Annotated in this window: 50 protein-coding genes (2 of these 50 cut by a window edge); 25 read left to right on the top strand and 25 right to left on the bottom strand. The window is 40.5% G+C overall.

Going from position 1 to position 57,671, the window contains the following annotated elements:
• The 4 genes from uvrA to RI561_RS03615 all read right to left on the bottom strand — a co-directional run.
• Positions 1-2,216, bottom strand: the 5' portion of a protein-coding gene (uvrA, locus tag RI561_RS03630; RefSeq protein ID WP_395078866.1) for an excinuclease ABC subunit UvrA. The gene continues 637 nt to the left of window position 1, outside the view; 2,216 of the gene's 2,853 nt are visible here — the first part of the coding sequence; its start codon is at positions 2,214-2,216; its stop codon lies off the left edge, out of view.
• An 82-nt stretch (positions 2,217-2,298) separates the two neighbouring features.
• Positions 2,299-3,156, bottom strand: coding sequence for a DUF4382 domain-containing protein (locus RI561_RS03625; protein WP_395078865.1), 858 nt, complete (start codon positions 3,154-3,156; stop codon positions 2,299-2,301).
• Between the two features lie 108 nt (positions 3,157-3,264).
• Positions 3,265-5,037, bottom strand: coding sequence for a DUF2207 family protein (locus tag RI561_RS03620; protein ID WP_395078864.1), 1,773 nt, complete (start codon positions 5,035-5,037; stop codon positions 3,265-3,267).
• Between the two features lie 56 nt (positions 5,038-5,093).
• Positions 5,094-5,396, bottom strand: a complete 303-nt coding sequence (locus RI561_RS03615; RefSeq protein ID WP_395078863.1) for a ferredoxin family protein — start codon at positions 5,394-5,396, stop codon at positions 5,094-5,096.
• A 120-nt stretch (positions 5,397-5,516) separates the two neighbouring features.
• Between RI561_RS03615 and RI561_RS03610 the strand changes: the two genes are divergently transcribed.
• On the top strand, positions 5,517-5,861 hold the full coding sequence (locus RI561_RS03610) for a four helix bundle protein (protein WP_395078862.1): 345 nt from the start codon (positions 5,517-5,519) through the stop codon (positions 5,859-5,861).
• A 32-nt stretch (positions 5,862-5,893) separates the two neighbouring features.
• On the opposite strand, the gene RI561_RS03605 is transcribed toward RI561_RS03610, so the two are convergent.
• The 5 genes from RI561_RS03605 to RI561_RS03585 form a co-directional block, all read right to left on the bottom strand.
• Entirely contained in the window at positions 5,894-7,219 is a 1,326-nt protein-coding gene (locus tag RI561_RS03605; protein WP_395078861.1) for an FAD-dependent oxidoreductase, read from the bottom strand.
• A gap of 67 nt (positions 7,220-7,286) precedes the next feature.
• Entirely contained in the window at positions 7,287-8,261 is a 975-nt protein-coding gene (locus RI561_RS03600; protein ID WP_395078860.1) for an electron transfer flavoprotein subunit alpha/FixB family protein, read from the bottom strand.
• A gap of 111 nt (positions 8,262-8,372) precedes the next feature.
• Complete coding sequence (locus RI561_RS03595; RefSeq protein ID WP_395078859.1) at positions 8,373-9,143, bottom strand: electron transfer flavoprotein subunit beta/FixA family protein; 771 nt, start codon at positions 9,141-9,143, stop codon at positions 8,373-8,375.
• Between the two features lie 156 nt (positions 9,144-9,299).
• Positions 9,300-9,485: a hypothetical protein gene (locus RI561_RS03590; protein ID WP_395078858.1), complete on the bottom strand. Its 186-nt coding sequence runs from the start codon at positions 9,483-9,485 to the stop codon at positions 9,300-9,302.
• 5 nt (positions 9,486-9,490) lie between these two features.
• Positions 9,491-10,417, bottom strand: a complete 927-nt coding sequence (locus RI561_RS03585; protein ID WP_395078857.1) for a DUF4835 family protein — start codon at positions 10,415-10,417, stop codon at positions 9,491-9,493.
• A 22-nt stretch (positions 10,418-10,439) separates the two neighbouring features.
• On the opposite strand from RI561_RS03585, the gene RI561_RS03580 reads away from it, so the two are divergent.
• Together RI561_RS03580 and RI561_RS03575 are read left to right on the top strand one after the other, a co-directional pair.
• Positions 10,440-11,258, top strand: a complete 819-nt coding sequence (locus RI561_RS03580) for a hypothetical protein (RefSeq protein WP_395078856.1) — start codon at positions 10,440-10,442, stop codon at positions 11,256-11,258.
• On the top strand, positions 11,258-13,312 hold the full coding sequence (locus RI561_RS03575; protein WP_395078855.1) for a ComEA family DNA-binding protein: 2,055 nt from the start codon (positions 11,258-11,260) through the stop codon (positions 13,310-13,312). The genes RI561_RS03580 and RI561_RS03575 overlap by 1 nt, the downstream gene beginning before the upstream one ends.
• Positions 13,313-13,797: 485 nt before the next feature.
• Here the strand turns inward: RI561_RS03575 and RI561_RS03570 are convergent, their stop codons facing one another.
• The 4 genes from RI561_RS03570 to RI561_RS03555 all read right to left on the bottom strand — a co-directional run bounded on the left by RI561_RS03570 (position 13,798) and on the right by RI561_RS03555 (position 18,101).
• Complete coding sequence (locus RI561_RS03570) at positions 13,798-14,697, bottom strand: glycine betaine ABC transporter substrate-binding protein (protein ID WP_395078854.1); 900 nt, start codon at positions 14,695-14,697, stop codon at positions 13,798-13,800.
• 64 nt (positions 14,698-14,761) lie between these two features.
• Entirely contained in the window at positions 14,762-15,583 is an 822-nt protein-coding gene (locus tag RI561_RS03565; protein ID WP_395078853.1) for an ABC transporter permease, read from the bottom strand.
• A gap of 2 nt (positions 15,584-15,585) precedes the next feature.
• Positions 15,586-16,818 carry a glycine betaine/L-proline ABC transporter ATP-binding protein gene (locus RI561_RS03560; RefSeq protein WP_395078852.1) on the bottom strand — a complete coding sequence of 411 codons (1,233 nt, stop codon included), beginning with the start codon at positions 16,816-16,818 and terminating at the stop codon, positions 15,586-15,588.
• A gap of 119 nt (positions 16,819-16,937) precedes the next feature.
• Positions 16,938-18,101 carry a hypothetical protein gene (locus RI561_RS03555; protein WP_395078851.1) on the bottom strand — a complete coding sequence of 388 codons (1,164 nt, stop codon included), beginning with the start codon at positions 18,099-18,101 and terminating at the stop codon, positions 16,938-16,940.
• A 295-nt stretch (positions 18,102-18,396) separates the two neighbouring features.
• On the opposite strand from RI561_RS03555, the gene RI561_RS03550 reads away from it, so the two are divergent.
• Complete coding sequence (locus RI561_RS03550) at positions 18,397-20,055, top strand: M1 family metallopeptidase (protein ID WP_395078850.1); 1,659 nt, start codon at positions 18,397-18,399, stop codon at positions 20,053-20,055.
• Between the two features lie 39 nt (positions 20,056-20,094).
• On the opposite strand, the gene RI561_RS03545 is transcribed toward RI561_RS03550, so the two are convergent.
• From RI561_RS03545 to RI561_RS03535, 3 genes are all read right to left on the bottom strand, one after another.
• Positions 20,095-21,090: a c-type cytochrome gene (locus RI561_RS03545; protein WP_395078849.1), complete on the bottom strand. Its 996-nt coding sequence runs from the start codon at positions 21,088-21,090 to the stop codon at positions 20,095-20,097.
• Between the two features lie 145 nt (positions 21,091-21,235).
• Positions 21,236-21,769 carry a class I SAM-dependent methyltransferase gene (locus RI561_RS03540; protein WP_395078848.1) on the bottom strand — a complete coding sequence of 178 codons (534 nt, stop codon included), beginning with the start codon at positions 21,767-21,769 and terminating at the stop codon, positions 21,236-21,238.
• 148 nt (positions 21,770-21,917) lie between these two features.
• On the bottom strand, positions 21,918-22,667 hold the full coding sequence (locus RI561_RS03535) for an MBL fold metallo-hydrolase (protein ID WP_395078847.1): 750 nt from the start codon (positions 22,665-22,667) through the stop codon (positions 21,918-21,920).
• A gap of 170 nt (positions 22,668-22,837) precedes the next feature.
• Between RI561_RS03535 and RI561_RS03530 the strand changes: the two genes are divergently transcribed.
• On the top strand, positions 22,838-23,734 hold the full coding sequence (locus RI561_RS03530; RefSeq protein ID WP_395078846.1) for a glycine betaine ABC transporter substrate-binding protein: 897 nt from the start codon (positions 22,838-22,840) through the stop codon (positions 23,732-23,734).
• A gap of 30 nt (positions 23,735-23,764) precedes the next feature.
• Here the strand turns inward: RI561_RS03530 and RI561_RS03525 are convergent, their stop codons facing one another.
• The 4 genes from RI561_RS03525 to RI561_RS03510 all read right to left on the bottom strand — a co-directional run bounded on the left by RI561_RS03525 (position 23,765) and on the right by RI561_RS03510 (position 25,836).
• Entirely contained in the window at positions 23,765-24,202 is a 438-nt protein-coding gene (locus tag RI561_RS03525) for a CBS domain-containing protein (protein WP_395078845.1), read from the bottom strand.
• A gap of 84 nt (positions 24,203-24,286) precedes the next feature.
• On the bottom strand, positions 24,287-25,204 hold the full coding sequence (locus tag RI561_RS03520; RefSeq protein ID WP_395078844.1) for an alpha/beta hydrolase: 918 nt from the start codon (positions 25,202-25,204) through the stop codon (positions 24,287-24,289).
• 6 nt (positions 25,205-25,210) lie between these two features.
• Complete coding sequence (locus RI561_RS03515) at positions 25,211-25,405, bottom strand: YwbE family protein (protein WP_395078843.1); 195 nt, start codon at positions 25,403-25,405, stop codon at positions 25,211-25,213.
• A gap of 5 nt (positions 25,406-25,410) precedes the next feature.
• Positions 25,411-25,836 carry a DUF1801 domain-containing protein gene (locus RI561_RS03510; RefSeq protein ID WP_395078842.1) on the bottom strand — a complete coding sequence of 142 codons (426 nt, stop codon included), beginning with the start codon at positions 25,834-25,836 and terminating at the stop codon, positions 25,411-25,413.
• Between the two features lie 134 nt (positions 25,837-25,970).
• Here RI561_RS03510 and RI561_RS03505 point away from each other — a divergent pair, with 134 nt between their 5' ends.
• The 8 genes from RI561_RS03505 to trxB all read left to right on the top strand — a co-directional run bounded on the left by RI561_RS03505 (position 25,971) and on the right by trxB (position 34,679).
• On the top strand, positions 25,971-27,206 hold the full coding sequence (locus tag RI561_RS03505; RefSeq protein ID WP_395078841.1) for an Nramp family divalent metal transporter: 1,236 nt from the start codon (positions 25,971-25,973) through the stop codon (positions 27,204-27,206).
• Positions 27,207-27,208: 2 nt separating this feature from the next.
• Complete coding sequence (locus RI561_RS03500) at positions 27,209-27,964, top strand: 5-oxoprolinase subunit PxpA (protein ID WP_395078840.1); 756 nt, start codon at positions 27,209-27,211, stop codon at positions 27,962-27,964.
• Positions 27,939-28,646: an allophanate hydrolase subunit 1 gene (locus tag RI561_RS03495; RefSeq protein WP_395078839.1), complete on the top strand. Its 708-nt coding sequence runs from the start codon at positions 27,939-27,941 to the stop codon at positions 28,644-28,646. The genes RI561_RS03500 and RI561_RS03495 overlap by 26 nt, the downstream gene beginning before the upstream one ends.
• The gene (locus tag RI561_RS03490) at positions 28,643-29,584 is read left to right on the top strand and encodes a biotin-dependent carboxyltransferase family protein (RefSeq protein ID WP_395078838.1); all 942 of its coding nucleotides are present in this window, start codon (positions 28,643-28,645) and stop codon (positions 29,582-29,584) included. The genes RI561_RS03495 and RI561_RS03490 overlap by 4 nt, the downstream gene beginning before the upstream one ends.
• 98 nt (positions 29,585-29,682) lie before the next feature.
• A complete protein-coding gene (locus RI561_RS03485; RefSeq protein ID WP_395078837.1) occupies positions 29,683-31,041 on the top strand; it encodes a class II 3-deoxy-7-phosphoheptulonate synthase in 1,359 nt (452 codons plus the stop codon).
• A gap of 245 nt (positions 31,042-31,286) precedes the next feature.
• Positions 31,287-31,715 (top strand): Hsp20/alpha crystallin family protein, encoded by a 429-nt coding sequence (locus RI561_RS03480; RefSeq protein WP_395078836.1) that lies wholly within the window; start codon positions 31,287-31,289, stop codon positions 31,713-31,715.
• Positions 31,716-31,859: 144 nt separating this feature from the next.
• Positions 31,860-33,320, top strand: a complete 1,461-nt coding sequence (locus tag RI561_RS03475; RefSeq protein WP_395078835.1) for a Do family serine endopeptidase — start codon at positions 31,860-31,862, stop codon at positions 33,318-33,320.
• 381 nt (positions 33,321-33,701) lie between these two features.
• Positions 33,702-34,679: a thioredoxin-disulfide reductase gene (trxB, locus tag RI561_RS03470; protein WP_395078834.1), complete on the top strand. Its 978-nt coding sequence runs from the start codon at positions 33,702-33,704 to the stop codon at positions 34,677-34,679.
• A 49-nt stretch (positions 34,680-34,728) separates the two neighbouring features.
• Here the strand turns inward: trxB and RI561_RS03465 are convergent, their stop codons facing one another.
• Entirely contained in the window at positions 34,729-35,166 is a 438-nt protein-coding gene (locus tag RI561_RS03465; protein ID WP_395078833.1) for a DUF4342 domain-containing protein, read from the bottom strand.
• A gap of 92 nt (positions 35,167-35,258) precedes the next feature.
• Here RI561_RS03465 and RI561_RS03460 point away from each other — a divergent pair, with 92 nt between their 5' ends.
• The 11 genes from RI561_RS03460 to RI561_RS03410 all read left to right on the top strand — a co-directional run bounded on the left by RI561_RS03460 (position 35,259) and on the right by RI561_RS03410 (position 53,211).
• Positions 35,259-36,800, top strand: coding sequence for a YifB family Mg chelatase-like AAA ATPase (locus RI561_RS03460; protein WP_395078832.1), 1,542 nt, complete (start codon positions 35,259-35,261; stop codon positions 36,798-36,800).
• A 318-nt stretch (positions 36,801-37,118) separates the two neighbouring features.
• Complete coding sequence (locus RI561_RS03455) at positions 37,119-37,442, top strand: transposase (protein WP_395078867.1); 324 nt, start codon at positions 37,119-37,121, stop codon at positions 37,440-37,442.
• Positions 37,443-37,738: 296 nt separating this feature from the next.
• Positions 37,739-40,177, top strand: coding sequence for a primosomal protein N' (gene priA, locus RI561_RS03450; protein ID WP_395078831.1), 2,439 nt, complete (start codon positions 37,739-37,741; stop codon positions 40,175-40,177).
• A gap of 96 nt (positions 40,178-40,273) precedes the next feature.
• A complete protein-coding gene (locus RI561_RS03445; protein ID WP_395078830.1) occupies positions 40,274-42,196 on the top strand; it encodes a CBS domain-containing protein in 1,923 nt (640 codons plus the stop codon).
• 30 nt (positions 42,197-42,226) lie between these two features.
• Positions 42,227-43,372, top strand: a complete 1,146-nt coding sequence (locus tag RI561_RS03440; RefSeq protein WP_395078829.1) for a succinylglutamate desuccinylase/aspartoacylase family protein — start codon at positions 42,227-42,229, stop codon at positions 43,370-43,372.
• Positions 43,373-43,499: 127 nt separating this feature from the next.
• Positions 43,500-44,303: an SMC-Scp complex subunit ScpB gene (scpB, locus tag RI561_RS03435; protein WP_395078828.1), complete on the top strand. Its 804-nt coding sequence runs from the start codon at positions 43,500-43,502 to the stop codon at positions 44,301-44,303.
• Positions 44,300-45,121: a pseudouridine synthase gene (locus tag RI561_RS03430; RefSeq protein ID WP_395078827.1), complete on the top strand. Its 822-nt coding sequence runs from the start codon at positions 44,300-44,302 to the stop codon at positions 45,119-45,121. The genes scpB and RI561_RS03430 overlap by 4 nt, the downstream gene beginning before the upstream one ends.
• 8 nt (positions 45,122-45,129) lie before the next feature.
• The gene (locus tag RI561_RS03425; protein ID WP_395078826.1) at positions 45,130-46,005 is read left to right on the top strand and encodes an alpha/beta hydrolase family protein; all 876 of its coding nucleotides are present in this window, start codon (positions 45,130-45,132) and stop codon (positions 46,003-46,005) included.
• A 116-nt stretch (positions 46,006-46,121) separates the two neighbouring features.
• On the top strand, positions 46,122-48,629 hold the full coding sequence (locus tag RI561_RS03420) for a zinc-dependent metalloprotease (protein WP_395078825.1): 2,508 nt from the start codon (positions 46,122-46,124) through the stop codon (positions 48,627-48,629).
• Between the two features lie 156 nt (positions 48,630-48,785).
• On the top strand, positions 48,786-51,980 hold the full coding sequence (locus RI561_RS03415; protein WP_395078824.1) for a hypothetical protein: 3,195 nt from the start codon (positions 48,786-48,788) through the stop codon (positions 51,978-51,980).
• A gap of 352 nt (positions 51,981-52,332) precedes the next feature.
• Positions 52,333-53,211, top strand: a complete 879-nt coding sequence (locus RI561_RS03410; RefSeq protein ID WP_395078823.1) for a sterol desaturase family protein — start codon at positions 52,333-52,335, stop codon at positions 53,209-53,211.
• 165 nt (positions 53,212-53,376) lie between these two features.
• Here RI561_RS03410 and RI561_RS03405 read toward each other — a convergent pair whose 3' ends face one another.
• From RI561_RS03405 to RI561_RS03395, 3 genes are read right to left on the bottom strand one after another with little or no spacing between them, the layout of a single operon-like run.
• Positions 53,377-55,107: a sodium:solute symporter gene (locus tag RI561_RS03405; RefSeq protein WP_395078822.1), complete on the bottom strand. Its 1,731-nt coding sequence runs from the start codon at positions 55,105-55,107 to the stop codon at positions 53,377-53,379.
• Entirely contained in the window at positions 55,108-55,236 is a 129-nt protein-coding gene (locus RI561_RS03400) for a hypothetical protein (RefSeq protein WP_395078821.1), read from the bottom strand.
• 60 nt (positions 55,237-55,296) lie between these two features.
• Positions 55,297-55,965, bottom strand: a complete 669-nt coding sequence (locus RI561_RS03395) for a WbqC family protein (protein WP_395078820.1) — start codon at positions 55,963-55,965, stop codon at positions 55,297-55,299.
• A 123-nt stretch (positions 55,966-56,088) separates the two neighbouring features.
• On the opposite strand from RI561_RS03395, the gene gltX reads away from it, so the two are divergent.
• On the top strand, positions 56,089-57,567 hold the full coding sequence (gene gltX / locus RI561_RS03390) for a glutamate--tRNA ligase (RefSeq protein ID WP_395078819.1): 1,479 nt from the start codon (positions 56,089-56,091) through the stop codon (positions 57,565-57,567).
• 93 nt (positions 57,568-57,660) lie between these two features.
• Here the strand turns inward: gltX and RI561_RS03385 are convergent, their stop codons facing one another.
• A protein-coding gene (locus tag RI561_RS03385; protein ID WP_395078818.1) for a 6-bladed beta-propeller crosses the window boundary here: on the bottom strand, positions 57,661-57,671 show its 3' end. Its footprint extends 1,243 nt past the window's final position; the window shows 11 of its 1,254 coding nt (coding positions 1,244-1,254); its start codon lies off the right edge, out of view; its stop codon occupies positions 57,661-57,663.

The raw sequence follows: 57,671 nt of genomic DNA, 5'->3' as shown, positions 1-57,671 counted from the left end.
GCTTCACACCTTCCGCCTTTCACATTAAATGAAAATCGGCCTTGATCGTACCCTCTAATTTTTGATTCGGGTAGTTCGGCAAATAATCGCCGGATGTAGTCAAAGACTTTGGTGTAGGTGCCGGGATTTGACCTTGGAGTTCGGCCAATCGGGCTTTGATCAATGGAAATGATTTTGTCCACATTATCGATACCTTTCACTGAATCGTAGGGAAGGGGAACAGTCTTGGATTTGTAGAAATGATTGGAAAGAATTGGTACTAACGTTTGGTTGATCAATGAGCTTTTTCCACTTCCGCTGACCCCGGTCACGCAAATAAATTTCCCGAGGGGGACTTCAAGATTTTGATTTTTGAGGTTGTGACCACGGGTATTGGTTACCTCTATTGTTTTATTATTACCTTTTCTGCGCTTTCCTGGAACTTCTATAACTTCTTCATCACGCAGGAACTTGGCAGTATCAGAATCGGGATCTAATTCATTAGGTTTGCCCGAAGTTACAATGTAGCCGCCATTCACACCTGCGCCCGGACCAAGATCCACTACGAAATCGGCATGTTCTATAGTCTCTCTGTCATGTTCAACAACGATCACGGAATTGCCTAAATCTCGGAGTGTTTCTAAGGATTTTATGAGCTTGATATTATCCCGCTGGTGAAGTCCAATACTTGGCTCATCCAGAATATATAGAACACCGACCAGTTGGGTTCCTATCTGAGTAGCAAGTCTAATTCGCTGAGCTTCGCCACCACTTAGTGTTTGAGCTTCACGATCTATGCTTAAGTAATTCAACCCTACATTCAGTAAGAAATCGAGACGATCCCGAATTTCTTTTAATACCTGGACTCCAATGGTCTGCTGACGTTCTGTTAATTTGATCCCGTAGAGTGTATCCCGTAATTCTTGAATATCCATCTGTACGAGATCATGGATGTTGTATCCATCAATTTTATAGGATAAAGCTTCTTTATTTAGCCTGCCGCCATCACATTCCGGGCATGTGATTTTATCCATAAAAGCTTTGGCCTTATCTCGTTGCTTATTGGATTTACTATTTTCATATTGGTCTAAGATCGTGTTCCGGAGGCCTTCAAACTTGTGTTTGTAGGTTACTGAGTTGTCCTTGAAATCATAGCTAACGGAGTATTTTACATCTCCGCTTCCATTCATAAGAACTTCTTTTAGCTCATCAGGATAGTCTTTGATGGGAGCTTCAAAATCCAAGTCGAAACTTTCCAAAATGGCTTTTAACTGTTTGAAAACAAAGATATCTCGCGGTTCTCCTAAAAAGCGAATGCCCCCGTCTGCAATACTTTGTTCATTATTTGGGACAAGTAATTTCCAGCTTACATCATAGGTGTAGCCAAGTCCTTCGCATTCTTTACAATTTCCGTAAGGAGAGTTAAATGAAAATAAATTAGGAGCAGGATCTTCATATGCGAGCCCACTTTCCGGATCGAAAAGATTTTGAGAATAAAGCTTGTCATGGACTTCATCTTCATCTTTGATAGCCAGAATTACATTTCCATCTGCTATTTCAAGTGCAAGGCGAATACTTTCTGCAATGCGTTTTTCACTTTTAGGAGAGATCACAAATCGATCTACCACAATTTCAATATTGTGTGTTTTATACCGATCTAACTTCATGTCATCTTCCAGATCATGAAATTCACCATCTATTCGGGCACTTACAAAGCCTTTTTTTATAGTCTGTTCAAATAATTCACGATAATGCCCTTTTCTTCCACGTACTACAGGTGCTAAACAGTAGGCTCTAGTTCCTTCGGGCATGTCCATAACGGAAGCCACCACCTGATCGGCAGATTGCTTTTTCATTTTATTCCCGGTTCTATAGGAATAAGGAATACCGATCCGGGCATACAACAAGCGTAAAAAATCATAGATTTCAGTCACCGTACCAACAGTAGAACGAGGATTACGATTGGTGGTTTTTTGATCGATGGAGATGACAGGGGAGAGGCCGTCAATGAAATCAACGGCAGGGCGTTCCATCATACCCAAAAACTGGCGTGCGTACGCTGACAAAGATTCCAGAAAACGACGCTGACCTTCAGCATAAATGGTGTCGAAGGCCAGCGATGATTTTCCGGACCCGGATAAACCGGTTATCACAACCAATTGGTCGCGGGGGATATCAATATCAATATTTTTAAGGTTGTGCTCGCGTGCACCGCGTACTACGATATTATGTTGCAATTGAATGGTATTTTTTGAAATTCAGAACTGTGAAAAATACAAAAACAGTTGGTGATATGTGTTCATTCCTCAAAAGAAAAAGTTACTCTGAAACAGAGGAGGTATCTTCTAATTGAATGGTATTTTCAAATTCGAATTGTTCTCCTTCATCCAGTTCTATGCCTTCAATGAGTGAATCAGCATAGGTTTCATTTGTAGGAGAAAACCAAACATCATAAGCCCCTTCTTCAAGTCCAATAAGTTTAAAAGCGCCTTCGTCATTGGGTTGGGTTCCTACCGTGTCCTCATCCATTATTGCATAAACATAAGGTTGAGCTTCAATTGGCAATACGGTACCTGAAATACTGGCTTGTTCTTGAACATCGACAGTCCTTAACACCGGTTTCAGAATAAACCGATTATTTCCGGTTACTACAATGGATTGTGAGGCGTCAAAATCTATCACCAAGTCGTAAACCTGACCGGCTTCAATATCGGCCTGAACATTGAGCTTATATCCTGATTGTTGTGCACTTGGTGTAGTCAAGGGAAAAGATTCTCCTGCTATAACTACATTGTTATTGTTTCCCAGCAATAATCGGATTTGGTTGTATTGTCCGGCTTCTAATTCTGTTTCACCCAATTGAAGAACAGCACCATTTTGATAGTCGAGAAGATTAACGGTTATAGAGTCTTCCATAATTAAGTACCATCCATTTTCGTCCTCCTCATTATCCTCTTCATTCTCACCGTCAGTGTCTCCTTCTTCTTCCGGTTCAGCATCTTCGTCTTTATTTACGAGGACTTGCTTGATTTCAATATTAACCTGATCGAAGTTGGCAGGTGCATCGGTAAGGCCAATTTTAAGCGTTCCTTTATTTGAATTAGTATCTGTGCTACAAGCTGCGAATATAATTGCTACTAAAAAAAATAAGGGGTATTTAAAAAACTGCTTTTTCATATTTCTAAAATTTGTTTTGTGTTGATTCGTAGAGTTCAACTCGCGAGAAGAGATAAAGTTTCCAAAAAATGTAGATTCTAATTTAAAATCTAATAAGCGAGTTTCATATCAACCTGCACCCCCGGAAGCCCCACCTCCGGCCACTCCAGCCGAAGCGCCTCCTCCAAAACTCCCCCCTCCGGCTGATGTTGATCCGGTTGCGGCAAGATTACTGAGCGAGTTGGCCATATCAGCCGGAGAAGAAGTACTGTTTGGTAAAAGCACAATCCAATAGATAGCAGAAACTGCACCCGGGTTTTGTTCAAATAAAGATTCAATTTGATCCTGATTAAGCCCAAAGGCAATACCGTAAATAAAGTGTAATCCAAGTTTATCCTGGGAAATAGAATGCTCTTTAGCAGATTTAAGTGCTTTCAAATAATTCTTCCATCGTTGATAGAGTTCTTCTCCTTTCGGAGTCCGGCGTACTATGGCAAAGGATAAGAGCCACCCAAATAAGACTACCAAAACTGTAAAGCCCATCAAGGGGTGAATCAGGAAAATCCCAAAGATACTTGCAGTAAGCAGTATAGATTGAATTCCTATGTTCCACCAAAGTCCTTTATAGCTGGTTGGATCAACCCACTCTTTGCTTTTACAATATGATTTTAATTTTTTCTTCCAGCTATAAAACCATTTTGAAGCGTCCGATTCACTGAATTTAAAAATGTCTTCAAATTTGTGTCCTTTTTCAGTAATACGTTTTTCTACATAATTAAGGAGGCTAAGTTCGTATTCGGTCATATCCTGTTCTGCAGGTTTGTCAGTACGATGTACTGTGAAATGGGAATCATCATTGGATGATAACCAGCTCTTCTCATCCGGGTCAGGCTCTTTTTCTTCTACCTTAAAATATTTACGTCGTGCCAAGTCAAGTAATGTTGCCGTGATGAAACTGTAAGTCACCGTTCGGTTCATGAGCAACCACCCAATGGCAGCAGGTTTCTCCCTTCCGGGAAGCATGATGCTTTCGTTTGCCGATAGGTTCACTTTATGCCGACTGCCGTATTTGCGATAGAAAAAGATGAAAGCGATAATACTGAGTCCTGCAATCACTATGGAAATCTCAATGGCTAAAGCTTGGCTTCTTTCCTCTTCTTCTGCCGCCCGGCGTTGTTCTTCTCTGAAATTGTCTTCCTGTTCTCTGGCAAGGGTAAGGCTGAAATCAGAGTCACTAACCTGAACGGAATTCTCATCAAAAACGGAAGTCGGGAACACTGTACGAATAGTTACAGCCTGACTTCGGCTAATATTCTCTCCGGTAAATTGAAATCCGTTATCGTAGAAATCAGTAGTAATATCCCAGCCGGGTTCACGAACCCAGCTATGCAGGGATGAATCAGGAACCATGTAGGGTAGCTGAATCAAAATATCTAAGTCATCTGTTGATTTCTCCCGACCAGATGCAACATAAGTCCAGAAAAATTCACTCCATTCAGGCCCTATAACTAAAGCATCTTCCAAGGTATAAGTGACAGTAAATGTTCGTTCTTCATCTTCAGCTTCGAAAAACCATTTAATGTTGAAAGCCTCATCCGATTCTTCCACTAAAAAAGTGCCGGGTTCTTCGGTGTTTAGATTGGTGAAAGCTCTGTCTCCCTCTGTAATTCGGATATTTTGCATAGCCGAATACCCTGTTTTTGGAAGGCGGTAATTAGCCCAGGAATAGGAGCCATCAAATACATAGGTACGATGCTCTGTTATGGTTATAGTCCCATTTTCATCTACGTGAACATCTACTTGTATAGTGGGAATTGAGTAATCTTTTGCAGAAAGATCCAAAGTATAAATCAAAAAAGTTACTGCAAAAAGAAGAAGGTAAGCGAGTTTATAAATTTTCATAGTTTCCGTTGATTAATGCCCATATAGTATTAATTACGGAAAATAAATGGTTTTTGTTACCCGAAATTCCAAGTTACACCACGACCAATTTCCGGATCAGGATAATTCCAGTCCACGGCACCCTGATCGCAGGCATACATACATGTTCCACATTCTATACAATCTTCCACTTGGAAATGCACGTTACCTTCTTCGTCTTTGGTATAACAATTAGCCGGACATACGTAGGTAGTACAATGGTGCGGACAAGTAGAATTACAGATATCGGTATCCACAACAATGTGAGGCTTGATCTCTGATTTGGATTGATTTCGGTAGCTTACAAGTCCGAGGCGTTCGGTTAATTTCAAGTTTTTCATGTCGTTGCTTTATGTGAAAGGTGAAAGGTGAAAAGGCAAAAGTGAAAGGAACATTTTCGACTTTTCAGAATTCTAAAAATTTTGGTATTTATTTGTGAACTATTAACCTAATGGGGTGCTATGATTAAATTGAACCATAAAGATTTAAACGTTTATAAAAAAAGTATAAAATTAGTTAGCGAGATTTATAGGCTGACTGAAAACTTTCCAAAGACTGAAATGTTTGGTTTATCAAGTCAAATGAGACGAGCCGCTGTTTCAGTTCCTTCGAATCTATCTGAAGGCGCCTCAAGAAAATCCGACAAAGAGCGAAAACGATTTTATCGAATTTCAAAATCTTCATTAGTAGAACTCGATACTCAACTCGAAATTTCAATTAATCTAAACTATTTAACTTATAATAAAACAAAAAAGGTTGAAAAATTGGCCAACGAAGTATTCGCAATGCTTTCAAATATGATATAAAACCTTTTCACATTTCACTTTTGCCTTTTCACCTACAATGATTTCCCAGCCTTAAATCCTAATTTCGCCAATTCCCAGTAAGAAGCATGTCGTTTAACCGCTCCCTTCAACATGTCCTTGGATTTCGGTGTAGGTTCATTCTTGATGGAGAAGAACTGTCGGCCGAAGTCGCAGATCAAATTCGGTACTTTTTGCTGCATGGTTTCGGTGTGAAGGAGATGCACGGCATCTTGGAATCCGTTGATGTCCTTCATTACATAACTTTCGCCCATCACCTTGCGATATTCTTTGAGTGTGGCCGAGCTGAAGTCATCTTTTTCTTTCGCTTTAACAATGGTTTCTGCCGCCAGAATTCCGGAACGCATGGCATAATCCATTCCCTGAATGGCTTTTCCTGCATTCATCAATAAGTTGGCGGACTCACCGGCCAGTAGAATTCCGTCTTTGTATAATTCTTTCGGCATGGCTCGCTTATCACCGGAGGAAACCACGTGGGCAGAATATTCCACCACTTCTCCATCTTTTATGATATCGGCGATGACAGGATGGGTTTTGAAATGATTTAAGATGTCATGGGGTGCTTTTCCTTTTTCCCGCATATCCTTAATACCGAGCACCAATCCCAGCGATATAGTGTCGCGATTGGTGTATAGAAATCCTCCGCCTTCAATGCCATCGGTGGCCCAGCCTACAAATTCGTTGCTCATTCCGCTGAGTCCGTTTAGCTGAAATTTTTGCTCCAGCACTTCTTGGTCGAAGCGGATGATCTCTTTGATACCGGTGAGCATGTGATCGGCCGGAACGTAATCATCCTGTAAACCAACCTGACGCGTCAGCAAATTATTTACGCCCTCAGCAATGATCACTGAATCGGCATGGAATTCATCTTCCCCAGTTTTGATACCAACAGCTTTATCGTTTTCCATGAGTACTTCATCTACCTTGATGTTGGTGGCGATGAAGGAATCCATAGCGAAGTCGGAGGCATCAATGGCTTCCTGCACTTTACCGGAAAGCCAGTTGTCAAATTTTGAGCGAAGTACTACTACTCCGTTGTAGGGAGTTTCATTAAAGTGAGAAGATTTGAAATCAAGGGTAAAAGCTGATTGCTCATCCATGAGGGTAAGTCGGCGATGGTTGATAAATCGCTCCCAGCCTCCGTCTTGTTCTTTCCAGTAATTTGGAACGAGTTTTGCGAGGTCACTTCCCCACAAAACACCACCGGACACATTTTTGGAACCGGCAAATTCACCTCGTTCAATCAGAAGGAATTTCATGTTATTACGGGCGAGGGTCATGGCTGCTGCCAATCCTGCAACTCCACCCCCAATTACGATACAATCAAACTTTTCGTCCATAAGGGAAATTTTGAATGTTGAATTTTAAATGCTGAATAATTTAAAATTCAACATTTAGCATTTAAAATTAGCTTTTTATTTTTTTGAGTTCTTCGATGAAGGGCGGGAGTACTTTGTATAAGTCTCCAACAATTCCGTAGTCTGAAATTTCGAAGATGGGCGCGTCAGGATCTTTGTTAATGGCTACAATTACTTTGGAATTTGCCATTCCTGCTACGTGTTGAATCGCACCTGAAATTCCCACGGCAATGTATAATTGCGGGGAAACCACTTTTCCGGTTTGCCCTATCTGCAAACTCGGGTCATAAATACCGGCTTCTGTCAGTGCTCGTGAAGCTCCGATCCCGGCATTTAATACTTCAGCAAGTTCGGAGATCAGATTCTGTCCTTCTTCATCCTTCACGCCACGACCAGCTGCTACAATAGATTCCGCTTCGTTTAGATCAATCGTATCACCGGAAGCGGAGATAATTTCTTTAAGGGTAGCTTTAAGTTCGCTGTCGTCCATGCTGAAATCAATATTCACCACTTCAGCGGAAGTTTCATTTTCAGCCAGATCATATGAACCGGAGCGAACAGAAACGAGTATAGTGTCACTTTTTGCTTCGGTGTTGGAGATAATCTTGGCTGCCATAACGGGTCGTTTGGCTTTCACTCCACCTTCAGTCAATTCAAAAGAAGAAACATCCGGCAGAACGGCTGCATTTTGGTTGGCAGCAAGTGCCCCTAAAATATCTTTGGTACCTTCTGTGGAAGCAAAAGCAAAAACAGAAGGATTTGCGGTTTCCATTACTTTTGCTAACACTTTCAACAGGGGCGTGTTCATGTGATTTTTGAAGATCGGATCTTCCACCACATATACTTTGGAGGCACCGTATTGCTGAATGCCTTCCACAAAAGAAGAAGCATTTGCATCTACAACTACAGCCTCAACGGAATGTCCGCCTTGGTCAGCAAGCTGCTTGCAATGTGAAAGAACCTCTAATGATGATCGTTTAATTTTGCCGTCTGCAATGGCGATATGGGTAAGTATTGTGCTCATTCGTTTTTAGTCTTGTTTGAAAAATTTTTCCTGAAAATAATTTTAAATGTGAAGTGCCAAATGTTAAATGGATCTCCATTTAACATTTAAAATTCAAGCATTTAACATTACTTAAATTACGTTTGCTTCGGTATCAAGCAGTTGCGCTACTTCGCGGGCGATTTCATCTGCTTCGCCTTCAAATTTCTTTCCGGCTTCACGTTCAGGTTTTTTTTCGTAGCCGAGAACGGTAGTGCTGGCAGCAAGTTCATCTTCATTTAAACCAAGAGATGAAAGCTCAATCTGTTCCATAGGTTTGCGCTTGGAGGCCATAATTCCTTTCAAATTCGGAATACGCGGCTCGTTCATATCATTAGAGCAGGTGACGGCACAAGGGGTGGGAAGTTCGATCATTTCCTGACCGGTATCACCCTGACGTTTTACAATAAGCTTGCCGTCTTCGGCTTCAAGTCCTACTGCGTTGGTGGTATATGGAAGATCCAGCATTTCAGCTACCATGCTTCCAGTCAGTCCGGCATCCGTATCTTGAGATTGTTTACCAAGTGAAAGTACATCGTATTCTTTATCTTCAAAAAACTTGGCAAGAATTCTGGCATAGGAGCCGGAATCGTAATCCTCATCACCTTCAGTTAATATATGGGTGGCTTTATCTGCGCCCATGGCCAATGCCTTACGGATGGTTTCAGACGCTTTTGAGGAACCTATTGAAACCACTTCCACTTCACCGCCGTGTTTTTCTTTAAGCACGAGGGCTTCTTCTACAGCAGAAGCATCATAAGCATTTAGAATTTGACGATCGGCATCTTGAATTAGTTTGCCGTCTTTGATTTGAAGAGGTGCGTTAACATCAGGCACCATTTTAATACATACGTAGAATTTCATTCGCTAAGATTTTTCAACTTCAAAATTTCAATTATGGAACCGCTTTTTTGCGCGGCTAATATACAAAACCAATAGATAAATATTTTAGTTCTAAATAACTTTGAACACATATAAGTTGTGATAATAAGAACAGCTTAAACAAATAATTTGAAGCTTTTATGAATCTAGATCATTTTCTTTTTGAAGTTTATTCAGGGCATCCCAGGCAATACCAAAAAGGATGGCCGTAGATCCTGCATATAAAGCATTGAAGCTGTTGCTGTCAAGATAGATAACAATCAGATCCAGACAGACTAAGACCAGAAAGATTACAATAATTATTTTTTGAGTTTTGATAGTCATAGTTTTCAATTTTGCAGGCTTTCATAATCTGAAAGATGTCCCTGATCGGTTTGACTTAGAACCTCATAAGCTTCGAGCCTAACACTACTTTCGGCATCTTCAAAAATAGCGGCAATTTCACGAGACTTTGCATCAAAGAAAACATCAAATAAATAATTACTGCTTGAACGTCTCTTCAATTCTTGTATTTGCTTAAGGGCAGTTAAGATTTCTTGCCTTGCCTCAGATGGGTTGTCAACAAATTGGTCAAGTCCTAAATGGTGGTATCGGTAAATGGCAGCTCTCAAATCTCTGTAACTGGTAGAGGATAAATCTGTAATTAATACATTCCGGTTTCTTCGGTTATTACTGCTGCGAGTCCAACCTACATTGGAAGTCGTTTGAGCAAGGTTGAGAATATTTTCGGCATTAGAGTAATAATCAGATCCTCCAAATTCAGCAAATGTATCAAAATCATAACCTAACATTAAATAAGCGTAGAAATCAATGAATCCGGTAAGTGGATCAAATTGGAGCTCGTCATGAATAAGGCTTTTCCCCTCAGGGTAATTGAATTGCCAGGCATTATCGGTGAGCAACACAGTTGTAGTTTTAGCTGTGGTATTATAAATAGGTCGCTGTAGCTGTAAAACCGTTTCAGCGGAAAATGTGAAATCCGAATTGCCACTGGTAAATGCGATTTGGATTACACAATTAATGCGCTCTTCTTCACGGAACTGTTCTTCTGTCCAGCTATATTCATTAATATAACTTTCTACAACTCTGTCAAAATTTGAGAGGTAGCCATAAGATGAACCTTCAAGCTGTTCTGTATTGATGGTTACATCACAATTAAATTCTTGTGCGTAAATTGTTTGAGGAAAAAATACTAAAATCAGTCCGCATAAAAGAAATGGCTTTAGTACTTTAGTGTAAGTTCTGAAATATTTCATATCGATTATTATAATGTGACATATGATACGAATACAAGACCATCTTTATAAAATTTCTTTGACCATAATTTTGGGGCTTTTTAGTATTCCGGCTTTAGCCCAATTAAATATGGGAGCCCGGGGGCTTGGAATGGGGCAGGCCACCACTGCTTTACCAAACTATGACTGGTCTCTTTTTTCGAATCCTGCTATGACAAGTAACGAAAGTATGGCCGTTGGATTTTATGGATTAAGAAATTATGGCTTTTCGGAGTTAACAGATATGTCTGCGATAGGAAGCCTGCCTACTAATTTTGGAACCGCATCTTTAGGATTTCATCGTTATGGGGATAATCTTTTCAATGAAACGAGAATTCGTTTAGGATATAAAAACGAATGGCGCATGTTACATTTTGGGGTTACAGCGAACTATAATCATATATCTTTTGGAGGAGATTATGGTTCGGGTGGAGCAGTAGGGTTAGATGTAGGCATTGCCGCAAAGTTAACAAATGATTTGTGGATAGGGGCGAGATCAATAAATGTTAACTATGCAAAATATAGTGGAATTGATGAGGAGCTTCCCCGCGATATTGCTCTCGGTTTTTCTTACAACCTAAATGCATTGGCATTGTTTTCTTTTGATATGGTGAAGGATGTCCGCTTTCCGGTCTCCTATAGAGGCGGAGTTGAAATCAGTGTTGTGGATGAGTTAAAAGGGAGAGTTGGAATAACGACGGAACCCATCAGTTATTCGTTAGGATTTGGATATGCCGGCGACAGGTGGGATGTAAATGTAGCCGTGCAGAAACACGAACTCCTTGGATTTAGCCCCGGTATTGATTTTATGCTCTATTTTTAATGCAAGTCCGTTTTTTAATCATATCATTTTTAATACTTGGTACCGTAGCGGTAAACCCGTTCAATGTGTATTCACAGGATACAACAAGTGTTCAGGAACAGCTTGAAAAAGCCTTTGAAGAATTAGATACAGAAGAGTCTGGTTTGTCGGGGGAACAACTGGTGCAATTTTTGGAAGATTTGGCAGCAAATCCGGTAAATATAAACAGGGCCGGGTTGGATGATTTACTGCAGGTCCCGGGAATTAATCTGAAAATTGCGCGTGCCATACTCAGTTACAGAAACAGTAAGCCCTTCGAAGAAAAGGAAGAATTATTGGAAGTAAGTGGTATTGGTCCTGCAACGTATGGGAGAATGCGACCATATGTGTCTATTGGCGGCACGGGAGCTCAATTTCGAGACATGTATATGCGCCCGGAGTATTGGCTGGATAATAGAAAGTTCGATATCTTTTCCCGTTATCAACAAAATTTGCAGACCAGAGAAGGGTATAAACGTCCCGATTCATTAGGCGGGTATTTGGGAAGTCCCGTTAAATATTATCAACGTCTCCGAATGACTACTAACCACCTTTCTTTAAACCTTACTCAAGAAAAAGATCCCGGCGAAACATTAAATGGTATTACAGGTTTTGATTATAACTCAGGCCATATCGCTTTTGTGGATAATGGGAAATTAAATGATTTAGTGATAGGAGATTATAGCCTCAGTTTTGGACAGGGATTAGTGTTATGGTCAGGAGGAGTGTTTGGGAAGGGACGTGAGGTAACTGGAACCATCAGTAAAAATGAGAGAGGTATAAAACCCTACTCATCGGCACAGGAAACAGATTTTTTTAGGGGAGTTGCGGCTTCTTATGGAGAACAGGTAGAAGTGACCGCCTTTTATTCTGACCGCCCAAGAACTGCATCCGTATTACAGGGAGATACTACACGATTTCCGACTTCAAGTGGGTTTCACCGAACGATAAATGAAGAAAGTCGCAAGAATAACATCAATCAAAAGACCATGGGAGGGCGCCTTAGAGTTGATACTCCACTTGGTTTGTTAGGGGCTACAGGATACTACAATACCTTTGATAGTTATATTGGCAGGGGAAGTTCTTTAAGCAACAGGTATGATTTTGAAGGCAAAGAGCATTCTGTTGTTGGTATTGACTACCGGGGACTCATAGGAGAAGCATTTGTATTTGGAGAATTTGCAAGAAGTCAAAATGGAGGATTTGGAGGTGTGGCAGGGGTAGAAACTCCGGTTGGGTTGAATACTGATCTTGCTATACTATATCGAAACTATCGTCGAGATTTTCAGTCGTTTTTGGGGAGTGGTTTTGGAGAACGGTCATCTGCCCCTCAAAATGAAGAAGGTTTTTATGTAGGGTTGAGGCATACACTAAATCAAAACGTGACCTTCAGCGGATATTTTGATCAATACTATTTTGCCTCTCCCACTTTTGGAACCTCCCAAGCCACCGGGGGATATGACATGCTGGGGTTAGCAGAAATAATTTTCAATTCCCAATTCAATATCTATTTCATGGTTCGGAATGAAATTCAGGATGAAGAATATGTGATTTCGAATTCTCTTGGCAAAGAAGAACTTAAATTAGGGGAAGAAAAAAGGTCAAGTTTTAGAGCAAATTTGGAGTATTGGGTAAGTTCGGAAGTTAGGTTGCGATCTCGGGTTGAATTAGTTCGAAATCAGGAAGCAGGTGGTAAGTGGGAGACAGGATTCTTGATTTATCAGGATCTAAGGCTACAACCCAGCCCAAAGCTCAGAATTGATGGCCGAATCAGTTTATTCGATACCGACAGTTTCAATACCCGGGTTTACCAATTTGAAAGTGATTTACTGTACGTCCTGTCTAATACTGTTTTGTATGACCAGGGACAGAGGGCTTACGTTACAGTGAAATATGATGCCGCCGACTTTTTAGACTTATGGTTCAAGTATGGAGTAACTATTTTTGAAAACACTCAGGTATTAGGTAGTGGGCTTAGCGAGGTAAGAGGGAATATTCGCAATTCAATAGGATTGCAAGCTCGTCTTCAGTTTTGAAAGAAAAGTCCAGTAGGAAGATATAGAATTACCAATTCTGTTGTTTAGATCTATACCTTTTCTTTTTCGTAATAATAGTAATTATTATACTCACCGTTTTTCTTAGTTGGCCAAGAGTAAACTCCAATTCTTTGAGAGTTGAGGTTCTTAATCCTTTCGCAATAAAGAAACTGAAGCAGAAATGATACCATAAGGAGCTAAATCAAGGATATTATATTAATATCTATCTTTGAGTTTATTAATATCTATCTTTGAGTTTATTAATGATGGCTCAAGACACCTTAAGGAAATTTAAAATTCCGTATGTTTTCGTATGCCAATTAATAACAAATATGTTTACCATTCACGAATTTTAGAGGGTAAAATAAACTTAAACAAGCAGACTCTGCAATCAGAATTTTATGTTGAATAAATTAAATGCTAAATAGAAAAGGGAAATACGAATAAACGTATTTCCCTATATTTTTTTCATTCAATTTTCGAAACTACATTTCAGCCTGTTGGGCATCAGCCGGAATCCATTCTTCAATAACATCTTGGTTTTCTTGCATCCATTGACGGGCTACTGCCTCGTTATCTTCATCTGACTGATTAATAGCCACCATTAAGTCTGCAAGTTCTGCATCGGTTAGATGCATATTGGATAGGAATTCAGCCAGCTGTGGCTTTTCCTGGGCTAAGTTTTGACGACCCATGATATGGATATTACCTGTTTCCCAAACCACTTTGTCTTCATCTTGTTGAAGAAACTTGAGGTCAAAGCGACCAAATTTCCAGTGAGGTTTCCATCCTGTAACAACTATCCAGTCTTCATCTTCGATAGCCCGTTGAAGAGCAGAGGTCATTGCAGGTCCGCTGGAAGTGATAAGTTCATAATCCAGATTATAGACATCGGTGATTAAGGAATCAGTGGTTTGCATAATTCCTGCACCGGCATCGATCCCGGTAATTTCTCTATCGAACTGATCCACATAGTCGTTGAGTTGATTGATACTATCTACAGGTACATATTCAGGAACAACAAGGCCGCTCTGTGTCCCTTCATAAACAGGTCCTAAATCTACAATATCATCCTGAAATTGGTTGTAGTAATTCCTGTGAAGGACGGGCAGCCAGGTTTCCATGAAAGCATCGGCATCGCCTTGAGCTATAGCTGTGTACGCAGGGCCGACGTCTGCTGAAGTAATCTCAACCTCATATCCCATTTTATCTTCCAGTACTACTTTAGCAAGGTTTGTGTAGGCAATACCTTCGGCCCAGTTTACATATACTAAATCAGCTGATTTTTGGTTTTCTTGTTGACTGCAGCCGGTAATCAAACCTACAGCCAAGACAAAGACACCTAACTTTGAAATCAGGTTTATTATTTTATTGTTGGTTAACATAATTCTCTCTGTTTGATTGGAGTTTTTATTCAATTTGTATTCGTATCAAGATTCTAAATTCAATTCATTCAGCGGCGCCCAAAGACTGCGTTACCCGGTCCAGGAAAACAGCTAAAATCACAATAGCCAGTCCTCCTTCAAATCCTAAGCCTATATCAAGTTGTTGGAGTCCGGTAACCACAGGTTGGCCTAACCCTCCGGCGCCAATTAATGCAGCAATTACCACCATGGATAGTGCCAGCATAATGGTTTGATTCACTCCCGCAAGAATAGTGGGCATAGCTACAGGTAATTCAACTTTAAAAAGCATTTGTTTAGAGTCAGATCCAAAGGCAAGAGCGGCTTCTCTTATTTCTTCGGGAACTTGCCGAATTCCTAAATTAGTTAGCCGGACAGCCGGTGGCATAGCAAATATAAGTGTTGCAATAATTCCCGGTACTTCGCCGAGACCAAAAAACAATACAGCCGGTATTAAATAGACAAACGCCGGCATTGTCTGCATGAAGTCTAGGATGGGGCGAACGACGCGTTCAACGGTTTTACTTTTTGATGCCCAGATTCCAAGAGGAATTCCAATTAAAAGCGCTATGAAAACAGCAGTTATTATGAGGGCCAATGTTTCCATAGTGCCATCCCACATATCCATGCCCTCCACAACAATCAATCCCAGAATGGTAAAAATGCCCACACCTTTACCTGATACATACCAAGCTAAGCCAGCTAAAAGTGCAATCATAACTAAAGGATGAGGAAATAGCAGCACATTTTCGATTCCCACTAAAAAGGCTTTAACAGTAATGGTTATCAGGTCAAAAAAGCCACCAAGATTATCGGTTAACCAATTGATTAAGAACTCAAAGAAATCTCCAACAGGTATATCAAACATCGTTATTGTTGTTTGGTTTTGGTTTTGGTTTCTTGTTTTGTTGAAGCTTCGATATTGCCATTTTCATTTAACTCAGCCAGGATAGTGGCTCGGTCAACAATACCTTTCAAATTTCTTTCATCATCAATAATTGCGATGGGGTAGCTGGCCTCTATCGCCATAGGCAGGAGTTGATTTATAGGGGTTTCGGGGTGAGCCGTTTTAATATCGGATATCAGAATTTCTTCAATATTCTTTTCTTCTTTTTCTTTAAGGTGAACGGCATCATCAATGGTAACAATTCCTTTAAGTTTTCGGTTTTTATCAACCACATACGTTGTTGAAACTCCCACTTTCTCCATTTTTCGGATGGCAACTGAGGGCCCGTCTTTTGGTAGTTGAATGGTCGGAGCTTTCCGCATCACGGCTTGAGCGGTTATAATTCTTGTACGATCCACATTCTGCACAAATGCCTTAACATAATCGTCAGCGGGATTGGTGAGAATTTCTTCAGGTGTACCCACTTGCACAACATATCCATCTTTCATGATGGCGATGCGATCGCCAATTTTTAAAGCTTCATCCAAATCGTGCGTGATAAATACTACTGTTTTGTGAACTTCAGCCTGAAGTTCGAGGAGTTCATCTTGCATGTCGGCCCTGATAAGTGGATCCAAAGCACTGAAGGCTTCATCCATCAATAAAATTTCAGGATCGTTGGCGAGGGCGCGTGCTAACCCTACCCGTTGTTGCATACCTCCACTCAGTTCGCTTGGCTTTTGCTCCTCATAGCCTTTGAGGCCTACTTTATCGAGTGCTTCATAGGCTTTTTTTCTTCTTTCCTCTTTGGGCATTCCGCCAATTTCCAATCCATATTCCACGTTATTCGCAACGGTTCGGTGGGGAAATAATCCGAAATTTTGAAATACCATGGACATTCTGTCACGCCGCAGCTCCAGCAGCCGTTCTTTGCTTACCTTAGTGATGTCTTCATCCCCAATCTTTATGGTGCCTTTTGTTGGCTCAATGAGACGATTTAAACATCGAAGCACCGTGGATTTTCCACTTCCCGAAAGCCCCATGATAACAAACATCTCTTTTTCTTTAACCTTAAAACTGGCATCATTAATACCAATAGTGTTGCCGGTTTCTTCAAGTATTTGGTCTTTGGATTTTCCATTTTCGATAAGTGGAAAAGCCTTTTCAGGATTTTTCCCAAAGATTTTAAAGAGATTGTCAACTGTGATTGCTGCCATTTCTGATTAAGTACATTCAAGATTGAAATTCAGAAAATTGGGATGTCCTGAGTAAAGAGAATCTTCACTCAGGACATCCCTCCCCAAAAGGGAAAGGACGCAATTCATCCGGAATTAGATTAGAAGTAATACCCAATGTTGATATTAAAGCGGGTATTCCATCGGGCATCATTGACACCTTGGGCTAAACCGCTTCCGAAGTTTTGGGTGATCCATGGATGGTTACTTCCGCGTGCAATATCAAAATAAATATAAACATTTCCGGCGCTAAGCAGGAAACCTAACACATGCTGGTGAGCATCGTTATAACCGTCAATGTTTTTTTGAAAGAAGGTGTAATCATTATAAAAATTAAGGTTGGTAATTGGGCCCCAATCTACATCATAACTGTAACTGAGTCCTGCGGAGTACATGTTCATTTCTGTGGCTACCTGGTAAGGAGATCCATAAGCGCCCATATTTACAAAATCAACACTTTGGCCGTTGTCATTTTGGGCGTCCATTGCATAATTGACAAACTGCCCTTTAAAATTCCAGTTGCCATAATTAATGTCGGTATGCAGGGCAAGAGCATATCGGGAGGAGGTTTCATCCAAAGCTTGATTCCAAATTTGCCCTACTTGTCCGCTGGCTCCAACATTAACGGTTCCGTTATCAATATCAAGAGTTTTAGTATAGCGTAGATTCAATTGGTTTCGCTCATAATTACTTTGATTACCGGTTGGTACAATGTCATAAGAGTAACGTCCCGATCCGCCAAAACCAAAGGACCCAGTACCTCCTGCCGGTCCGGCCGGTTCAGGTTGAAAAAAATAGGCTGCCATGAAATCCCAGCTGTCGTTAGAATGAGTATATTTAATCCCCATATCATGATCATCTTCCATACCTACATAATAGGCTCCCTGGAACCACCAGTTATGAGAGTTATACTGTAGGTTCCCAAAAGGAACTTGTGTAACACCGATTTGAATATTGTTATTATCGCTAAAATCGTAACCCAACCAACCTTGTTTTACAAAATGGGTATTAAAAGTTGGATAAAATCGGTATTCAAAATTGAGCTTAACCCCGTTTTCTTCTGCGTTCACATTTATACGCCAGGTATCCCAGGTAAATTGACCGTCGTTGTTATCGATAGTTCCATCTTCATAATCGGTAAGAATTACATTATAGCGAATTGCACCCCCTACCGAAAGTGATGATTCATCTTGTGCCAATGCTTCGAATGCATGTGTTGACAAAAGCATGATAAAAGAAATAACGAGTAGCGTTAAATTTTTCATGATTAACCCTGAAAATTTGAGTTGATTACTATTAAAATTTGAATGAAAAACTTTCCAAAAACCCAGGAAAGAAACACTTGTGAGATGTAGCATATTATTCTCACTTTAATGGGTGTTTTATTCTAAATTCTTATACTCCGTTAGATTTACAATATATAAAGAATAAGAGGCATTCTAAAAAAGATGGAGTAAGTTAAATAAATAAAAACATTAACTTAATACTTTGAAATATTCTTATTTCGAAAATAGAACCATTCAAAGTTTCTCTACTGCCTCATTCGCTATACTAAAGAATATGAGTAAGAAAACGTTCAACAGAATATTGCTATCCATATTGACGGCCTTTTTGCTGTCAATAAACACATTATATGCCCAACCTGAATTTAACCGTCAGGATACCTTGCGGGGAAGTATCACCCCGGAGAGGGCCTGGTGGGATCTCACCTATTATCATCTTTCGGTAGCTGTAAATATAGAAAACCGTTCTATCTCAGGAACCAATGTTATGCAATATGAAGTACTTGAGCCTCATCAGTTGATGCAGATTGATTTACAAAAACCCCTTTCCATCACAAAAATTACACAGCAGGAAGAGGAACTTAATTTCAGCAGAGAAGGAAGTGCTTATTTTGTGGAATTAAATAAGGAACAAAATCCCGGAGAAATTAAAGAGTTAAAAGTTTGGTATGAAGGGAAACCGTTGGTAGCTGAAAATCCGCCCTGGGATGGAGGTTTTACCTGGACCACTGACAGTAACGGCAAGCCTTTTGTAGCAACTTCAAACCAGGTAATTGGGGCAAGTATTTGGTGGCCCAACAAAGATCATCCGTATGATGAACCCGATAGTATGCTTATCAGTATTACAGCCCCGGATACGCTGATGGATGTCTCAAACGGGAGGCTGCGCGGAGTGGATGAAACCAAAAATGATACCAAGACATGGCATTGGTTTGTCTCCAATCCAATTAACAATTATGGGGTGAATATCAATATCGGTGATTATGTGCATTTTGGAGAAACCTATGAGGGAGAAAAGGGACAGTTGGATTTAGATTACTACGTGCTGCGAGAAAATGAAGAAAAAGCCCGGGAACAGTTTAAGCAGGTAAAGCCCATGATGGATGCTTTTGAATATTGGTTTGGACCATATCCTTTCTATGAAGATGGCTACAAATTAGTTGAAGTACCTTATTTAGGTATGGAGCATCAAAGTTCAGTGACTTATGGCAATGGCTACCAAAACGGTTATTTGGGAAGAGATTTAAGTGGTTCCGGTTGGGGATTAAAGTTCGATTTTATCATTATTCATGAAACCGGTCACGAATGGTTTGCCAATAATATCACCTATTCCGATGTCGCAGATATGTGGGTTCACGAAGGATTTACGAACTACTCCGAAAGCTTATATCTGGATTATCATTATGGTGAGAAGGCTGCCAATGAATATGTTCAAGGATTGCGTTTAGGGATTCTGAATGATAGACCATTGATTGGAGAATATGGAGTAAATCATAAGGGATCGGGCGATATGTACAATAAGGGAGGAAATCTGTTGCATACCCTTCGTCAAGTGGCAGATAATGATTCACTTTGGCGTGAAACACTGCGTGGTTTGAATCGTGAATTTTATCATCAAACCGTAAGTTCTGAGCAGGTGGAAGGGTATATCAGTAATAAACTGGGAATGAATTTAGATTCGGTTTTTGATCAATACCTGAGAGATACTCGTATTCCAACTTTAGAATATGCTTTTCGGGATGGACAACTCAGATATCGATGGGGAAATGCAGTATCAGGGTTCAATCTTCCCATTGATGTTCTGTTGAATGGAGAGGAGTCTCGGCTATATCCAACCACTCAATGGCAGTCTAAAGTATTAGAGGAAAACACATCTACGCATTTATCTATAGATCCGAATTTTTATGTAGGGAGTTTTAACCTATTGGGAGAATAAAAGACAGCAGGAGCTTGTGTTTCTCCTGCAGTGGCTATTTCATTCTGAATCACTTTCAAGAACGGAAGTAAATCGCTTTACTTCATTTTCTACCGGTTTCACGGTTTGCAGATATGCATAAATAGCTTTTAGTTCCTCCTCCGACATTTTTGAATAATTTTGCCAGGGCATAGCCGTGTTAAATTGATCGTCAGCTACCCTCGCAAAATTAAATGAAGAGTCAGCATAGTCTTTAAAGCGTTTGATGAAATCTGTTTCAGTCCACCTTCCTATACCGGTTATTTCATCAGGGGTTATATTTGAGGTTCGAACTATGCTGCCATCTATGAGTGGAAATTCAGCTCCTCCGGCAAATTCCATTCCCGGAATAATTGCTCCTTTTTCCCTGGGACTGTGGCAATCGGAACAGCTGCCTGCTGTTACCAAGTATTCACCCCATTTTATGGGATCTGTGGTATCGCGGACCAATGTATGCTCTGCAGGTTTTGGGATGGTATTAATAATAAAATTCATTGGAAAACTAATCTCCTGTTCCGGGATTTTATTTTCTATGGGTTCCAGCGTTCTGAGGTATGCAATGATAGAGTAGATGTCTTCCTTTTCAATTTTGCCATAGTTAGGATGCGGCATTATTGGAAATAAAGCTCGTCCGTCTTTATTAACGCCTGAAGTTATAGCCCTGTAAATCTCTCCATCAGTCCAATCACCCAAAGCAGCAGGGGTAATATTGGGTGAATAAAAAACACCTGGGAGTCCCTCTTCAGGACCAAAATAAACACCACCGGCGCCAAGACTATCGACTTTTAGAGGGTGTGCAAACTTTGCCTTATCAATAGGGGTATGACAATGCATACAAACCATTACATTATTTGCAAGATGCTTTCCCCGCTCCACCCGTTCAGCTGTTTGTTCAATTTCAATATTGGGAGGAGGTCCAACATCAGGTAATGCAAAACTTACATAAGCCAATATCCCCAAGATACAGGCAATGATAACCAATAGACCAATACCCAGAATCTTCGTTACTTTCTTCATAGTATCACCTCATATTTAATTTAATGACAAGAGAAGCTTTTATACCCACTTACATATACAGTCACAAAAAAGCCTCATAGTTTATGAGACCTAATTTGTAAAATAATATTGTAAATGTCTATGAGGCAATACTTTATAGCGTTATTTACACCAGTAATGTAATGTGGCGATCGTCAATATCGAGTTCTGAGAAATTAAATTCTTTTTTGATCCACTCAAATGTTTTGGGGTGATAAAAGAAGACATGTGTTTCATCGCTTTTATAATACCAGGCATGGAAGTCAGTGTGTTCTGTATATGGATCGGTTTTCAAAAAAAGAGCCCCCCTTGGTTTTAGCATACCCCGCAATTGTTCAAATTCTTGATAGGGATTGTGAAAATGCTCAATCACTTCGCAGCTGACAATATAGTCGTACTTCAATTCCAGTACGTTAGGGTGATTGTCGAAAAAGGGATCAAAAACATTCAGTGAATAGCCACGGTCAGTGAGCATCTTGGTGATAACCGGACCTGTCCCTGACCCAAAATCCAACCCAAGGTCTTGAGGTCCAAATCGAGCTGTAATTTTCTCAACCAGCGGAGAAACGAAATTTTGATAGCGGGGATCTTCTACATCATTATCATGACTTTCGTAGCGATGGATTTCTTCTTCGGGAGAGGGATAATCACTTATATCCATTAAGACTGCCCGGCAATTTAGACAACGATGATATTGCCGGGCTTCTTTTTCGTAATAATAAAAAGGTTTTGTTTCAGAGGAGCAGAGGGTGCACTTCATTTCTATATTTTTTTGAAATAAAGGTACAAGTCTTGACTCTTAGATGTAATTATTGGTTTGGATACCAATCTTTAAGGTGTACATCAATCTCTTTGCCTTCCCAATCCACTATTTCTTTGAAGCGCTCAATATCTTGTCCCCGGTGATGATAAGGGTACATAATAGCCGGTTCCATGTCCAATACACCACTCGCAGCCTGGTAGATATCCATGGTATAAGGCAGATTCATACAAACAAAGGCTACATCGATATTTTCAAGATTGCGCATTTCAGGGATGTCTTCGGTATCTCCGGAAATGTAAATTCTTTTACCATCAATGGTAAGAACATAGCCATTTCCCCAGCCTTTGGTATGCCGGGCTCCCTCATTGGGAAGGTTATACATAGGTACGGCCTCAACCTGAATGCCATTAAATTCCATAGTTTGTCCGTTGGCCATTATTTGAATCTGTTCGGAATATTGTTCAGGCATTTGCTCAGCCACTGACTGTGGAACAATAAAAGTAACTCCTTCAGTATTGAGGTTGGCAAGCGTTTCAGGACTTAAATGATCCCCATGTGGATGAGTAATTAAAATCAGGTTGGGATCAGCTTTGCCTTCATATAAAGAAGCATCACCCCAAGGGTCTAAATAAATATTCAGGTTATTCCATTCAAAAATCACGGAACCATGAAGAATAGGGTGAATCAAAATGTCTCCATTTCCAGTCTCAATTTTGTCAGCATTGTTATTGAGTTGGGCAAGAACTAATAATGGAGCAAGCATAAAAAGTAAAAGGATGAGAGAGAATTTTTTCATGGTAGTAATTTTATTCAGAGTTAACATTTGAACTTCAAAGGAATAAATTTCATTCAATTATGTAGTTTAGAAGATGTAAAGTACTTTTGCTAAAGTTTTCCATCTTTATATTCTACTAAAATCTTTTATCTTAAATAGGTATTTGATTTTAAATAAAATAGGGAGGATTTATGGATGTATTTAAATCATTTAAAAGCTCAATTATTGTAATTTCCATGATAGCTTTTGTTGGAGTAGTTTCGAGTGGTTGCCAACAAAATACTGATGAAACAGAAGACAAGACCATCCGGATGATTTATGCCAATTGGTCGGAAGGGGTAGCCATGACTCACCTTGCTGCTGAATTACTTGAGGGTGAATTAGGATATGAAGTAAGTACAAAAATGACAGATATAGAGTCTGTTTTTCAAGAGCTGAATAATGGGGATTCAGATGTATTTGTGGATGCATGGCTTCCACAAACGCACGGGGGATATATGAATACCTATGGTAATGACTTAGAAGATCTTGGTATAAATGTAGAACAAGTAAAAACCGGATTGTTGGTACCGGAATATGTAGGAACATCTTCAATAAGTGAGCTTGAAAGTGAATTTGACACTATAATTGGTATAAGCAGTGGGGCAGGTATTATGAATGCAACCCGAAATGCTATTGAAGCCTATGATCTCCAAACAAATTTACAGGAAGGATCAGAAGAGCTAATGACCAATCAGCTGATTGATGCCGTAAAAAGACAGGAACCTATCGTAGTAACAGGTTGGACGCCTCACTGGATCTACAATCGTTATGATTTGAAGTTTCTTGAGGATCCCCAAAATGTATATGGCGAATCGGAAAAAATTCATACAATAGCCCGAGAAAATTTCACCTCAGAATACTCCAGAGCCTCTTTATTTTTTGAACGTTTCAGTTTGACAGAATCACAATTAGGAGCTCTTATGGATGAAATAGAAACCTTCCCGGATAATGAGAGAAGAGCTGTTCAAAACTGGATAGAAGAAAATGAATTCGTAGTGAACCGGTGGATTCGAGGCTTAGAACCTGAACGAGAAACCGTGATGTAGAGTGCTTATAAATTAAATTGATGGGAAAATTTATCCGGGATAACCGCCGCCGATATAATCTCTGAGCGAATCAATTTCCACTTTTTGTTTGGCAATGATGGCATTCACAAGGTCACCAATAGAAATTACGCCTACTACTTCTCCCTTATTTACAATGGGCAAGTGACGTATTTTGTGTTTTGTCATGAGTTGCATGCATAAGTTAACCGTATCAGAAGAACTAACTTGAATGACTTCATCAGTCATTATTTCCTTCACGGCAGTGGTTTTTGAAGTCCGGCCTTTCAAAATTACCTTATTCCGATAATCCCGTTCAGAAATAATACCGGACAGTTGGTCGCCCTCCATAACCAAGAGGGCCCCCACATTTTTGTCAGCCATTTTAGCGATGGCATCATATACGGTGTCATCCGGTGAAACGGAATAAATATCTCGTCCTTTCTTATCTAATAAATCTTTGACATGCATAGAGTACCTTCCATAGTTAGTATTTGACTACCTGTAATAAAAGCATTTTTTGGAAATTTGCAAGCAGCTATGAAGTGCTTAAAATCAGTTAAGCCAATTAAACATTTTTTTGAAGGCATTTGCTCTTACAGCTTCTTGAGAAAGAAAGATATCATGCATGGCATTTTCTACTTCCGCGAAGGTTACATTGGGCCCTAATTTCTGCCCATAGTTTTTGATATGGTCTACATTTAAGACCATGTCGGTTTTATATACTATTTCATTCCATCTCTTTGGCCGGCTGGAGGCATCAGAATGAAGAATTAAAACAGGGATTCTAATATCCGAATGTTCTTGCAGCTTGTTCTGGGCACGGTCGATCGCATAAATCCATTTGTAATAGGCAGGAAATCCTTTGATTGGTTTCCAATCGGTATTATATATCCAGGAACCTTTTTCTTCTTCCGCTATACTGGCTCCATAATATTTTGAAAATGGTTTTTTGCGCGCAGCATATGGAAAGAAGAATGATATTACGCCTGCCAAAGGCAGAAGAAATGTTCGCTGCCAAAAATTGATGTTAAACTCCAGGAAAGGAGAATTAAGGACTAATCGACTTACCTCCGCTCGGTATTTCCCAATATTCATGTAAACACTGGCAATTAATCCCCCGGTTGAGTGTCCTAATAAAATTAACTCTTGAGAATGCTTCGAAGTAATTATCTCAATGGACCGGTTTATCTCTTCGAAATATTCGGTTATGGAACGGCAATAGTTGGGGTGTTGATGGGGGAGAATAGAACGTCCGTATTTTCTCAAGTCGAGGGCATAAAAATTATATCCGTGCTCATGAAATTGTTCAGTTACATGAGCATGGAAAAAGTAATCGTTAAAACCATGGAGGTATAAAACAGGTTGTTGCCCGTCTTTATTGAAATTAGATTCCAGCAGTGTTGCTATAACTTTACCTTCATAATCTTTACTCAGCTCTAACGTATGTTCTTTAAAATCATCGAGCCTCATGAAGTTTTACTCCAAAATTTCTTTAACTCTGCCAACTTGTCCATCCGTGAGCCTCACTTTTATTCCATGTGGGTGAGTGGAGCTATTGGTTAGAATTTTTTGAACCGTCCCATAGGTTAATTCTCCACTGTGTTGATCTTTTTTAAGTACAATGGCCACTTCCATACCCGGTTTAATTTCTGATCTGTGCGTGCCGTCCATGTTATTTAGCCCTCGGTTTTATATTTCTGTTTCATTTCTTTGACAGAAGATTCGATAAGTTGATAGAGAATATCTTCGTTGATGTCGTCTAACTTGTTGATGTACAAACAGGATTTTCCGGTTTTATGTTTCCCCAGCTCACTTAAAAGTGAATCATAATCAGAAAATCCGGACATAATATAAACCGAAATACTGTTCTTACGGTTTGAAAAACCCGCTAAAAACCAATCGCCTTCCCGACCACTTTCATATTTGTAATGATAGCTTCCAAAGCCCATGATGCTATCACCCCACATGTTGCCTTCTTCACCGGTGACTTCCTTCATCATCTGGTAGATTTTTCGGCAGTCCTTAGCTCGTTGGGGATCATCAATATTATTGAGATATGACTCTACGCTCGCGTTATTTTTCTTGGTCTTTAAATCTGCCATGTTAATTGGATTTTTGTTGTTGGTTCAGGAATCTAATACCAAAATCTATAAGTTCCTGCAAGTCAGTTTATTGAGTGTGTGTTTTTCATTTTTTTTGTTTGGGATTTTGTCTCCTACATACTATATACTCAGTCATGAATAATCCACTAAAAAAATATTTTGGTCCCAGCACCTTGGTGGCTGCGGCTTTCATAGGACCGGGAACCATCACCGTTTGCACCCTTGCGGGGTTAAGGTCAGGATACATGCTTTTGTGGGCACTTCTTTTTTCGGTGATAGCAACTATTATACTACAAGAGATGACTGGGCGGATGGGGATCATTACCCAGAAAGGCTTTGGGGAAGCTATCCGTGAACAGCTGAAAAACCCAATTTTGAAAGTATTGGGAATGCTGTTGGTTTTAAGTGCCATAGTGGTTGGCAATATTGCCTATGAAGGTGGCAATATATCCGGCGCAGTTTTAGGATGGGAGGAGTTTTTCCCGGGGCTAAATTATACATTGCTTGGTGTAGAACTTAAGCTAACCTCCGTGTTGGTTGGAGTCGTCGCTTTTTGGCTGCTGTTTTCCGGAAGTTTCAAGCGGATTGTTAACGTGATGACCGTGTTGGTGGGATTAATGAGTATTGTATTTGTAACAACGGCAATCGTCATTCAACCGGATATACCTGCCATACTGAAAGGGTTATTTATTCCGAAAGCCTCTGGTGAAGAACTTTTGACTGTGATCGCTTTAATAGGAACTACTGTAGTACCCTATAATCTGTTCTTACATGCTTCTACCGTGCAAGAACGATATTCTCACTACTCTGAACTTTCTACAATGCGGGTTGAGAATGCAGTTGGAATTATACTCGGAGGAATAATTTCCATGTGTGTGGTAATTACCAGTGCTGCAGCTGCAGATGGAAGTTTGTCAGAAGTGCAAAGTGCAGCCGATATGGCTCAGCAATTAGAGCCACTCTTAGGGACTTGGGCCAAAAGTTTTATGGGAATTGGGTTGTTTGCCGCGGGCATCACCTCTGCCGTTACGGCTCCTCTTGCCGCCGCTTATGCCACAAAAGGGCTTTTGGGATGGAGTGGTGGTTTAAAAGATTTAAAATTTCGGTTTGTTTGGATCGTAGTATTAATAGCCGGAGTTGCTTTTTCTGCCTTAAGTATTAACCCTGTCCGGCTAATTGAATTTGCACAAGTAGCCAATGGAATTACACTGCCGGTGATAGCTGTTTTCTTATTGTACATCATGAACAACCCCATGTTATTAGGCTCAAACAGAAATTCAGCCCGACAAAATATCATGGGTGCCATTGTTATTTTGGTAACGCTTTTAGTTGGATTCAGAAGCTTAAATTCAGTTTTTAACTTTTTATAGATATGATTTCTAAGATAGATTTAAATTGTGATTTAGGTGAATTTTATGGGATATATGATGAAAAGCGTGATTCTCAAATCATGCCTTATATTACAAGCTGTAATATTGCTTGTGGCTTTCATTCCGGAGATCCTGTAACTATAGCAAAAACCATCAATTTGGCAATGAAAAATGAGGTAGCCATTGGGGCTCATCCCTCTTATCCGGATTTACAGGGATTTGGGCGCAGGGTCATGAATTTGAGTGCGGAAGAACTTGAGGATTGTGTGTTATATCAGGTTTCGGCTTTGAAGGGAATGACAGAATCTTTTGGGGGAGAACTTCATCACGTTAAACCACATGGTGCTCTATATAATCATGCTTCACAAAATGAGTCAACAGCTATAGGCATTGTAAAAGCTATCGTTCGGGTTAAAAAAGATATGTTGCTATATGCTCCTGCGGAATCAGTATTAAGTGAAGTGGCAGAGGATGCAGGACTTCGGGTTCGTAAAGAAGTGTTTGCCGACCGTAGGTATGAAAATGATTTAAGTCTCCGATCCAGGAAATTAGAAGGGGCTGTTATCGAACAAAAAGAGCAGGTGCTTAAACAAATTGCTGCTTTTTTAGATGGGATGGTTTACACCTACGATGGGTTGGATTTGCCTATAGAAGCTGAAACAATTTGCTTACATAGTGACACGGAAGGGGCAGCAGAATTAGCCAAAGAAATAAATGAGTTCCTAAATAAACATGATGTCGACATCACTGCGGATTAATGGTCGTAATTGGGAAGTTTCTGCCTTAGATGAGAGAACTCTGCTGATAGGGCCTGCCGATAAAGTGGATATACTGTCGGGCATTCACGAAACTACTAAGCTGCTTGAGCAATGCGATATATCTGAGATTTTAGATATCATACCTGCATATCAAAGTATTGCCCTCGTTTTTGATCACGTTGTCATTGATGTAAAGGATGAGATCCGTTCTCTCCAAAAGCAACTAAGTACTGAATTTTCTCAAATTTCACCCCCGAAAAAACATGAAGTACTGGTTTGCTATGAATTAGGTTTGGACTGGAAAGAGGTAGAATCTCATACCGGCTTGAACAGAGAGGAAATTATTAAAAAGCATTCTGAGACAGAATATAGTATAGCAACCATGGGTTTTACGCCCGGCTTTGTGTACCTGGAAGGTATGCTTGCATCCATTTCAACTCCACGAAGACAAAACCCACGAACCAAAATTCCTGCAGGGTCGGTTGGAATTGGAGGTTCCCAAACGGGATTTTATGGATTAGAAAGTCCGGGTGGCTGGCAGATAATAGGACGCACACCAAACACCTATTTCCGGGTTGGAGATTATCCCCCGACACCATTCAGTGTGGGAGATAAACTGAGGTTTACCCCCATTTCAAAGCAAGAGTTTGAAAGTCTTGAACAAGAAAATAGATTATCATGACTGGGCAGTTAGAAATACTGGAAGGCGGCTTACTTACTACTATTCAGGACCAAGGGAGGTTTGGTTATCGAAAATATGGAGTTCCTGTTTCCGGCGCTGTGGATAGCCATTCTGCTGAATTGGCAAATTGGCTGGCAGGGAATTATAAAAAAGCTCCTGTGATAGAGTGTACTTTAATCGGACCTACTCTCAAATTTAACAGTGATGCTGTTATTGGGATTTCAGGCTCAGGAGGTGCTGTACATTTAAATGGAGATGAAAGAGTTATAAATGAAACAATTAGAGTGAAAACAGATGATGTGCTAAAGATTGGCCATTTGGAAAAAGGATGCAGGCTTTATATTGCTATAAAAGGTGAATGGGAATTAGAAAGCATGATGGGGAGTTTTTCTACTTGTTTGCAGGCAATTTTTGGAGGGTATAGTGGTAGGAAGTTGAAATCGGGAGATAGTATTTGTTGGGAGTGCGAGGAAGATGATACAGCAAAACGTAAAACTCCCAAAAAACTGATTCCTCACTTTTCAACCCGACAATTAATTAGGATAATGCCGGGGCCGGAATGGAATTGGATAAGTGAAGACGAGCAATTCAAATTTTTAGATACCGATTTCTCAATTTTGGATAGTAGTAACCGGATGGGAGTGCGGTTAAAAAGCTTGGAAAAAATTACTCTTCAGAAAGATAATATGAAATCAGGCCCGGTTGTGCCGGGCACCATACAACTTCCACCTAATGGAAACCCAATTATACTAATGAATGATGCTCAGTCGGTTGGCGGATACCCAAGGATTGCAAAAATAGCAGAGGCCGACGTTTGGAGACTTGGACAACTTTGGAAAGGAAACAAAATAAACTTTAGTTTAATAGAACGAGATAAAGCAATACAATTATTGAAATATTTAAATAATCTGAAAAAAGACCTGCTTGCAGATCAATAGAAAGAGCAGAAATACTATTAAAAAGTTAATCTATAAAAAGCTCAGCAATCGGCATAAAAAACCAATAATTTTGAGCTCATTTAAATAATATTATAAAAATGTCTGAAGTAGCACAAAAAGACTGGAATCCACTTTCCTGGAAAGAAAAACCCGTAAAGCAATTACCAAAATATCCGAACCAAGATAAGCTGGAAGAAAACTATAAAACGCTAAAGTCTTTACCTCCTTTGGTGACAAGTTGGGAGATTGAAGTCCTTAAGGATAAACTCTCCAATGTTGCTGCCGGGAATTCATTTTTACTTCAAGGGGGCGATTGTGCTGAGAGTTTTGATGCCACTACCGCTCCGAAAATTGTAAACATGGTGAAGGTATTGCTTCAAACCAGTTTCATCCTGATTCATGAGATGGGAGTGCCTGTTCTTAGGGTGGGACGCATGGCCGGACAGTATGCAAAACCCCGCTCCAGTGATTTTGAAATGGTGGATGGTGAAGAAATTCATAACTATCGCGGAGATTTGATCAACGGATTTAAATCTGAATCAGGAACTCGAATTCCCGATCCCGACCGACTTATAGAGGGATATCACAAAGCAGGTTTAACGCTGAATTTTTTAAGAGCATTAGCTGATGAAGGATTTGCGGATCTGCATCATCCCGAACAGTGGGAGCTGGATTTCATGCAGAATAACGAATACTATAAGGAATATGAGGACATGGTTTCGTCCATCACAAAGGCGGTACGTTTTGTAGAATCCATTGCCCCTGATACCTTTTCCACTTTACAAAAAGTTGACTTTTATACTTCCCACGAAGCACTGAATTTATACTACGATTCCGCTCAAACCCGCCCGGTTCCTCGTAAAAAGGGGCACTTCAATCTAAGTGCACATATGGTTTGGTTGGGTAACCGAACCAGGGATTTAAACGGGGCACATGTAGAATATTTTAAAGGGATCAATAATCCGGTAGGGATTAAAATTGGCCCTCCTTTTGAAATAGATGAGACTCTGAAGCTGATTGAAACGTTAAATCCTACTCACGAAGCCGGTAAAATTGTGCTAATAACCCGGTTCGGAAAAGATAATATTGAACGACAACTTCCTGAATTGATCAGAGCAGTTCGTAAAGAAGGATTCCCGGTAGTTTGGAGCAGTGATCCCATGCATGGAAATACCTTTAGCACCAATGGAGGTGTCAAAACCCGTAATTTTGATGACATCCTGAGTGAAGTCCGATCCGCTTTTGATATTCATAGAGCTGAGGGAAGTTATCTTGGGGGAGTCCACCTTGAACTTACCGGAGATAACGTAACCGAATGTGTAGGTGGAGCGAAAGGATTAAATGAAAAAGAACTCGACCGGAATTACGAAACGTTCTGTGACCCTCGCTTGAATTATGAGCAAAGTCTTGAAATGGCCTTTTTAGTAGCCCGGGAATGGAAGAAAAGCTATCTATAACCAATAGAGTTGAAGAATTGCTAAGTTATCTTCCTGCATGCTGAGCACGATGGCTATATGACATTTTAGACATCAACTCTGACACCCTTTTGCTTTCGGTGTGCCAACCTTTCCTTTATGAAATTTCAATCTGAAATTTCAGCACATCCAATTTGTCCGTCTGTCAGTATTCACCCTACCCAGTGGAGTTGGCATATCCATTGCATAATTAAAAGTGAATTTTAAGAAAAAAGACGAGGCATATTATGGCACTAATCAATTATACACGACCCAACAGAGATCTTCAGTCCAAAAATTTTAGTGATATTTTGGATGAATTTTTCAATGAATCACTGAACTATCGCAACGATTCATTTATGCCAAGTGTAGATATCTCTGAAACTGAGGACAATTTTGAAGTTTCAGCAGCATTACCCGGCATGAATAAAGAAGACATCACTGTTGATCTTGAAAATGGACGTTTAACCATCAGCGGTGAACGTAAATTTGAAAACGAGGAAGAAGGTAAAAACTTTCACCGCGTTGAATCTAAATACGGGAAATTTAAGCGGTCATTTCAACTACCGGATACAATAAACGAGGATAGCATCGTTGCAAAGTATGAAGATGGTGTCTTAAATATCACTATCGAAAAAAGTGAAGAAAAAGTTAAGAAGCAGATCAAGATCTCATGAACTTGATCAATATGGTTAAGGAACCGGAGCTCCATGATCGGAGCTTCGGTTTCTTTTTATTGATTGTAAAGAATAGTAGATACACACAATTTTCTGGGCTTCTGCCGTTTAATAACAGCAAACAATCATAAAATAAATTAAGAGATGAATACAACAGTAAAAAATATATTTGGAGTAGCTGCGGCCATTTTGGTTTTACTTGGCTTAAATGTAGCTACCAATTCTGATACCATCACCCTTCCGGATTATGACACCAAAGTAGAGTCAGCTGAAGAACGTCCGGTTGCTTCGCTAAGTGATTTTAATAATGCGATTGTAGACATAGCAGAAAAAACGAATCCTGCTGTAGTCACAGTTAAAACTAAAAGGACAGAAGAAGTACGAGTTATAAATCCATTTTCACAGTTCTTTGGAAATCCAAGAGGAGAAACAAGAGAACGTGAACAACGTGGATTAGGCTCTGGGGTAATCGTTTCTGAAGAAGGATACGTTTTGACTAATAACCACGTAATCGCAAATACAGATGAAATAACAGTACGGATGTATGATGGGGATGAAGTAGAAGCAGAGCTCGTGGGTACCGATCCTCAAACAGATATCGCAGTTCTAAAAATTGATGTTGAAAATCTACCGACGGTAAAATTGGGAAACAGTGATAATCTTAAAGTTGGATCTTTAGTGTTGGCAATAGGTAGTCCATTAAGTGAAGATCTTGCTCATACTGTTTCATTTGGAATCGTTAGTGCGCGTGGCCGCTCATTGAATAATCTGACTTTTTATGGAGATTACATACAAACCGATGCAGCCATCAATCCCGGAAATTCCGGTGGAGCATTGATTGATGTAAATGGACAGTTAGTAGGTATTAACTCTGCTATAGCATCTCGCTCAGGGGGTAATGAAGGAATTGGATTCGCCATACCGGTAAATCTCGCGGAGCGAATTATGAATGATCTGATTGAAGATGGCGAGGTTAGCCGTGGTTACCTTGGAATGACCCTCGGTGGCGAAGTGGATCAAACTATGGCACGCGGGTTAGGTCTCGATGACGTTCGAGGTGTTTTAGTCGGACAAGTTGAAGAAGACAGCCCGGCAGAAGAAGCAGGATTGCAGGCAAGAGATATAATAGTTTCTCTCAATGGTGAAGAGGTTAAAGACTGGGACAGTTTCAGAACTAAAATTGCTTCCAAGAAGCCAAATGATACAATAGAATTGGGCATAATTAGAGTCGGGGAAAGATTGGAACTTGAAGTGACCTTAGGTAAAAGAAACGATGAAATGATTGCCCAAGCTCCTGAATCATCCCAAAGTTTAGAAGAGCAGCTTGGATTTTCAGTAAATAGTCTAAATAGTGAATTAAGAAATCAATTAGATTTAGGCAACGATATTGAAGGTGTAGTTGTTATGAACATACAGCGGTCAAGTTCTGCCTATGAAAGAGGACTTAGAAGAGGGGATGTAATCACAGCTGTTAAACAAACTAAAGTTTCAACATCAGAAGAATTTTATGAAGAAGTTGAGACTGCAGTCGCAGAGGGTGATCAAGTAATTCTACTGACAGTATTAAGAGACAATTTAATACAGTACTTAGCGTTTGAATTATAACAATAGCCCCCAAGAATTTTGTACCCCGAAAACCTAAACCTTGATCCCTGATACGGATCAGGGTTTATTCTATAAGGATGATTAATATTATCTAATAATCACTATGAAGATTTACCAAAAATTACATTGATTTTTTCTAAACATTTCTTATCATTGTATCACTTAGAGATTTAGAAAATTTTTGTACCCCGAAAAACCCAAACCCTGAGCTCTGATACAGTTCAGGGTTTTTTTATTTTGTTCCATATCGCATTTCTTTTTTTGGATTATTTTATTGCTTTAAAATAAACTCACTCTATAGAATACATAGAAAATAAGAGCCCTCTTTTTGTAAGATAAAGCCGTATTTTTTGCGTGAGAATAGAAAAACAAAATATGATTATGGAAGATATCGCAGGAAAAACTTTTGAAGTAGTAATTGTTGGAAGCGGCCCAGCCGGATTAACTGCCGCACTTTATGCCGCACGGGCAGATTTGAGGCCCATAGTTTTTGAAGGGCCTGAACCCGGTGGACAGCTAATGACTACCACCGATGTTGAGAACTTCCCAGGATACCCTGAAGGGGTTATGGGGCCCAAAATGATGCAGGATTTCCGGGAACAAGCTTCACGCTTCGGAGCAGATTGTCGTTATGGATATGTAACGGATATTGATTTCAGTAAAAAGCCTTATAAAGTAACTGTAGATGAGAAAACAGAAGTATATGCGCATTCCATCATTGCTTCAACAGGAGCTTCAGCAAAGTGGCTCCATCTAGAAAGTGAACAGAAACTACGTGGTAAAGGTGTTTCAGCTTGCGCTACATGTGACGGTGCTTTTTTCCGTGATCAACATGTAATAGTAGTTGGGGGTGGTGATACAGCTATGGAAGAGGCAACTTTTCTTACAAAGTTTGCCAGTAAAGTGTCTGTTATTCACCGTCGTGATGAACTTCGTGCCTCTAAAGCTATGCAACAACGGGCATTCAATAATGACAAAATTGAATTCATGTGGGATAGTGAGTTAATTGAAGTTCTGGGAGATCAGGTGGTTGATGGAGTAAAGATTAAAAACAATGAAACCGGTGATATTACCACTTTAGATGATGTGACCGGTGTTTTTATAGCCATCGGCCATAAGCCAAACACTGACCTGTTCAAAGGGGTAGTTGAAATGGATGATGTAGGCTACATTCAAACCAAAGGACAGTCAACAGTGACCGACCAACCCGGGTTATTTGCATGCGGAGATGCTATGGATGCGGTTTATCGTCAGGCGGTAACGGCAGCAGGCACAGGATGTAAAGCTGCCCTGGATGCTGAAAAATATTTAGGTGAGCTGGAAAGTGAAGAAGCAATCGCTGAGTCCCATTGGAAGTAAGGGGAATAAGGGAATAAGGGTTTTTTAATTTTCCTTATTCCCTTATTTACTAATCACTATTTTTCTTCTTACCTACCGTTTTTTCTTCTTTCTCCTCTTCTTCCGTGTCTGATTCTTTTTTAGCCTTTTTCTCAGGTTCTTCCTGCTCATCCTCATCTTTGATATCGATAAACTCGGCATCTACCGAATACTCGTCATCTTCATCGGTAACTTCACGCTCAACGATAATTTGATAGTCGTTGATAAACATAGCAAACATTCCAATTGCGGAAATAACAGGTGCCATGGCTGCAGCTAAGGTAACTCCACCAACCCCCATGGTTAAGTTGGTCTGAAATTTAATTTCACCTTCTTTGTCTTTTATAATCAGCTTACGGGCACTCCCTTCTTTGATCATTTTTCGAATCTGGCTTATAACTTCATTTACACCACCTTGAATCTCTTGGTAAATGGTTTTTGCCTTGGCTTTAGCTTCTTCTTTTTTCATGATATGTACGATTTATGAAATTTTTTTGTAAGGAATTGCTTTCTCACCGCTCTTACTACGTAAAGATAACATAAAAGATTCAGGTATTAATTATGCTTTCAAGAGTTTATTGCGCATCCACTGTAGGGGTGGATGCTAAAATTATCGACGTAGAAACCCATCACACCAATGGTATGCCTAAATTTTTCATGGTAGGATTACCCGACCGTGCGGTAAAAGAGGCACGCGACCGGGTAGAAGCTGCCATCCGAAATACGGGTTCGTATTATCCCATCGGAAGAATCACGGCTAACCTAGCCCCGGCCGATCTCCCAAAAGAAGGAAATGGATTTGATTTACCGATTGCTATTGGCATTCTAAATATGTCAGGTCAACTTCATACCGATAAGTTGGATGATACCGTAATGTTGGGAGAGTTGGCTTTGGATGGCATAATTCGACCGGTAAAAGGAGTACTTCCTGTAGCTGTAGAGGCTGCTAAAAAAGGATACAAAAATTTAATAGTTCCCAAACAAAATGGAGGTGAAGCGGCGGTAGTGGAAGAGTTAAATGTGTTTCCATTCGAACATCTCAACCAAGTTAAAGACTGGTTAGAAAATCGGGGCAGCATGGATCCCCTTCGAAGTAACGTTCAGGAATATTTTCATCAGAATGGAAAACTAAATCCACTGGATTTCAGTGATGTGCGGGGACAGGAGAATGTAAAACGTGCTTTAGAGATTGCAGCAGCCGGGTCACATAATGTTATTATGGTCGGTCCACCGGGTTCTGGTAAAACGATGATGGCTCGGCGTATCCCGACAATTCTTCCTCCGCTAACCTTGGAGGAGGCACTTGAGACTACTAAAATTCATTCTGTTTCCGGGTTATTGGAATCTGGAAAGGCGCTGATTACCAAGCGGCAATTTCGGTCTCCACATCACACCGTTTCTGATGTGGCTTTAGTTGGCGGAGGAAGTATTCCCATGCCCGGTGAAATTTCAATGGCACATAATGGCGTATTGTTCTTGGATGAATTGCCGGAATTCAAGAGAAGTGCATTAGAGGTTATGCGTCAGCCGCTGGAAGATGGCTGTGTATCCATCTCTCGGGCGCGAATGAGCGTAACTTACCCTAGTCGTGTGATGTTGGTGGCATCGATGAATCCATCTCCATCAGGGGATTGGTACGACCCTCATGAGATGAATGGAGCCACCTCCCAGCAAATGCAGCGGTACCTGAGCAAGATAAGCGGTCCGCTTTTGGATCGTATTGATCTGCATATTGAAGTGCATAAAGTGAGTTATGAAGAACTTTCAGGAAAAGCGAAGGGAGAATCCTCTAAAGATATTCGGGAACGAGTGGTGGATGCTCGGGAAATACAATCAAAACGGTTTATGGGGGTGAAAGGCGTGTACAGTAATGCGCAGATGAGCACCCGAATGGTTCGCAAAATGTGCAAGCTGGATGATGCCGGTTCCCAGATTCTCAAAAAAGCCATCACTTCACTTGGACTTTCAGCCCGCGCATACGACCGAATCCTCAAAGTGTCTCGCACCATCGCTGATTTAGATCACTCTGAAGACATTAAATCAAACCACGTAGCAGAGGCGATTCAGTATCGAAGCTTAGATAGGGAAGGGTGGTTAGGGTAGTGAATATCGAATATTGAACAAGAAATATTGAATTATAAAAAACAGGTCTAAAGACCTTCGCTTGTAAATTACAGAGGTAGTTTAAAATTATGTTTTTATAGTAATTAAAATGGTGCAATGAGCAAAAAGGTCTTCACCATTATGAAAATAAATAAGCCAAGGCCTTCAGGCCTGTAAAATTAGAAAACAATGCCACAATCATTTTCAAATCATTGGATCCATTGTATTTGGAGAACTAAAAATAGTCGAAGGTTCTTACTAAAATCTTTCAGGTATAGGCTCTTCAAACACATGAAAAATTACGCTTAAGGAAATGACATCTACTTAGATATAATTAATGGAGTCGAAGATCATGTCCATTGTCTAATTAGACTCAAAACCACACAGTGTGTTGCTGATGTGATTGGTGTTTTGAAAGGTGAAACGTCTTTTTGGCTTAATAGGAATGTAATACTTGATGAGCATTTTGATTGGCAGGATGGCTATGGTGTAATCTCAGTTTCACCAAGAGAAGTCAATGGAATTCGAAAATACATTTATAATCAGGAGGCACATCATGGTGATATGTCGCTTAATGAAGAATTCAAAAAACTCAATTTTACAAAGGAAATAAACAAGCCAAGGCCTTCAGGCCTGAGTTGAGGAAAATAAAATTCCTTGTTCAATATTGAATATTCGATATTCAATTGCCATTTACTGATTCATAGGAACAAATAGCACAAAATTTAGATAGTAATAAGTATAAAATAAGGTTAATGAGTTTCAAGGAGGTAGCTATGAAAAACAGAAAAGCATATTGGAGAGGGGGATTGGTATTCAGTTTACCGGTATTGATCATCTTGGTGTATTTACTTTTGGTACTTTAAAAACAGGTTGACACAGGGCATGAAATTGGATAAGCTTTCACTCCTCAAATAACCCAAGTTTAAACGTACATTTTGTCCATTTTTGTTGATGTTGCCCTGCCCGCCGCGGTGCGCAAGCAGTTTACCTACCATGTTCCCGAGAATCTTGAACCTTCTGTTCAAGCCGGGCAGCGTGTGTGGATACCATTTCGAAATTACTACGCTATTGGGGTGATTGTTGCTGTTCACCAAAAGAAGCCTTCCTTCAGAACCAAACCCATTCGTAAGATCTTGGATGAGGAACCTATCCTTTCCAAAGAACTCCTGGATGTCACCCGTTGGATCTCCAAATTTTACTATGCAAGTTGGGGTGAAACCATACAAGCTGCACTTCCTGCCGGTCTCAATTTCATTTCCCGGAAATATCTGAATATCTCTGAAGATCTGGATGACCAAAACCTAAGTGAAGACGAAAAGGAGATCATCGAAGATCTGAAAGATAATAAATCTACCTTGGATGAAGCCAAAAAGCGCTGGAAGGGAACCGGATTGAATAAAGTATTCTCTAAGCTGCTGAAGGATAGAAAGATAGAAATTTGGGAAGAGCCGGATCTAAAAGTAACGGTAGCTACTGAACGGGAATGGATTTGGGCAACTGGAAAAGATAAACGAGCAGCAATAGAATTTTTAGAAAGTGAGGGAGTAAATGAAGATTTGAAATGGACCTCGGCATTAGCCCAAATAGCAGAAGAAATTCCTGTACGCCAGTCTGAAATTCCAGACGATTCTGTTTTCACTTCTTACACATTAAAAAAACTTCAAGACGAGGGCTGGATAACATATCGGGAAGTTGAAAAGCAGAATGAGATCGAGCATTTAGAGTTTGAACCGGACTCCATAAAAACTTTGAATGAGGGACAGCAGAAAGCATTCGAGCAAATCCAAAGTTCACTTTCAAAAAAAGAGTTTTCCAATTATTTGTTATTTGGAATCACGGGGAGCGGGAAGACAGAAGTCTATATCCATGCCCTAAAACAAGTTATTGAGCAAGGAAAGGGCGGCATTGTATTAGTTCCGGAAATTGCTCTTACTCCGCAAACCGTCTCTCGGTTTTATCGGATTTTTGGAGATAATATTGCCATGCTGCATAGTCGGATGAGCAGCCGAGAGCGACTCCAGGCTTGGCAAGATTTGAATTCCGGGAAAAAGAAAATTGCAATAGGTCCGCGTTCGGCCGTGTTTGCCCCGGTTCAGAATTTGGGAATTATTATTTTGGATGAAGAGCATGACAGTTCATACAAGCAAATGGATCCGGCGCCAAGATACCATGCTCGCGAAACTGCTCTGGTACGAGCGAAAATGAATGATGCCATTGTGATTATGGGATCGGCAACGCCCAGTATGCAAGCACTCAATATTGCAGCTAAGGGGAAGTGTGAGCTCTTAGAATTGAAAAAACGACACGCCAATGCTATGCTTCCTGAAGTTAAGATCCTGGACTTAAAGCAGTATAAAGGAAAACCAATGCGGGGTGAATTTGCAGTTCCATTGTACCAGGCTATGGAAAAAGCGATGGAGAATGACGAGCAGATAATCCTGCTTTACAATAGGCGCGGTTATGCCAGTTACTTGCAATGCGAAGATTGTGGCCATATTCCTGAAAGCCCCGAAAGCTCAGTCAGCCTCACCTTTCATAAGCGAAAGAATCTGCTGATGGACCATTACACAGGGTATTCCCGGCGCAAGGATACTGAATGTGAAAACTGCGGTTCACCTAATCTAAAAGTTCAGGGTTCAGGTACTCAAAATATTGAGGAGCAGCTTGAGGATTTGTTTCCTGACGCAAAAGTGATTCGCTTTGACCGCGATTCCACTTCCCGAAAAGGAGCCCATGAACGAATTTTAAAAGAGTTTGGAGAAGGGAAAGCAGACATTCTCATTGGAACTCAACTGGTGGCTAAAGGGCTTGATTTTCCAAACGTGACTGTGGTTGGGGTTGTGAATGCGGATACCGAGCTCGCATTTCCATCATTTCAGGCTACAGAAAGGATGTATCAGTTGCTGAGTCAGGTTTCGGGAAGATCCGGACGGGGCGATAAACCGGGAACGGTATTTTTGCAAACCCGCCAGCCCGATAATCCAGCCCTTATTTTTGCCAAGAATCATGATCACCGGGGATTTGCCAAGCAAGAAATGGAGTTCAGAAAACCTTTGTATTACCCGCCTTACTCTCGGTTGATAAAGTTTGAGCTGAAATCAGCGAAAGGACATGAAGTGAATATGGCTGCTCATGCTTTAAAAGATTCTGCAGAGAGAGTAGTACCTGATGTGCCGGTGTTAGGACCATCGCCGGCGGCCATTCCCTGGATGAATAAAAAATACATATGGGAAGTAACTATGAAAATAGATACCCAAAAAGGAGGAAGCTATATTGAAGCCCTTTTAGACAAAATATTGGAAGTATATGAGGCAGATATTAAGGGTAAGTTTTCTTCAGTTCGTGTCAATGTGAATGTTGATGGAATACAGTAAGTTTAAAAAGTGAAATTGATTGGTAAAAAATTTGCAAAAACCCTTTCAAAGTTGGTATTTACGAACTGATTATATTCCACAATAAAATAGACACCAATGGGAGAAGAGCGCGTTAAGCTTGCTGATGATAATGAAGAGGTTCAAACCTTCATGAAGCATGTGCTCCGGGATATGCGGGCACTCAAAAAAATGCTGGAAGATGACTGGTTTGAGACAGATACCTTACGCATTGGAGCTGAACAAGAACTGTGTATGGTAGATCCGCATGGTAAGGTATTTCCAAAATCTATGGAAGTACTGGACGCCTTGGGCGAGGGGAACTACACGACTGAGTTTGCCCGGTTTAATCTGGAAATTAACATGGAGCCGCTCGAATTTACCGGTGATTGCCTCTCACAGATGGAGCATAACCTCCATGAAGAGATGGACAATGTAAGAAAAACAGTGCGTGAGTTGGGTGGAGATATCTTACTTACCGGAATTTTACCCACCATCCGTAAAATGGATGTGGATATTAAAAATTTAACACCACTACAACGGTATAAGGCTTTGTGTGAAGCTATAAACCGCCTTCGCGGAAAGGAGTTTGAATTGAGAATTCAGGGTATGGATGAGCTGCTGATGAAGTTTGATTCTCCCTTGTTGGAAGCATGTAATACAGGCTTCCAGGTTCACCTGCAGGTGAAGCCTGAAGAATTTATAAACAAGTACAATATTGCTCAGGCGGTGACAGCCCCCGTGCTGGCGTGTGCGGTAAATTCTCCTATTTTATTCGGAAAACGTTTGTGGGCTGAAACAAGAATTGCTCTGTTCCATCAGTCCGTTGATACCCGACAGGTAGGCGAACATTTGCGGGATTCGAGTCCGCGTGTCACTTTTGGTAACCAATGGCTTGAAAACAGCATCCTTGATATTTATAAGGAAGATATATCCCGATACCGTGTGATGTTAAGTGCCGAGATTGAAGAAGATGTAGAAAAGCTCATGAAAGAAGGAAAAGTTCCTGAACTGATGGCATTGAAAGTGCATAATTCATCAATTTATCGCTGGAATCGTCCATGTTATGGGTTAAGTAACGGGAAACCCCACCTCCGTATCGAAAATAGGGTTCTACCCTCCGGCCCAACTGTAATTGATGAAACAGCAAATGGTGCTTTTTGGCTTGGGTTATTAAATGGTTTCGAGGATGAATATGCCGATATTACCAAGGAAATGGAATTTGATGACGCACGAATGAACTTTTTTGCTGCCTCAAAGTTAGGCCTTGATACCAAATTTAACTGGACCAATGATAGAAAAATGACGGCAGTAGATTTGATTAAAGTAGAGTTGCTGCCTATTGCCAAAAATGGCCTTCAAAAAGCAAAAATCAACAGTTCGGACATTGACACTTATTTAGGAGTAATTGAAGACAGGGTAAATTCCGCCCAAACCGGTGCACAATGGATGGTTAAATCGTATGGCAAACTGATTAAAGAAGGAAATCGTGAACAGGCGCTTTCCACCATTACCAATGCGATGATTAAAAATCAGAAAAAAGGAGAACCGGTGCACAAATGGGGTTTGGCAAAATTCCAGGAAATGGATAATTGGAAGCCGTCAAGTTTGATGGTTGAAGAATTTATGACCACCGACCTATTTACCGTACGAAAAGACGATATCCTGGAATTCGTGGCGAATCTCTTAGACTGGAGAAAAATTCGGTACCTACCCGTTGAGGACGATCAAAAACACCTGATCGGTTTAATAACCATGCGGCAAGTGTTAAGGGAATACACGAAGTTTTCTGAAATGGAAGGAGACGGAGGTTCATTGCCGTTATCGGATATCATGATAGAAAATCCCATTACTGTACATCCGGAGGCAAATATTATGGAGGCAATGGATATTCTAAGGGAACAAAAAATTGGGTGTTTACCGGTAGTTAAAAACAGCAGGTTGGTAGGGATAATAACGGAAGGTAATTTTATGGAGATTACTATTCGCCTACTCGAAACCTTGGAAAATAATAATGATTAGTTTAATAAGGCAGTATTGATAACAGAATTAATGCAATCCCATTCAAATTTTAAAACAGATTTAAATGATATTGAAAGAATTATATGGAGTCATGAATCGAAGGTAGGTCCTATTATTGTTGTTTTTGCGGGAATTCATGGGAATGAATTAGCAGGGGTACATGCTTGCGAAAATATTTCTGAAGAGATTTCAGGCATGGAAGAAAACCTGCAGGGTTCTTTATATCTGATTAGTGGAAATCAGAAAGCAATTAAAAAAGGGGTGAGATATTTGGACAGAGACCTGAATCGCATTTGGAATGATGTGACAGATCAGGAATCAAAAGAGGGTCAATCGGATGTTAAAGAATGGGAGGAGGCAGTTGGGATACTACAGGTGCTGAATACCATTATTGAAGAAAAGAAAAATTTGGGCCGGGAAATTTATTTTATTGATCTCCATACAACATCGGCCGAAAGTTGTGCATTTATACTTTTTAATGATACTCTCGAAAACAGAAAAAGTGCTTCATTATTCCCGGTTCCTCAAATTCTGGGCATCGAAGAAACTATACACGGTACGCTGCTAAGTTTTATCAATGATCTGGGATATCCTGCTATTGGGTTTGAGGCCGGCAGTCATACTGATCCTCTTTCAGTACGTAGAATAGAAGCATTTTTGTGGTTGTTTCTTCACTTTAATCAACTTCTAAAGTTAGAACAGCAAAAATATCATGAATATGAAAGTACTCTTAGGGGAACACCTGATGCTTTGAATAAGTATTATGAAATTACCTGCCACTATTTTGTAAATGAAGCCCGAGATTTTACCATGAAAAAGGGATATCAAAATTTTGATCCCATTCAAAAAGGGGAGCTATTAGCTTATGATAGCAAAGAACCGGTATATGCCCCTACATCGGGACTCATCTTTATGCCTTTATATCAATCAAAAGGAAATGACGGGTTCTTTATATTAAAAGGTCGGTCACCTATCTGGTTAGAAATTTCGGTTATCTTTAGAGACAGTATTATAAATCGATATCTGCACTTACTTCCCGGTGTAGAGAAATTAGATGAAACTTCGTTTGTTGTAGATCTTAAAGTAGCACGATTTTTTGTCAAAAATATCTTTCATCTCTTGGGATATAGGGTTATTAAAAAAGATGAACATACATTAATATGCTATAAACGATAGCTAAATACCGGTAGATCTTTTTGGTAGCCGACAGGCAGAATGTTAAATTGCTGTTTTAAAATTAAATTGAATATGGCTGTAATATTAACTTGCCATTTTAAAATAGTACGCATATTGTAGTTGTGAAATGAAAAATGATTACGAATTTATAGATGGCACGAGGCTGTCATCACTCATTGAAGCTCTGATATTTGCCAGTGATGAACCTATTTCGGGTTCAAAGATCAGAGATATAATTGTTGAAAATGAAGAACAAATAGAGATTACCGAAGAGACTGTTTCTGATTTTGTAGACAAATTAAATGAACGCTACGACGAAAACGGACTCAGTTTTAGAATTCAACCACTTGGCGGAGGTTACACCTTTGTTACTCAAGCTAAATATCACTATTGGTTGAGCATCTTTCAGCACGAAAATGCCTATCGAAAACTATCCCAATCAGCCATTGAGTCGCTCGCTATTGTGGCATACCGGCAACCCATAACAAAGCCTGAAGTTGATCAGATTCGTGGAGTAGATTCAGGATATATTTTACGCCAGCTTATGGAAAAAGCACTGATTGAAGTTTCAGGCCGTGCTGATAGTCCCGGAAAACCTTTGTTGTACAGAACGACAAAGCATTTTTTAACCCATTTTGGTATCAATTCTGTTGAAGAGTTACCCAAGCCTCGTGAGATCGATGACATCCTCAAAGACGATGATATGGCTGAACACAGACAGTTGCTTATGGAGCGTCAGCTTGTGATGGATGAAATGGAAGTCGAAGACGAAGATGATGAGGAGACAGTTCAAGAAAAAGCCGATGAAATTTTAAGTGAATTTCAGGAAAAACGAGAGCATAAAGAGCAAGATGGCGAACCCTCAGAAGCTGAGGAAAATCAAGAAGAAACAGAAAATGACAATACCGATGAAACAGACGATAAAGAATGAGCAATAAGAACAAAAAAAGAAGACCTAAAAATAAAGCAGACGACAAAAAAGCAGCTAAGGTAGATCAAAACTATTCGCAGGAGGAAGAAATACGCCTTAACAAATTTATTGCCCATGCCGGATATTGCTCACGCCGCGAAGCAGACAAATATATTTCAACCGGTAAAGTGAAAGTAAACGGTGAAGTTACTACAGAATTGGGAACTAAAGTTCGCCGAAAAGACAATGTGGTGGTAGAGGAGCAAACATTAAGCCTGGAGCCATTCGTTTATTTATTACTTCACAAATCTAAAGACGTGATTACTACCACCGATGATGAAAGAGACCGAACAACGGTGATGGATCAAATTGAAAATGCCACCGGTCACCGCGTATATCCTGTAGGTAGATTAGATAGAAATACGACCGGATTGTTGATCTTAACCAATGATGGAGACTTGGCCCACAGGTTAATGCATCCAAGTTACAGCGTTCGGAAAACCTACCAAATCAGAACCGAAGATCCATTAACGGAAGCTCAATTAGAGCAATATCTTGAAGGAATTGAACTGGAAGATGGAATTGCCAAAGGATACAACATTACGCAATTCATGGACGACTCTAATACATTTGAAATGTCGGTTTTTGAGGGCCGGAACAGATTGATACGGCGCATGGTGGAATATCATAATACAGTGGTTACCAAACTTAAGCGTATAGAGTATGCCGGGCTTACTCTTAAAGATGTGCCAATTGGCCGTTGGAGGTTTTTACGGCAAAATGAAATTAATAACCTCAGAAAATTGGTTAAACTTGAAACCTTAAATTTCAATAAGTAATAGTTTTAATGGACATTAGCAGCGTATCAATTTCATCCGGACAAATAGATTCCACCGAGGGGTTGCCTATCAGGTATGATTTATACACCCCTATTTCACGGAATGGGCTCAGTTTTCCGGTTATACTTTTTTTACATGGATTTAAAGGATTTAAGGATTGGGGGCCCTTCCCGGATGTTTGCGAAGAGATGGCAAGAGCGGGATTTGGGGTCGTTGCCATGAATTTTTCTTTAAATGGCATAGGAGATAATAAAACCGAATTTACCGAACTTGAACTATTTGAACGCGAAACCATATCTCAAGATTTAGATGATATTGGTTCGATTATTGACGCCCTTCAAAATGGAGAAATAACTGACAATCACTCTAACTTAAATACGGATGTTATTGGATTGATAGGCCATTCGCGAGGAGGGCATACCGCAATCACAGCAGCAGTTGAATACGCCCCGGTACAATGCCTGGTAACGTGTTCAGCAGTAGCTGATTACAGGGATCGTTGGACGGATTCTATGAAAAAAGATTGGAAAGATAATGGCTATACAGAAATTGAAAACAGCAGAACCGGCCAAAAAATGAAAGTGGGCAAGGTGGTGTATGACGATTACATTAACAACAGTGAGCGGGTAAATGCCTATGAAAGAGTAAAGGAATTGCGCATTCCAACTTTATTTATTCATGGAAGAAAAGATGAAACAGTGCCTGCCACAGATTCCGAAAAATTACATATAGAATGTGATGCACGCGACAAAGAATTACGCTTAGTAGCAAACGGTACTCACACGTATGGAACGGCTCATCCATTTGAAGATCAGGATTTCCCAAAACCGTTTGCAGAGGTTTTAGATTGGACGGAAGGCTGGTTTGTGGAACACATTGGGTAGTTTAAGCGTTTTTTTAAGCTTTTTTACATGCAAATTATCCCTATACACTTGATTAGGTTGCAAACTAATCTCACCTTAACTCATCTATTCTCTTAATAAGAACTAATCCAAAATTTATGAATTACGGAAAATTTAATTTTATGAAGCTGTCTGTACTTTTTCTGAGCTTCGCCTTTGTTATATCGGGGTGCAAGTCGGCAGAAACAGTTACAGATTCAGGCTCTGAATCATCAACTCCAAGTATGCGTGGCGGACCTGGTGGTCCCGGCGGTGACGGTGAGATGAAGAAATTTAGTGAAGTCATTACTGATGAAGCTGAAACAGATGAAGGTTTGTTTAATGTTCACAAAGTGGACGACAAATATTACTATGAAATTCCTGATGAGCATTTAGAAAAAGTAATGCTTTTAGTAACCCGTCAAGCCAAAACAGTTAATAACCTTGGTTATGGTGGCGAAAAAGTAAATACGCAGGTTGTGCGCTGGCAAAAGAAAGATAAAAATATTTTGCTGCGTCACGTTTCTTATCAAAATGTTGCCACCGAAGGAAAGCCTATTTATGAAGCGGTACAGAACTCTAATTTCGAGCCTATTATTGCCTCTTTTAGTATTGAAGCGCTCAATGAAGACTCAACCGGTTCAGTGATAGAAATTACGGACTTATTTACCTCAGATATTCCATCACTTGGAATGTCAAGGGGGCAGCGAAGTGCGTATCAGGTTCGGCGAGTAGATGGTAGCCGTACGTTTATCGAGCACATCAACAGTTACCCTGAAAATATAGAAGTGCGAAATGTACTTACATACGACGCAGGTCAGCCTCCGTCAAATTCTTCTACCGGAACTATTTCCATGGAATTGAATCACAGTATGATTGTACTTCCTGAAGAAGAAATGAGACCTCGCTCACATGATGACAGAGTTGGGTTTTTCAGTGTTTCCAAAACAGAATATACTTCAGAAGCACAAAAAGCGAAGCAAATTCGTCATATCACACGCTACAAGTTGGTGCCCAAAGATAAAGAAGCTTATGAGGCATGGTTGAATGGTGAAAGTGATGAATTAGTAGAGCCGGAAGAACCAATTGTATATTATGTAGATCCTGCTACTCCTGAAAAATGGAGAGAATATCTGCTACAAGGTGTTGACGACTGGCAAGTAGCTTTTGAGGCCGCCGGTTTCAAAAATGCTATTGTAGGTAAATTACCTCCATCGCCGGAAGAAGATCCTGAATTTAGTCCCGAAGATGTTCGTTATTCCGTGATTCGTTATTTCGCATCGCCGGTTCAAAATGCTTACGGACCACATGTTCATGACCCACGCACAGGACAGATTCTTGAATCTGATATTGGCTGGTACCACAACGTAATGAACCTACTTCGCAACTGGTACTTCATTCAAACTGCTGCAGCAAACCCTGATGCACGGGGTGTGGAGTTTGACGATGAGATCATGGGTGAACTAATCCGTTTTGTATCCGCTCATGAAGTTGGGCACACCCTTGGTTTCCCTCACAATATGGGATCAAGTTTTGCATATTCAGTGGAAGATCTAAGGTCTCCTGAATTTACCAGCAATCATGGTACAGCGCCGTCCATTATGGATTATGCCCGTTTTAATTACGTAGCACAACCGGGTGATGGTGTGACAAATTTCTATCCTGCAGTAGGCACTTACGATAAGTGGGCTGCTAAGTGGGGATATACTTGGTTTCCGGAAGATTGGAGTGACGAAGAAATTGAAGAGACACTGAACGAATGGACGGTAGAACGTGCCGACGATCCAAGGTATTTCTTTGGAAGCGGTGGCAGTGATCCTCGGGTTCAAACAGAAGATCTTACCAACGATGCTATGAGAGCCAGTGAGCTTGGAATTGCAAACCTCCAGGTTATTACTGAAAACCTCATTGACTGGGTTGAACAAGATGGTGAAGACTTCACTGAATTAAGTGAACTTTACAATAACATCATCGGACAGTGGAACAGATATATGGGCCACGTGCTGAATAATGTTGGCGGAGTTTATGAAGATCAAAAAACCTTTGATCAGGATGGCGTTGTGTACACATTTGTTGAAGAAGAAAGACAAAGACGTGCTATGGAATTTCTTCAGACACATGCCTTCAGTTCTCCAACCTGGGCCGTAAACGATGAAATCCTGGATCGTATAAATGAGGCTTCTGTGATCGAAAGTTTCAGAGGTGCTCAGGCAAGTGTACTCTCAAGACTGACAAGTGCACAACGACTTGCCAGGTTAATTGAGTATGAGAAGAGAACTGATGGAGACACATACACGCCGTTCGAAATGATGGACGATGTACGCAACGGTATTTTCAGTGAAGTACGTGCAAATGAAAATATTGATGTGTACCGCAGAAATCTTCAACGGGCATACATTGAACAGATGGGAAGCTTGATGGAAACAGATCAGGTAGGTGGAGGATGGTTCGGTCCGACTGTTAATGTCTCAGGAACTGATATTCACCCAATCGTAAGAAACCAGTTAAATATCCTGAACAGAGATATTGGCCGAGCATTACGAGCCGGTGGTTTCAATCGTGTTACTCGCATTCACCTCGAAGACGCCCAATCAAGAATTGATAATATCCTGAACCCGGATAATTAAGATTCAAGATAATTTTATTTCAAAAGCCCCTTAACGAAAGTTGAGGGGCTTTTTTTATATAAGTCTTAGTCAGGTAATAAAATTTAACAACCCTTCATTGTTTTAAGACGATTCAATTGTTATAGTTGAACACTTATAAAAACTAACTACGGATATATGCGATCTATAACAAAACATGTACTTATTGCAATAGCTTTAATGTTCTGCACAGTGCCATTCAACCCTGGCATAGCACAACAATTAGATGCAGAACTTTTAAAAGGAATAGAACCTCGTAATGTAGGTCCGGCCGGTATGAGCGGCAGGATAACAGCCATTGATGTGGTGCAATCTGATATCAACAAAATCTATGTAGGAGCTGCATCAGGTGGTGTTTGGAGATCAGAAAATGGGGGAATTACCTGGGAATCTATTTTTGATAGTCAAGGCCCAATGGCAATTGGTGCTCTTGATATCTACCAAAAAAACCCAAGCATCATTTGGATGGGTACCGGTGAAGGTAATCCAAGAAACAGCCAAAGCAGTGGTGCCGGAATATATCGAAGTATAGACGGTGGAAAAACCTGGGAGCTAATGGGGCTTGAAGAAACCCGTAATATCCATCGTATTATAATTCATCCCAACAATCCGGATGTAATATATGTAGGAGCACAAGGAAGTGCATGGGGAGACAGCGAACACCGCGGAGTTTATAAAACAACAGATGGTGGCCAAACTTGGGAAAAGATTTTATACAACAATAACCGCACCGGTGTAGGTGAGATGGTTATGGACCCCGCCAATCCGAATAAACTATTTGTGAACATGTGGGAATTTCGGCGCTGGCCATGGTTTTTTGAATCAGGTGGTGAAGGTTCAGGTTTATATATGACCTTAGATGGAGGAGAAACCTGGAACGAATTGACTCCAGAAGATGGCCTCCCGGAAGGAGAATTGGGCCGAATGGGAATAGCGATTGCTCCGAGTGAACCGGATATTGTCTATGCTTTGATTGAGTCATCTGAAAATGCGATGTACCGAAGTACTGATGGAGGATATAACTGGGAGCTTCGCGAGAAAGTTAAAAATGACGGAGCTATTGGAAACCGTCCATTTTATTATCATGAAATTTATGTAGACCCTGAGAACGAAAATCGCATTTACAGTCTTTACAGCGTACTTTCAAAGAGTGAAGACGGCGGAAAATCATTTGAAAGTATGTACCCATTTTATAACTGGATTCACCCCGATCACCATGCATTCTGGATAAACCCTGATAATCCGGATCATATCATTGATGGTAATGACGGTGGACTCAATATCAGCTTCGATGGCGGGGAAACCTGGCGCTTTGCAGAGAATATTCCAGTAGGACAGTTTTATCACGTGAATGTAGATATGGAAACTCCTTATAACATTTATGGTGGAATGCAAGATAACGGAACCTGGCAGGGTCCGGCTTATGTATGGCGCTCAGGGGGTATTCGAAACTCCTATTGGGAAGAACTCTTTTTTGGAGATGGATTTGATGTAGCTATAGATCATGCAACCTCAGGTAAGTATGTTTACGCGATGTCTCAAAGAGGAAATGTAGGTCGGGTTGATACAGAAACCGGCAGTTCTCGATTTGTGCAGCCAACACATCCCGAAGGTGAAGAACTTCGATTTAACTGGAATGCTGGTATCAATGTGGATCCTTTTGACGATGCTACCATCTATTTTGGAAGCCAATACGTGCATAGAAGTACCGATAGAGGAGAAACATGGGAGATTATTTCTCCGGATATCACCACCAATGATACTACAAAGCAGAAACAACATTTAAGTGGTGGCTTGACTACAGATGCAACCGGAGCTGAAAACTACACTACCGTCACCGTTATTGAACCGAGCCCTCTTGAGGATGATGTGATTTGGGCAGGTACTGATGATGGTAATATTCAGATCACCCAAGATGATGGGGAAACCTGGACCAATGTCAGTGACAATTTAAAAGGAGTTCCTGAAGGAAGCTGGGTTGTTCAGATTAAAGCCTCGGCTCATAACGAGGGTGAAGCTTTTGCTGTCATCAACGATTACCGAAGAGATAATTGGAGTCCATACTTGATGCATACCACCAATTACGGTAAAAAATGGACCAACCTGGTTGATGAAAATGATGTAGATGGTTATACACTTTCTTTTGTACAAGACCCTATAGAAAGTAATTTGATGTTTCTTGGTACAGAATTTGGCCTGTATGTAAGCGTAGACAGCGGAGAAAACTGGAACCGTTGGGGTGATAATTATCCTACCGTTTCAACGTATGATATGATCATCCATCCCCGTGAGCATGATCTTGTAATAGGCACATTTGGTCGTTCTTTCTGGGTGATTGATGATATACGTCCGCTTCGTGAAGTTGCTGCAGAAGGAGTAGATGAACTCACCAAGCCTATTAAAGCATTTCCTTCACCGGATGCCTATTTAGCAGAATGGCGACAAGCAAGAGGAATCCGTTTTGCAGCTGATGCTATGTTCTCAGGGGATAATCGTCCCTCCGGTGCCATGCTAAGTTATTCTGTGAATATGGATGCGCTTGATTTAGAAGATGATGAAGCCAAAGAGGAAGAAGAAGTTACCATAGAAATCTATGATACTTCCGGTGAAAAGATTAGAACATTCACCCGTACACCTCAGCATAATGGAATCAACAGAACTACCTGGGGATTAGAGCGGTCTGGAGTAGAAAGACCACGCCGAACCTTAAGAAGCTGGAATAACTCAGAGCCCGGTGGAAGAGATGTGCTGCCCGGAACATATAAAGTGAAATTCACTTATGGTGACCATTCAGATTCAACTAATGTCACCGTTCGTACCGATCCAAGAATTGAAATGCCTATAAGTGCACTTCGTGCAACTTATGAACTTGAAGGAGAAGTCGAAGAATTGAGTCAATACCTCGCCGATGCAACTAAAAATTTGGCAAGGGCACAAGAAATCATGGACGTGAATTCTGAGCTTGTATCAGCAGATGAAAGAAGTAAGGAAGAGCTCGAAGATCTACATGAAGCTCACCAACAAACTCAGGAGAAAATAGATGAACTCTTCGAAATGGTGTTCGGTGAACAAGTTGAAGGACAAGGAGCTGGCAGAGATCCTGACCCAACGGTACTAACTCATCTTTATGCAGTAAACCGTTACTTGGGAGGTGACTATGACGGTCCCGGAGCAAGAGAACGTAACTTGTTGCGTTTAGCCGAAGAGGCGGTTAATGATGCAGTTGATAAGATCAACACATTCGTTACGGAAGACTGGGTTGATTATCAGAATGCCGTTGAAGCTGCAAACTTAAGTTCTTTCAAGGATCTTGAACCTGTTACTAAAGAATAAAAAAAGATAAAACTGAATATCTTTCCCGTGTGTTATTAATTTTTAGCACACTGGATTTTTTTGGTTTTTATTTTCTAAATCAAGTACGTTAAGCCTGTGTTCGATTTATATTGATTTAAAGATAGCTGAAGTTGTCACTTTGAGCGCATCACAATTTTCAAATATTTCCCATGTTAAACGCGATCCCGAGCTCGGGACAAAAGAACAATAGCATAACAGGTATTTGAATATTTGAGATCACGTCAAGCAACTATTTTTAAAAACGCATTTTAAGCGCTCAGCCTGCAGGGATGCCTATTTCTTGATGTTTTATAATCGAACTTAGGTTTTAAAGAAACATTTTTGGCAAACTATGGAAGCTTTAGTCGACTTTTTTGAAAACGTTCCAACAACTTTTAGAGCAGGAATTCTAATTGGAGGAATATTTTTGTTCTGGGTAATTGAGGGAGTTTTTCCTTTATTTGAATTTGGATATAAAAAAGTAAGGCATGCCGCCATAAACCTGGTACTTAATGCCTTTTTTGTGGTGATAGGTTTAGGTTTTGCGGGGATATTGGTTTGGTCATCCAATTATGTGACGACCAATGAATTTGGAGTTCTGCAATGGATTGAAATGCCTATTTGGGCCCAAGCTATTGTAGGGGTGATGCTGCTTGATTTTTTTGGAGCCTATCTCATCCACTGGATCGAACATAAGGTGAAATTTATGTGGCGATTTCATTTAGTCCATCACAGTGATACTACCGTAGATGTTACAACCGGTCTACGCCATCACCCGGGAGAAGCCGTATTCAGGATGGTATTCACTATTATTGGTGTCATCGTTGTAGGCGTACCTATTTGGATTGTTTTCCTGTATCAAAGTATTTCAGCCCTATTTGCCCACTTAACGCACGCCAATATTAATATGCCTAAGAAGTTAGACCGGGCGTTATCTTGGATATTCATTACACCGCTGATGCATAAAGTACATCACCATTACACCCAACCCCTCACAGATACTAACTATGGGAATATATTCGCAATTTGGGATCGCGTTTTTGGTACTTTTGCTGAAGTTGAAGATGTGAAAGAGCTTAAATATGGCATCGATACCCATATGGATCCAGAGGAAAACAGTGATCTCGGTAATTTGCTGAAGATTCCATTTCAGATATATCGCCCACCGGTAGGATCAAAATTCGGGGAAGAGAAAGAAATTGAGATTGTAAAGGGAAAGAAAAAAGCATAAAGGGTTTGATAGTATTCCACCTAGCTTGGGCAGGTTGTCCGAGCAGTTTGATCCGCATCGTAGTTCTTTACCTTGGCTACCTGGGCGGATTACCAATCCGCCCTACGTTGTGGGGCAAGTATCTTTAAAAATTTTGTGTTTTTGAGATTTCGTGGCCAAAAATAGCTATTTGTCTTTAGGCCAGATCAGGCTGATGGTGATACCCACGATTACAACCACTGCTGTCCCCACAGGATTCAACCATAAAAATTCTATTGCTTTATCATAACCATCCGGCATGAGGCTCCAGGGCAAGATGAAGGAGTAATCATTGGTGGTGGCGTTATAGAATAGGCGGTCGAAAATGAATACCGAGAACATTCCTGAAATCAAGCCAATTAATGCTCCGGTACCGGTAGCTCTTTTCACCCATAGTAAAAGAATGAATACACCCAAAATGGAGCCATAGAAATAGCTTCCAATTTTATTCACCAACTCAATAATGGATTGCGTTTCGCCCATCAATAAAGCCGATATGGTAGCCAGTGCTCCCCAAAAGAAAGTGACCCCACGAGAAGACTTGACATAGTGAGCCTCTGTATGAGTATCTCCCTTAAGTCGTTGATACCAATCCACTATGGAGACGGTAGTAAGTGCATTCAGTTCACTGTCAATGGAGCTTAGTGCAGCCGCAAAGATACCTCCTACAATCAAACCAATAATACCTATGGGCACGTGATTAAGAATAAAATAGGGGAAGATGTAATTTGTATCATTGACATCGGCCTGTCTTATTTCTGACTGCAATGCTAACTCAGCATCTCTGGCTTCGTTCATGGAAGCATCAGCGTCAACAAAAAGCTGCTGTGTCTCTTGATTACGGTTTTGGACTGCTTCCAGGGCTGCTTCTTTTCGAGCTAAGTGAGCAACTTCATATTCTTTGAGAATCTTCTGTTCCACGATTTGCTGCTGTTCGGTTTGAGCTACCGGTTCGGTTGCCCGAAAGGAAGCCGGTGCCGTATTAAAGATGAAAAATACATACAACATCACCCCAAGCAGAAGAATAAAAAACTGCATAGGGATTTTAGCATAACCCGTCATCAGTAAAGATTTACGGGCATTTTTTTCGGAATCGGTGGTTAAGTAACGCTGCACTTGGGTTTGGTCGGTACCGAAATAGGAGGCCATTAAAAAGAAGGCCGCAATAACGCCACTCCACACGTTATATTTTTCAGAAAGATCAAAATTAAGATCGAGAGCAGTAAGTTTTTCGAGACTACCGGCCAGGTATAAAGCCCCTTCAAAGCCTACTTCTTCAGGCAGGTTAACCCATATCAGGATAAAACAAAAAATAAGCCCAAACATCATGATGGCCATTTGTTTTACATCGGTTGTGATCACCCCCGCGATACCACCAACAGTCGTGTAAGCAGTAGCTATGACACCAATGATGAGAATGGTAATGTTGAGCGGTAACCCTAATAACAGAGATAATACATAGGAGGGAGCCGCTATGACCACACCTAATGCGAGTCCCCGAGAGATCAGAAATAAACCCGAGGTAGTAAGTCTTGTTTTCAATCCAAAGCGTTCTTCAAGCACTTCATAAGCGGTGAAATTTTTCATCTTGCTGAAGAAGGGAACCAGGAACATACAGATGAAGATCATAGCAAAGGGAGTAGCCAGGTAGGTTTGAACAAACCGCATGTCTTCGACATAGGCAATTCCTGTAGTTCCAATAAAAGTGATAGCAGAAGCCTGGGTGGCCATTACGGAAAGTCCGGCCGCCCACCAGGGCATAGATCTGTTGGCCAACAGATATCCCTCTATAGTTGAAGCATCTTTGCCCCGACGAGTCCCATCCCAGATGGTATAGGCAAGAAAAGCGAGTAAAACCGACCAGTCAATCCAACTCATTTACGGCAAATTGAAGGTTGAAGTGAACCAATAGAACAGAAGAATACAAATCACCCCAACGATGGCAACCACCGTATAATCGGTTCGCCATTTGGGTTTAATTTTTTGATCGGTTGTTTTTTCTTCCATGACAGATGATAGATAATGTGTGCTTATTTTAAAAGCCGAATTTAGCTCATCATGAATTCGTCAATATAGCTTTAGCTGATCAAGTATTTTAAAGCTTTCTTTTCCACAATTTAGTAGCAGATCAATAAGACAGCATCCTTTCAAAAAGCCATCACCAACTTGAGGATAGGTAGGATGATTATCCAGCGGTTCTGAAGCTATTTCGGAATGCCTTTGATAGTGTCTTGAGCGGTGTTCCTGGTAGAGGATATCTGCCCCTAAATTTTCAGCAAAAGTGTCTGGGTAGATATCGTATTCTTTAATTTCACTGGAATAGTGGATCGTGAGGTTTATTTCCAGGTATTTCAGCATACGTGAGAAAAAATGAACATTGAAATCAACTAACTTTTTATGGCGGGCAGCTGTTTCAAAGTCATTGTGTAGCTCATCCACAAAAAGATCAAAGTAGGTAGCATTCTGGTAGTTGTGATAGATGGCATTCCATAGCGGTTCAAACCAGTCAATGAAATGGTCTATACGTACATCCTTGATGGGTTTACTTCGGTCTTCGGTTACGATGGGTAAATTAATCCACTGCAATCCATGTTCTCCGCGGATTTGAGCCCGGTGTGTACGCCCTTTCCTGGACCACTCTGCCATATCATCCCAAACAATAAGATCAGCCTTAAGCATAGTGGCAAGATCAAATAAGTTGGGAGAGAATTGAGGTTGGTGTAATGCTACTCGCAATGGGTAATGCTTTAATTTTAAATGTTGAATGAAACTTAGGTAATTCAACATTCAAAATTTAGCAGTTAAAATTTCTTATCTTTAGGGCTGAAATTAGAAGAATTCATCAAAACAAAATAACATATGTCAGTTCGCGTACGATTTGCGCCTTCACCAACCGGATTTTTACACATTGGCGGACTCCGGACCGCACTTTATAACTACTTATTTGCACGTCATAACGATGGGGTTTTTGTGCTCAGAATTGAGGATACCGATCAATCCCGTTACGTGGAAGGGGCCGAACAAGACATTATCGATTCACTAAACTGGGCCGGTATGGAAATTGATGAAGGTCCCGGAGTAGGTGGAGATTTTGGGCCATACCGACAAAGTGAGCGCAAAGACATTTATCACAAATACGCGGAGCAACTTGTAGAATCCGGTCATGCCTACTACGCTTTTGATACCGTGGAAGAAATAGAGGAGATGCGTGAGCGCTTGATGAAATCGGGTAACCCATCTCCGAAGTATGATGCCATAACCCGACAGTCTATGAAAAACAGTCTCACCCTGTCCCAGGATGAAGTGGAAAAGAGACTCGAGAATGGTGATGAGTATGTGGTTCGACTCAAAGTTCCCCGAAAAGAAACCATCCGTTTTGAAGATGAAATTCGCAGTCATGTTTCTTTTGATACCGAGGGACTTGATGACCAAGTACTGCTAAAATCGGATGGCATGCCTACCTATCATCTTGCTAATGTGGTGGATGATCATACCATGGAAATTACGCATGTGATCAGGGGAGAGGAGTGGTTGAGCAGTACTCCGAAGCATATTCTCTTATATGAAGCTTTTGGATGGGAACCACCCACGATGGCCCATTTGCCGTTAATAATGAGCCCAAGTGGCGGAAAACTTTCTAAGCGTAAAGCTGAAAGTGAAGGAATTCCGGTAAACACTAAAGATTATATCACCGGAAATTATGAGCCGGATGCATTGGTGAACTTTCTTGCGTACTTGGGGTGGAGTCCCGGTGATGATTCTGAGATCCACACCATGGAAGAACTTTGTGAGCTGTTTACCTTAGATCGTGTTTCAAAAGGTGGTGCCGTTTTCAATTACAAAAAATTGATGTGGTATAACGAGAACTACATCCGCGAGCATTCCATAGAAGAACTCAGGCCGAGGGTAGAAGCATTATTTTTGGGAGAAGGATATGAGATACCGGATGATGAGTTTTTAACAACGGTAATAGAGCTTTTACAAGAGCGGGTTTCTAAAATTGACGAGTTTGTAAGTATGGGTTCATTCTTTTTTGAAGCACCAAAAGAGTATGATGAGAAAGCACTGAAAAAATGGAAAGATGATACCCCTGTTATTTTGAAGGCCTATCGTGATAAGATCGAACAGCTTTCAGAACAGGATTTTGAAGCTGTTACGTTGAAGGACAAGATCAAGGAAACCATTGATGAGTATGACGTGGGTTTTGGAAAGCTAATGATGCCGCTTCGGGTTGCTGTCAGTGGTCAGGGTTTCGGGCCCGACTTAACCCCTGCTCTTGAGTTGATAGGGAAAGAAGAGGTAATATCCCGTATCGATACTGCCATTGAAAGGCTTTAAAGTGGATTAGTTTAGATCTTACTTCTAAGAATTAATGATAAAGACCTGTTAGCTTTTTAAAACCTGACAGGTCTTTTTATTTAGAGTATTAGGTTATTTTGGAG

Origin of the sequence: Gracilimonas sp. (genome assembly GCF_031581265.1) — a bacterium.
Classification (GTDB): domain Bacteria; phylum Bacteroidota; class Rhodothermia; order Balneolales; family Balneolaceae; genus Gracilimonas.
Note: the sequence above shows the minus strand (reverse complement) of the source record. Positions and strands in the feature narration are given on the sequence as shown.

Bases quoted from the DNA above. Each gene is read 5' to 3' on its own strand.
- RI561_RS03585 (WP_395078857.1), bottom strand. From the start codon at position 10,417: ATGAAATATTTCAGAACTTACACTAAAGTACTAAAGCCATTTCTTTTA.
- RI561_RS03595 (WP_395078859.1), bottom strand. From the start codon at position 9,143: ATGAAATTCTACGTATGTATTAAAATGGTGCCTGATGTTAACGCACCT.
- RI561_RS03575 (WP_395078855.1), top strand. From the start codon at position 11,258: ATGCAAGTCCGTTTTTTAATCATATCATTTTTAATACTTGGTACCGTA.
- RI561_RS03550 (WP_395078850.1), top strand. From the start codon at position 18,397: ATGAGTAAGAAAACGTTCAACAGAATATTGCTATCCATATTGACGGCC.
- RI561_RS03580 (WP_395078856.1), top strand. From the start codon at position 10,440: ATGATACGAATACAAGACCATCTTTATAAAATTTCTTTGACCATAATT.
- RI561_RS03460 (WP_395078832.1), top strand. From the start codon at position 35,259: ATGCTTTCAAGAGTTTATTGCGCATCCACTGTAGGGGTGGATGCTAAA.
- RI561_RS03605 (WP_395078861.1), bottom strand. From the start codon at position 7,219: ATGGACGAAAAGTTTGATTGTATCGTAATTGGGGGTGGAGTTGCAGGA.
- RI561_RS03430 (WP_395078827.1), top strand. From the start codon at position 44,300: ATGAGCAATAAGAACAAAAAAAGAAGACCTAAAAATAAAGCAGACGAC.
- RI561_RS03505 (WP_395078841.1), top strand. From the start codon at position 25,971: ATGAATAATCCACTAAAAAAATATTTTGGTCCCAGCACCTTGGTGGCT.
- trxB (WP_395078834.1), top strand. From the start codon at position 33,702: ATGGAAGATATCGCAGGAAAAACTTTTGAAGTAGTAATTGTTGGAAGC.
- RI561_RS03475 (WP_395078835.1), top strand. From the start codon at position 31,860: ATGAATACAACAGTAAAAAATATATTTGGAGTAGCTGCGGCCATTTTG.
- RI561_RS03440 (WP_395078829.1), top strand. From the start codon at position 42,227: ATGCAATCCCATTCAAATTTTAAAACAGATTTAAATGATATTGAAAGA.
- RI561_RS03620 (WP_395078864.1), bottom strand. From the start codon at position 5,037: ATGAAAATTTATAAACTCGCTTACCTTCTTCTTTTTGCAGTAACTTTT.
- RI561_RS03500 (WP_395078840.1), top strand. From the start codon at position 27,209: ATGATTTCTAAGATAGATTTAAATTGTGATTTAGGTGAATTTTATGGG.
- RI561_RS03415 (WP_395078824.1), top strand. From the start codon at position 48,786: ATGCGATCTATAACAAAACATGTACTTATTGCAATAGCTTTAATGTTC.
- RI561_RS03590 (WP_395078858.1), bottom strand. From the start codon at position 9,485: ATGACTATCAAAACTCAAAAAATAATTATTGTAATCTTTCTGGTCTTA.
- RI561_RS03465 (WP_395078833.1), bottom strand. From the start codon at position 35,166: ATGAAAAAAGAAGAAGCTAAAGCCAAGGCAAAAACCATTTACCAAGAG.
- RI561_RS03570 (WP_395078854.1), bottom strand. From the start codon at position 14,697: ATGTTAACCAACAATAAAATAATAAACCTGATTTCAAAGTTAGGTGTC.
- RI561_RS03565 (WP_395078853.1), bottom strand. From the start codon at position 15,583: ATGTTTGATATACCTGTTGGAGATTTCTTTGAGTTCTTAATCAATTGG.
- RI561_RS03410 (WP_395078823.1), top strand. From the start codon at position 52,333: ATGGAAGCTTTAGTCGACTTTTTTGAAAACGTTCCAACAACTTTTAGA.
- RI561_RS03425 (WP_395078826.1), top strand. From the start codon at position 45,130: ATGGACATTAGCAGCGTATCAATTTCATCCGGACAAATAGATTCCACC.
- RI561_RS03485 (WP_395078837.1), top strand. From the start codon at position 29,683: ATGTCTGAAGTAGCACAAAAAGACTGGAATCCACTTTCCTGGAAAGAA.
- RI561_RS03540 (WP_395078848.1), bottom strand. From the start codon at position 21,769: ATGGATATAAGTGATTATCCCTCTCCCGAAGAAGAAATCCATCGCTAC.
- RI561_RS03480 (WP_395078836.1), top strand. From the start codon at position 31,287: ATGGCACTAATCAATTATACACGACCCAACAGAGATCTTCAGTCCAAA.
- gltX (WP_395078819.1), top strand. From the start codon at position 56,089: ATGTCAGTTCGCGTACGATTTGCGCCTTCACCAACCGGATTTTTACAC.
- RI561_RS03490 (WP_395078838.1), top strand. From the start codon at position 28,643: ATGACTGGGCAGTTAGAAATACTGGAAGGCGGCTTACTTACTACTATT.
- RI561_RS03520 (WP_395078844.1), bottom strand. From the start codon at position 25,204: ATGAGGCTCGATGATTTTAAAGAACATACGTTAGAGCTGAGTAAAGAT.
- RI561_RS03510 (WP_395078842.1), bottom strand. From the start codon at position 25,836: ATGGCAGATTTAAAGACCAAGAAAAATAACGCGAGCGTAGAGTCATAT.
- RI561_RS03530 (WP_395078846.1), top strand. From the start codon at position 22,838: ATGGATGTATTTAAATCATTTAAAAGCTCAATTATTGTAATTTCCATG.
- RI561_RS03515 (WP_395078843.1), bottom strand. From the start codon at position 25,405: ATGGACGGCACGCACAGATCAGAAATTAAACCGGGTATGGAAGTGGCC.
- scpB (WP_395078828.1), top strand. From the start codon at position 43,500: ATGAAAAATGATTACGAATTTATAGATGGCACGAGGCTGTCATCACTC.
- RI561_RS03555 (WP_395078851.1), bottom strand. From the start codon at position 18,101: ATGAAAAATTTAACGCTACTCGTTATTTCTTTTATCATGCTTTTGTCA.
- RI561_RS03400 (WP_395078821.1), bottom strand. From the start codon at position 55,236: ATGGAAGAAAAAACAACCGATCAAAAAATTAAACCCAAATGGCGAACC.
- RI561_RS03610 (WP_395078862.1), top strand. From the start codon at position 5,517: ATGATTAAATTGAACCATAAAGATTTAAACGTTTATAAAAAAAGTATA.
- RI561_RS03615 (WP_395078863.1), bottom strand. From the start codon at position 5,396: ATGAAAAACTTGAAATTAACCGAACGCCTCGGACTTGTAAGCTACCGA.
- RI561_RS03560 (WP_395078852.1), bottom strand. From the start codon at position 16,818: ATGGCAGCAATCACAGTTGACAATCTCTTTAAAATCTTTGGGAAAAAT.
- RI561_RS03600 (WP_395078860.1), bottom strand. From the start codon at position 8,261: ATGAGCACAATACTTACCCATATCGCCATTGCAGACGGCAAAATTAAA.
- RI561_RS03625 (WP_395078865.1), bottom strand. From the start codon at position 3,156: ATGAAAAAGCAGTTTTTTAAATACCCCTTATTTTTTTTAGTAGCAATT.
- RI561_RS03405 (WP_395078822.1), bottom strand. From the start codon at position 55,107: ATGAGTTGGATTGACTGGTCGGTTTTACTCGCTTTTCTTGCCTATACC.
- RI561_RS03545 (WP_395078849.1), bottom strand. From the start codon at position 21,090: ATGAAGAAAGTAACGAAGATTCTGGGTATTGGTCTATTGGTTATCATT.
- RI561_RS03535 (WP_395078847.1), bottom strand. From the start codon at position 22,667: ATGAAAAAATTCTCTCTCATCCTTTTACTTTTTATGCTTGCTCCATTA.
- RI561_RS03525 (WP_395078845.1), bottom strand. From the start codon at position 24,202: ATGCATGTCAAAGATTTATTAGATAAGAAAGGACGAGATATTTATTCC.
- RI561_RS03420 (WP_395078825.1), top strand. From the start codon at position 46,122: ATGAATTACGGAAAATTTAATTTTATGAAGCTGTCTGTACTTTTTCTG.
- RI561_RS03495 (WP_395078839.1), top strand. From the start codon at position 27,939: ATGATGTCGACATCACTGCGGATTAATGGTCGTAATTGGGAAGTTTCT.
- RI561_RS03445 (WP_395078830.1), top strand. From the start codon at position 40,274: ATGGGAGAAGAGCGCGTTAAGCTTGCTGATGATAATGAAGAGGTTCAA.